63 protein-coding genes and 3 pseudogenes (1 of these 66 running past the window's edge) are annotated in these 52,634 nt (G+C 68.5%); 29 read left to right on the plus strand and 37 right to left on the minus strand.

Annotated features, from left to right (window positions below):
- Positions 1-95: 95 nt before the first annotated feature.
- On the plus strand, positions 96-656 hold the full coding sequence (locus tag ACP99_RS12580; protein ID WP_049986927.1) for an NAD(P)/FAD-dependent oxidoreductase: 561 nt from the start codon (positions 96-98) through the stop codon (positions 654-656).
- Between the two features lie 47 nt (positions 657-703).
- Here the strand turns inward: ACP99_RS12580 and ACP99_RS12585 are convergent, their stop codons facing one another.
- Entirely contained in the window at positions 704-1,345 is a 642-nt protein-coding gene (locus tag ACP99_RS12585) for a TetR/AcrR family transcriptional regulator (protein WP_049986928.1), read from the minus strand.
- Between the two features lie 165 nt (positions 1,346-1,510).
- Between ACP99_RS12585 and ACP99_RS12590 the strand changes: the two genes are divergently transcribed.
- Positions 1,511-1,906 carry a hypothetical protein gene (locus ACP99_RS12590; RefSeq protein ID WP_049986929.1) on the plus strand — a complete coding sequence of 132 codons (396 nt, stop codon included), beginning with the start codon at positions 1,511-1,513 and terminating at the stop codon, positions 1,904-1,906.
- A gap of 8 nt (positions 1,907-1,914) precedes the next feature.
- On the opposite strand, the pseudogene ACP99_RS12595 reads toward ACP99_RS12590, so the two are convergent.
- The 3 genes and pseudogenes from ACP99_RS12595 to ACP99_RS12605 form a co-directional block, all read right to left on the minus strand.
- Positions 1,915-2,651 (minus strand): annotated as a pseudogene (locus ACP99_RS12595) (isopentenyl phosphate kinase).
- Positions 2,648-3,694 carry a mevalonate kinase gene (gene mvk / locus ACP99_RS12600; protein WP_049986930.1) on the minus strand — a complete coding sequence of 349 codons (1,047 nt, stop codon included), beginning with the start codon at positions 3,692-3,694 and terminating at the stop codon, positions 2,648-2,650. Before mvk ends, ACP99_RS12595 begins: the two are co-directional and overlap by 4 nt.
- Before the next feature lie 105 nt (positions 3,695-3,799).
- On the minus strand, positions 3,800-4,099 hold the full coding sequence (locus tag ACP99_RS12605; RefSeq protein ID WP_049986931.1) for a hypothetical protein: 300 nt from the start codon (positions 4,097-4,099) through the stop codon (positions 3,800-3,802).
- A gap of 288 nt (positions 4,100-4,387) precedes the next feature.
- Between ACP99_RS12605 and ACP99_RS12610 the strand changes: the two genes are divergently transcribed.
- Positions 4,388-4,864, plus strand: a complete 477-nt coding sequence (locus ACP99_RS12610) for a 50S ribosomal protein L11 (RefSeq protein WP_049986932.1) — start codon at positions 4,388-4,390, stop codon at positions 4,862-4,864.
- Positions 4,865-4,935: 71 nt separating this feature from the next.
- On the opposite strand, the gene ACP99_RS12615 is transcribed toward ACP99_RS12610, so the two are convergent.
- On the minus strand, positions 4,936-5,145 hold the full coding sequence (locus ACP99_RS12615) for a TOBE domain-containing protein (protein WP_049986933.1): 210 nt from the start codon (positions 5,143-5,145) through the stop codon (positions 4,936-4,938).
- Positions 5,146-5,436: 291 nt separating this feature from the next.
- Here ACP99_RS12615 and ACP99_RS12620 point away from each other — a divergent pair, with 291 nt between their 5' ends.
- The 6 genes from ACP99_RS12620 (at position 5,437) to ACP99_RS12640 (ending at position 9,462) form a co-directional block, all read left to right on the plus strand.
- On the plus strand, positions 5,437-6,075 hold the full coding sequence (locus tag ACP99_RS12620) for a 50S ribosomal protein L1 (protein WP_049986934.1): 639 nt from the start codon (positions 5,437-5,439) through the stop codon (positions 6,073-6,075).
- Positions 6,072-7,115, plus strand: a complete 1,044-nt coding sequence (locus tag ACP99_RS12625; RefSeq protein WP_049986935.1) for a 50S ribosomal protein L10 — start codon at positions 6,072-6,074, stop codon at positions 7,113-7,115. Before ACP99_RS12620 ends, ACP99_RS12625 begins: the two co-directional genes overlap by 4 nt.
- An 18-nt stretch (positions 7,116-7,133) precedes the next feature.
- Entirely contained in the window at positions 7,134-7,475 is a 342-nt protein-coding gene (rpl12p, locus tag ACP99_RS12630; RefSeq protein WP_049986936.1) for a 50S ribosomal protein P1, read from the plus strand.
- Between the two features lie 181 nt (positions 7,476-7,656).
- Positions 7,657-8,943 carry a tripartite tricarboxylate transporter permease gene (locus ACP99_RS12635; protein WP_049986937.1) on the plus strand — a complete coding sequence of 429 codons (1,287 nt, stop codon included), beginning with the start codon at positions 7,657-7,659 and terminating at the stop codon, positions 8,941-8,943.
- A 69-nt stretch (positions 8,944-9,012) separates the two neighbouring features.
- Positions 9,013-9,192, plus strand: a complete 180-nt coding sequence (locus ACP99_RS19335) for an HVO_2753 family zinc finger protein (RefSeq protein ID WP_081927459.1) — start codon at positions 9,013-9,015, stop codon at positions 9,190-9,192.
- Between the two features lie 3 nt (positions 9,193-9,195).
- Complete coding sequence (locus ACP99_RS12640) at positions 9,196-9,462, plus strand: elongation factor 1-beta (protein ID WP_049986938.1); 267 nt, start codon at positions 9,196-9,198, stop codon at positions 9,460-9,462.
- Positions 9,463-9,633: 171 nt separating this feature from the next.
- Here the strand turns inward: ACP99_RS12640 and ACP99_RS12645 are convergent, their stop codons facing one another.
- On the minus strand, positions 9,634-9,894 hold the full coding sequence (locus tag ACP99_RS12645; protein ID WP_049986939.1) for a hypothetical protein: 261 nt from the start codon (positions 9,892-9,894) through the stop codon (positions 9,634-9,636).
- A gap of 178 nt (positions 9,895-10,072) precedes the next feature.
- Between ACP99_RS12645 and ACP99_RS12650 the strand changes: the two genes are divergently transcribed.
- The 8 genes from ACP99_RS12650 to ACP99_RS12685 all read left to right on the plus strand — a co-directional run bounded on the left by ACP99_RS12650 (position 10,073) and on the right by ACP99_RS12685 (position 16,662).
- Positions 10,073-10,363 (plus strand): 50S ribosomal protein L21e, encoded by a 291-nt coding sequence (locus tag ACP99_RS12650; protein WP_049986940.1) that lies wholly within the window; start codon positions 10,073-10,075, stop codon positions 10,361-10,363.
- A 12-nt stretch (positions 10,364-10,375) separates the two neighbouring features.
- Positions 10,376-10,732 carry an RNA polymerase Rpb4 family protein gene (locus ACP99_RS12655; RefSeq protein WP_049986941.1) on the plus strand — a complete coding sequence of 119 codons (357 nt, stop codon included), beginning with the start codon at positions 10,376-10,378 and terminating at the stop codon, positions 10,730-10,732.
- Positions 10,733-10,804: 72 nt separating this feature from the next.
- Positions 10,805-11,461, plus strand: a complete 657-nt coding sequence (locus ACP99_RS12660) for a DUF655 domain-containing protein (protein WP_049986942.1) — start codon at positions 10,805-10,807, stop codon at positions 11,459-11,461.
- A 78-nt stretch (positions 11,462-11,539) separates the two neighbouring features.
- Positions 11,540-12,406: a 16S ribosomal RNA methyltransferase A gene (locus ACP99_RS12665; RefSeq protein WP_049986943.1), complete on the plus strand. Its 867-nt coding sequence runs from the start codon at positions 11,540-11,542 to the stop codon at positions 12,404-12,406.
- A gap of 11 nt (positions 12,407-12,417) precedes the next feature.
- Entirely contained in the window at positions 12,418-13,860 is a 1,443-nt protein-coding gene (locus ACP99_RS12670; RefSeq protein WP_081927460.1) for a mechanosensitive ion channel family protein, read from the plus strand.
- Positions 13,857-14,495 (plus strand): HemK2/MTQ2 family protein methyltransferase, encoded by a 639-nt coding sequence (locus ACP99_RS12675; protein WP_049986944.1) that lies wholly within the window; start codon positions 13,857-13,859, stop codon positions 14,493-14,495. Before ACP99_RS12670 ends, ACP99_RS12675 begins: the two co-directional genes overlap by 4 nt.
- Positions 14,496-14,584: 89 nt before the next feature.
- Positions 14,585-15,595 (plus strand): 5-methyltetrahydropteroyltriglutamate--homocysteine methyltransferase, encoded by a 1,011-nt coding sequence (locus tag ACP99_RS12680; protein WP_049987002.1) that lies wholly within the window; start codon positions 14,585-14,587, stop codon positions 15,593-15,595.
- Positions 15,595-16,662 carry a methionine synthase gene (locus tag ACP99_RS12685; protein ID WP_049986945.1) on the plus strand — a complete coding sequence of 356 codons (1,068 nt, stop codon included), beginning with the start codon at positions 15,595-15,597 and terminating at the stop codon, positions 16,660-16,662. The genes ACP99_RS12680 and ACP99_RS12685 overlap by 1 nt, the downstream gene beginning before the upstream one ends.
- A 158-nt stretch (positions 16,663-16,820) precedes the next feature.
- Here ACP99_RS12685 and ndk read toward each other — a convergent pair whose 3' ends face one another.
- From ndk to rpl7ae, 4 genes are read right to left on the minus strand one after another with little or no spacing between them, the layout of a single operon-like run.
- Positions 16,821-17,300: a nucleoside-diphosphate kinase gene (gene ndk / locus ACP99_RS12690; protein WP_049986946.1), complete on the minus strand. Its 480-nt coding sequence runs from the start codon at positions 17,298-17,300 to the stop codon at positions 16,821-16,823.
- The gene (locus ACP99_RS12695; RefSeq protein WP_049986947.1) at positions 17,297-17,485 is read right to left on the minus strand and encodes a 50S ribosomal protein L24e; all 189 of its coding nucleotides are present in this window, start codon (positions 17,483-17,485) and stop codon (positions 17,297-17,299) included. The genes ndk and ACP99_RS12695 overlap by 4 nt, the downstream gene beginning before the upstream one ends.
- 3 nt (positions 17,486-17,488) lie before the next feature.
- Positions 17,489-17,713, minus strand: a complete 225-nt coding sequence (locus ACP99_RS12700; protein ID WP_049986948.1) for a 30S ribosomal protein S28e — start codon at positions 17,711-17,713, stop codon at positions 17,489-17,491.
- A gap of 6 nt (positions 17,714-17,719) precedes the next feature.
- Positions 17,720-18,082 (minus strand): 50S ribosomal protein L7Ae, encoded by a 363-nt coding sequence (rpl7ae, locus tag ACP99_RS12705; protein ID WP_049986949.1) that lies wholly within the window; start codon positions 18,080-18,082, stop codon positions 17,720-17,722.
- Between the two features lie 234 nt (positions 18,083-18,316).
- Here rpl7ae and tmcA point away from each other — a divergent pair, with 234 nt between their 5' ends.
- From tmcA to ACP99_RS12720, 3 genes are all read left to right on the plus strand, one after another.
- Positions 18,317-20,644: a tRNA(Met) cytidine acetyltransferase TmcA gene (gene tmcA, locus ACP99_RS12710; RefSeq protein WP_049986950.1), complete on the plus strand. Its 2,328-nt coding sequence runs from the start codon at positions 18,317-18,319 to the stop codon at positions 20,642-20,644.
- A gap of 78 nt (positions 20,645-20,722) precedes the next feature.
- A complete protein-coding gene (locus ACP99_RS12715) occupies positions 20,723-21,202 on the plus strand; it encodes a DUF456 family protein (protein ID WP_049986951.1) in 480 nt (159 codons plus the stop codon).
- 135 nt (positions 21,203-21,337) lie between these two features.
- On the plus strand, positions 21,338-21,829 hold the full coding sequence (locus ACP99_RS12720; RefSeq protein ID WP_049986952.1) for a GNAT family N-acetyltransferase: 492 nt from the start codon (positions 21,338-21,340) through the stop codon (positions 21,827-21,829).
- Between the two features lie 5 nt (positions 21,830-21,834).
- Here the strand turns inward: ACP99_RS12720 and ACP99_RS12725 are convergent, their stop codons facing one another.
- The 3 genes from ACP99_RS12725 to ACP99_RS12735 all read right to left on the minus strand — a co-directional run bounded on the left by ACP99_RS12725 (position 21,835) and on the right by ACP99_RS12735 (position 23,867).
- Positions 21,835-22,692: a translation initiation factor eIF-2B gene (locus tag ACP99_RS12725; RefSeq protein ID WP_049986953.1), complete on the minus strand. Its 858-nt coding sequence runs from the start codon at positions 22,690-22,692 to the stop codon at positions 21,835-21,837.
- Between the two features lie 64 nt (positions 22,693-22,756).
- Complete coding sequence (locus tag ACP99_RS12730) at positions 22,757-23,026, minus strand: DUF5822 domain-containing protein (RefSeq protein WP_156105709.1); 270 nt, start codon at positions 23,024-23,026, stop codon at positions 22,757-22,759.
- 61 nt (positions 23,027-23,087) lie between these two features.
- Positions 23,088-23,867 (minus strand): alpha/beta fold hydrolase, encoded by a 780-nt coding sequence (locus tag ACP99_RS12735; RefSeq protein ID WP_049986954.1) that lies wholly within the window; start codon positions 23,865-23,867, stop codon positions 23,088-23,090.
- 204 nt (positions 23,868-24,071) lie between these two features.
- Between ACP99_RS12735 and ACP99_RS12740 the strand changes: the two genes are divergently transcribed.
- Positions 24,072-24,320 carry an Hsp20/alpha crystallin family protein gene (locus ACP99_RS12740; protein WP_049986955.1) on the plus strand — a complete coding sequence of 83 codons (249 nt, stop codon included), beginning with the start codon at positions 24,072-24,074 and terminating at the stop codon, positions 24,318-24,320.
- On the plus strand, positions 24,317-26,578 hold the full coding sequence (locus ACP99_RS12745; protein ID WP_049986956.1) for a CDC48 family AAA ATPase: 2,262 nt from the start codon (positions 24,317-24,319) through the stop codon (positions 26,576-26,578). The genes ACP99_RS12740 and ACP99_RS12745 overlap by 4 nt, the downstream gene beginning before the upstream one ends.
- Positions 26,579-26,815: 237 nt before the next feature.
- Here the strand turns inward: ACP99_RS12745 and ACP99_RS12750 are convergent, their stop codons facing one another.
- The 5 genes from ACP99_RS12750 to trmB all read right to left on the minus strand — a co-directional run bounded on the left by ACP99_RS12750 (position 26,816) and on the right by trmB (position 31,806).
- Positions 26,816-27,865 carry a PAS domain-containing sensor histidine kinase gene (locus tag ACP99_RS12750; RefSeq protein WP_049986957.1) on the minus strand — a complete coding sequence of 350 codons (1,050 nt, stop codon included), beginning with the start codon at positions 27,863-27,865 and terminating at the stop codon, positions 26,816-26,818.
- Positions 27,866-28,023: 158 nt separating this feature from the next.
- Positions 28,024-28,497, minus strand: a complete 474-nt coding sequence (gene bcp, locus ACP99_RS12755) for a thioredoxin-dependent thiol peroxidase (protein ID WP_049986958.1) — start codon at positions 28,495-28,497, stop codon at positions 28,024-28,026.
- A 67-nt stretch (positions 28,498-28,564) separates the two neighbouring features.
- The gene (locus ACP99_RS12760; RefSeq protein ID WP_049986959.1) at positions 28,565-29,479 is read right to left on the minus strand and encodes a DNA replication complex subunit Gins51; all 915 of its coding nucleotides are present in this window, start codon (positions 29,477-29,479) and stop codon (positions 28,565-28,567) included.
- A 19-nt stretch (positions 29,480-29,498) separates the two neighbouring features.
- On the minus strand, positions 29,499-30,656 hold the full coding sequence (gene priS, locus ACP99_RS12765) for a DNA primase small subunit PriS (protein ID WP_049986960.1): 1,158 nt from the start codon (positions 30,654-30,656) through the stop codon (positions 29,499-29,501).
- Positions 30,657-30,744: 88 nt separating this feature from the next.
- Entirely contained in the window at positions 30,745-31,806 is a 1,062-nt protein-coding gene (gene trmB, locus ACP99_RS12770) for an HTH-type sugar sensing transcriptional regulator TrmB (protein ID WP_049986961.1), read from the minus strand.
- A gap of 157 nt (positions 31,807-31,963) precedes the next feature.
- Between trmB and ACP99_RS12775 the strand changes: the two genes are divergently transcribed.
- The 4 genes from ACP99_RS12775 (at position 31,964) to ACP99_RS12790 (ending at position 36,960) form a co-directional block, all read left to right on the plus strand.
- A complete protein-coding gene (locus ACP99_RS12775; RefSeq protein ID WP_049986962.1) occupies positions 31,964-32,776 on the plus strand; it encodes an XdhC family protein in 813 nt (270 codons plus the stop codon).
- A gap of 105 nt (positions 32,777-32,881) precedes the next feature.
- Positions 32,882-33,532, plus strand: coding sequence for a (2Fe-2S)-binding protein (locus tag ACP99_RS12780; RefSeq protein WP_081927461.1), 651 nt, complete (start codon positions 32,882-32,884; stop codon positions 33,530-33,532).
- 6 nt (positions 33,533-33,538) lie between these two features.
- The gene (locus tag ACP99_RS12785; protein ID WP_049986963.1) at positions 33,539-35,968 is read left to right on the plus strand and encodes a xanthine dehydrogenase family protein molybdopterin-binding subunit; all 2,430 of its coding nucleotides are present in this window, start codon (positions 33,539-33,541) and stop codon (positions 35,966-35,968) included.
- 2 nt (positions 35,969-35,970) lie between these two features.
- Positions 35,971-36,960: an FAD binding domain-containing protein gene (locus ACP99_RS12790; protein WP_049986964.1), complete on the plus strand. Its 990-nt coding sequence runs from the start codon at positions 35,971-35,973 to the stop codon at positions 36,958-36,960.
- A gap of 84 nt (positions 36,961-37,044) precedes the next feature.
- Here the strand turns inward: ACP99_RS12790 and ACP99_RS12795 are convergent, their stop codons facing one another.
- Positions 37,045-37,734, minus strand: coding sequence for an FxLYD domain-containing protein (locus ACP99_RS12795; protein ID WP_049986965.1), 690 nt, complete (start codon positions 37,732-37,734; stop codon positions 37,045-37,047).
- 137 nt (positions 37,735-37,871) lie between these two features.
- Here ACP99_RS12795 and ACP99_RS12800 point away from each other — a divergent pair, with 137 nt between their 5' ends.
- Positions 37,872-38,207 (plus strand): hypothetical protein, encoded by a 336-nt coding sequence (locus ACP99_RS12800; protein ID WP_049986966.1) that lies wholly within the window; start codon positions 37,872-37,874, stop codon positions 38,205-38,207.
- A gap of 50 nt (positions 38,208-38,257) precedes the next feature.
- Here the strand turns inward: ACP99_RS12800 and ACP99_RS12805 are convergent, their stop codons facing one another.
- The 6 genes from ACP99_RS12805 to ACP99_RS12830 all read right to left on the minus strand — a co-directional run bounded on the left by ACP99_RS12805 (position 38,258) and on the right by ACP99_RS12830 (position 42,823).
- Positions 38,258-38,677, minus strand: a complete 420-nt coding sequence (locus ACP99_RS12805) for a hypothetical protein (protein ID WP_156105711.1) — start codon at positions 38,675-38,677, stop codon at positions 38,258-38,260.
- Between the two features lie 74 nt (positions 38,678-38,751).
- Positions 38,752-39,357: a nucleotidyltransferase family protein gene (locus ACP99_RS12810; RefSeq protein WP_049986968.1), complete on the minus strand. Its 606-nt coding sequence runs from the start codon at positions 39,355-39,357 to the stop codon at positions 38,752-38,754.
- A gap of 1 nt (position 39,358) precedes the next feature.
- Complete coding sequence (locus ACP99_RS12815; RefSeq protein ID WP_049986969.1) at positions 39,359-39,772, minus strand: hypothetical protein; 414 nt, start codon at positions 39,770-39,772, stop codon at positions 39,359-39,361.
- Between the two features lie 26 nt (positions 39,773-39,798).
- Entirely contained in the window at positions 39,799-40,935 is a 1,137-nt protein-coding gene (locus ACP99_RS12820) for a hypothetical protein (RefSeq protein ID WP_049986970.1), read from the minus strand.
- 72 nt (positions 40,936-41,007) lie between these two features.
- Positions 41,008-41,958, minus strand: a complete 951-nt coding sequence (locus tag ACP99_RS12825; RefSeq protein ID WP_049986971.1) for a cytochrome b/b6 domain-containing protein — start codon at positions 41,956-41,958, stop codon at positions 41,008-41,010.
- A 127-nt stretch (positions 41,959-42,085) separates the two neighbouring features.
- The gene (locus ACP99_RS12830) at positions 42,086-42,823 is read right to left on the minus strand and encodes a proteasome assembly chaperone family protein (protein ID WP_049986972.1); all 738 of its coding nucleotides are present in this window, start codon (positions 42,821-42,823) and stop codon (positions 42,086-42,088) included.
- A gap of 111 nt (positions 42,824-42,934) precedes the next feature.
- Here ACP99_RS12830 and ACP99_RS12835 point away from each other — a divergent pair, with 111 nt between their 5' ends.
- A complete protein-coding gene (locus ACP99_RS12835) occupies positions 42,935-44,038 on the plus strand; it encodes a mechanosensitive ion channel family protein (protein ID WP_049986973.1) in 1,104 nt (367 codons plus the stop codon).
- Between the two features lie 37 nt (positions 44,039-44,075).
- Here ACP99_RS12835 and ACP99_RS12840 read toward each other — a convergent pair whose 3' ends face one another.
- From ACP99_RS12840 to ACP99_RS12875, 8 genes and pseudogenes are all read right to left on the minus strand, one after another.
- A complete protein-coding gene (locus tag ACP99_RS12840) occupies positions 44,076-44,483 on the minus strand; it encodes a universal stress protein (protein WP_049986974.1) in 408 nt (135 codons plus the stop codon).
- A 100-nt stretch (positions 44,484-44,583) separates the two neighbouring features.
- Positions 44,584-45,965: pseudogene (locus tag ACP99_RS12845) on the minus strand (bifunctional metallophosphatase/5'-nucleotidase).
- Between the two features lie 97 nt (positions 45,966-46,062).
- Positions 46,063-46,269, minus strand: coding sequence for a dodecin (locus tag ACP99_RS12850; RefSeq protein ID WP_049986975.1), 207 nt, complete (start codon positions 46,267-46,269; stop codon positions 46,063-46,065).
- A 130-nt stretch (positions 46,270-46,399) separates the two neighbouring features.
- Positions 46,400-47,059: a hypothetical protein gene (locus ACP99_RS12855; protein WP_049986976.1), complete on the minus strand. Its 660-nt coding sequence runs from the start codon at positions 47,057-47,059 to the stop codon at positions 46,400-46,402.
- Positions 47,056-47,780: pseudogene (locus ACP99_RS12860) on the minus strand (hypothetical protein). Before ACP99_RS12860 ends, ACP99_RS12855 begins: the two are co-directional and overlap by 4 nt.
- A gap of 100 nt (positions 47,781-47,880) precedes the next feature.
- Positions 47,881-48,222 carry a DUF7116 family protein gene (locus ACP99_RS12865; protein ID WP_197052451.1) on the minus strand — a complete coding sequence of 114 codons (342 nt, stop codon included), beginning with the start codon at positions 48,220-48,222 and terminating at the stop codon, positions 47,881-47,883.
- Positions 48,223-48,331: 109 nt separating this feature from the next.
- Positions 48,332-48,583, minus strand: a complete 252-nt coding sequence (locus ACP99_RS12870) for a DUF5816 domain-containing protein (protein ID WP_049986978.1) — start codon at positions 48,581-48,583, stop codon at positions 48,332-48,334.
- A 64-nt stretch (positions 48,584-48,647) separates the two neighbouring features.
- Positions 48,648-49,016 carry a HesB/IscA family protein gene (locus tag ACP99_RS12875; protein ID WP_049986979.1) on the minus strand — a complete coding sequence of 123 codons (369 nt, stop codon included), beginning with the start codon at positions 49,014-49,016 and terminating at the stop codon, positions 48,648-48,650.
- A gap of 89 nt (positions 49,017-49,105) precedes the next feature.
- Here ACP99_RS12875 and ACP99_RS12880 point away from each other — a divergent pair, with 89 nt between their 5' ends.
- Positions 49,106-49,525 carry a universal stress protein gene (locus ACP99_RS12880; protein WP_049986980.1) on the plus strand — a complete coding sequence of 140 codons (420 nt, stop codon included), beginning with the start codon at positions 49,106-49,108 and terminating at the stop codon, positions 49,523-49,525.
- Positions 49,526-49,535: 10 nt separating this feature from the next.
- On the opposite strand, the gene ACP99_RS12885 is transcribed toward ACP99_RS12880, so the two are convergent.
- The 4 genes from ACP99_RS12885 to ACP99_RS12900 form a co-directional block, all read right to left on the minus strand.
- A complete protein-coding gene (locus ACP99_RS12885) occupies positions 49,536-50,309 on the minus strand; it encodes a class I SAM-dependent methyltransferase (protein WP_049986981.1) in 774 nt (257 codons plus the stop codon).
- 10 nt (positions 50,310-50,319) lie between these two features.
- Positions 50,320-51,633 carry a histidinol dehydrogenase gene (gene hisD / locus ACP99_RS12890; protein ID WP_049986982.1) on the minus strand — a complete coding sequence of 438 codons (1,314 nt, stop codon included), beginning with the start codon at positions 51,631-51,633 and terminating at the stop codon, positions 50,320-50,322.
- 80 nt (positions 51,634-51,713) lie between these two features.
- Entirely contained in the window at positions 51,714-52,259 is a 546-nt protein-coding gene (locus ACP99_RS12895; protein ID WP_049986983.1) for a hypothetical protein, read from the minus strand.
- A 134-nt stretch (positions 52,260-52,393) separates the two neighbouring features.
- Positions 52,394-52,634 carry the 3' portion of a hypothetical protein gene (locus ACP99_RS12900; RefSeq protein ID WP_049986984.1) on the minus strand. It continues 185 nt past the right edge of the window, so 241 of the gene's 426 nt are visible here — the last part of the coding sequence; the start codon falls outside the window, past its right edge; the stop codon is at positions 52,394-52,396.

The following is a 52,634-nucleotide window of genomic DNA, read 5'->3' on the forward strand; positions in this document are numbered from 1 at the left end:
TTCGTCCTCTGGACCCGGTCACCCGTTCTCCTGTCTCCCAGCCTGAATTTTACCAGATGGTAAACTACTTCTGCGAGCGGTCGGTTCGTCCGAATATGGTAGACGTAGCAGTGGTTGGCGGTGGCCCGGCCGGACTGAGCGCGGCGCTGTACGCCGCGAAGAACGACCTCGAAACGGTCGTCTTCGACACCGACGAGTCGTGGATGCACAAGGCGCACCTGTTCAACTACCCCGCGGTCCGGAGCGTCAGCGGCGACGAGTTCCTCGCGCTCGCGCGGGGACAGGCCCGCGACCGCGGCGCGGACCTCGTCGACGCCGAGGTCACCTCGGTCGAAGAGAGCGGGGAGGGCTTCGCCGTCGCCACCGAGGACGACGAGTACGAGGCGACCTACGTCGTCCTCGCGACCGGCGGCGACCGGAGTCTCGCGGAGGATCTCGGGTGTGACTTCACCGACGAGGACGTCGTCGACGTGACGCTCGATATGGAGACGTCGGTCGAGAACGTCTACGCGACCGGCGCGATGGGCCGCCCCGAGAAGTGGCAGGCCGTCATCGCCGCGGGCGACGGCGCGGCCGCCGTCCTCGACATCCTCTCGAAGGAGAAGGGCGAGTACTACCACGACTTCGATATGCCGTCTGACGTCCCCGAGCTATAGATCGGGTCGGAGTCGACGGCCCACGGAGAACGGTAGGCGTCCCTAATTCACGATTTCTCGCAGTCGTCCGATCCCTCGGGGCCGCAGTACAGCGAGTCGAGCACGAACTCGTCGATGGCTTCTCGGGCCTCTCGGGGGGCGTCCTCGTGACCGAGCGCGAGCCGTCGCTCTCGGGCGGCGTGGATCAGGTCGGTGATGAGCTGACCCATCCGGTCGGCGTCGACGTCTCTGAACTCTCCCCGCTCGATCCCGCGCTCGATGGCGTCGACGATGCTGTCGCTGAGGCGGTCGTAGTGCTCGTTGAACCGTTCGCGGTGCGCGTCGTCGTGCTGGGCCGAGGCGTACAGCTCGTGGAACACCCGCATCCGCTCCCAGTGCGAGAAGTTCTCGCACTCCGGTCCGAGCAGACAGCGGTCGATGCGCCGGTCCAGTTCCTCCCGCGGCGTCGTCTCCTCGTCGACCGCGACGCTGCCCTCGTACTGGTCGATGACGTACTCCAGAAACGACGAGAGCAGATCGTACTTCCCGTCGAAGTGGTAGTGGATCACCTGCCGCGAGAGGTCCATCTCCGCCCCGATGTCGCGGACGCGAAGGTCCTTGTACCCGTGTTTGCGCAGCGCCCGGAAGGTGGCCTCCATAATCACCTCGCGGGTGTCGCCCGCGTCGACCGTCCCGTCCGATTCGCTCATAGCCGCCTCTTGTGCGGGGAGTCACATATCGGTTTCTTCCGAGGCGTGCGGAACTCGAAGCAACCCGGGTGAAGTGCGACGAAATCCGCCGAAACTGGCGTTCATCGACGTCGGCTTTCATTATTGCGGGCCGGAGACTCCCGCTCGAGGAGCCAGTAGTTACCGATGTACTTCGAGATCCCACTCCAGTTCGGTCGATTCGATCCGCTCGACGGCGTCGTCGTCTTCGCGGTCAGCCTGCTCATCGGCGGCGGCGCGATCCACGTCGCGGCCAAGCACGTGATCGCCCGCGGGGAGCCCGGCGGCCTCACCTTCGAACACGCCGTGCTCACCGCCCTCCTGGGCGCGATCGCGTGGGCGCTGCTGTCGTGGATCCCGCTGTTCGGCTCGCTGTTCGGGCTCGTCGGCTGGATCGCCGTCATCCGTTGGCGCTACCCCGGCGGCTGGGTCAAAGCCGGCGTCACCGGCGCGGCCGCGTGGGCCGCGGCGGTCGTCGCCCTCGCCGCCCTGGAACTGATCGGTCTCGGGTCGGTCTCGGCGCTGGGCGTCCCGGGGACGTAAGTTGAAAATCAGCCCTCGACGACGGTCCCGACCGACCGCCCGGCGAGGAACCCCTCGAGGCGTCGGGACCGAACACGGACGCCGGCGCGCCGAGGTCCAGCAACGCGCGGATCTTCGCCGCCATCCCGCCCGTGACGTCGGTGGAGTCGGACCCGCCGAGCGCGTTGGCGACGTCCTCGAACCGGGTGATCCGCGGGACGACCTCCCCCGACTCGTCGTAGACGCCCGGGACGGTCGAACAGAGCCCGACGCGGTCGGCGTCGAGCGCGCGGGCGAGGTGCGTGACCAGTTCGTCGCCGCTGATGATCGTCGCGCCCGCTCCCGACTGGGCGATGACGTCGCCGTGCAGCACCGGCACGAACCCCTCCGAGAGCATCGTCGCGGTCGACGCGGTCGGGAGCGACAGCGTCGCGTCCGCGTCCCGCGCGCCCGCCGAGAGCGGGTGGACCGGGAGGGCGGACACGCCGGCGTCCTGCAACCGCCCGACGACCTCGTCGTTGAGGCGGCGCATCGAATCGTGGATCGCCCAGACGCCGTCGGCGTCGTGGCTTCCCTCGGTCGGCGTCACGCCGTGTTTGTCCGCGTGGTGGTGGCCGAAACTGCCCGCCCCGTGGACGAGGACGAGTTCCGGGACGTCGGCGTCGGCGATGCTGTCGACGACCCGGTCGAGCGCGTCGTCGTCGACGGTCTCCGGCGTCTCCTTGTCGGTGACGACGCTGCCGCCGAGTTTGAGGACGGTCGTCACCGCTGGACCTCCGGGTCCGCGTCGGTACCAGGCGTCTCCACGCGGACGCCCTCGCGGTCCAACTCGGCGCGGAAGACGTCCTCGCACTCGGCGGTGTACCGGAGCGCGGTGCGCGTCTCCGGCGTCTCGTCGAGCGCGACGATGCACCCGCCGCCGCCCGCGCCGGTGAGCTTCGCGCCGTGGGCTCCCGCCTCGCGAGCGGCCCACACCATGTTGTCGAGCGTGCGCGAGGAGACCCCGAGCGCCTCCAGCAGCCCGTGATCGAAGTCCATCAGCCGCCCGAGTTCCGCGAGCAGTTCCGGTTCGGGTTCCGCGTCGGGGTCGGCCTCGGCGAGCAGCGACTCGCCCGTCCGGACGATGTCGCCGATGCTCTCGACGGTGTCGGCGGCGAAAGCGTACTCCTCGCGGAGGGATCGAACGCCGGCGACGAGTTCGCCGGTGTCGCCCGCGCCGCCGTCGAAGCCGACGACGAAGGGGAGGTTCGGCGCGTCGATCCGGCGGCAGTCGTCGCCCTCGACTCTGACCGCCCCGCCCATCGCCGAGCAGAACGTGTCCGCGCGGGAAGCCTGCCCGTCCTGGACGTCGTACTCGGCGCGATAGGCGCGGTCGGCGACTTCCTCGGGGTCGAGTTCGACGCCCAGTTCGCGCGTGGCGGCGTCGATACCGGCGACGACGACGGCCGCCGAGGATCCCAGGCCCGCGCCGAGGGGGATCTCGCTCTCGACGGTGATGTCGAAGCCCGCGTCGGGCGCGTCGGCGGCCTCGCGCGCCTGCTCGACTGCGGCGTCGACGTACCCGACCGCGGCGTCGACGAGTCCCGCGGGAACGTCGACGTCTGGTCTGTAGTCGGTGTCGCCCGTGTACTCGACGGTGAAGCCGTCGAGACTCAGATCTCGGGCCTCGACTCTGATGTGGTCGTCCGCGCGGGCGTCGACGGTGACGGTGGCCCGGCGCTCGATGGCGCACGGCACCGCCGGTTCCCCGTAGACGACCGCGTGCTCCCCGAAGAGGTACACCTTCCCGGGGGCGCTCGAAACGGTCATACCGCAGGCATACCGTGGCGGCCGCTTAAGCTATCCGACCTCGGGAGCGTCGTCGGGAGTCCGGCAGTCGTCGGCGGGGGCGTTCAGCGAGCGCTCGGTGTCGATTCACTCCTCGCCGACGTCGTCGAGTTCCGAGAGCGCGTCGTCGTCGCCGCGCAGGTGCTTCGCCACGGCCGCGAGCGCGACGAGCAGCACGAGCGCGACGAGGCCGGCGACCGGGAGGCCGGCCCCACCACCGAACGGACCGCCGCTCGTCGACTCCGTGGCTTCGTCGTCGACGCCGTTTGACGACTCCTCGGGATCGGGTTCGGAGGAGCCCCCGATCGCGGGAGCCGTGTTGGTCGCGCTGAAACTGAGGCCGTCGTGCAGATGGATCTCGAAGAACGTGAACGATTTTTCGGTCATCGCATATCTCGATACGCCGACAGGAGTGAAAACCGTTGCGGGGTATCGAGGCGCTTACACGCCTCCACTCGCTCTATCGGCGTCGTGCGATCGGACGCGCAATCGGTTGCAGACGCTACAGCGATGCGACGCTGCAACGCTCCCACCGCTTCCGCGCTCGCGACGCGCCGGCGGACGTCTCTGCGACCGGCCGTCTACTTCTCTCACACCGATCTCCCGTGTCCCTCCCTGACACGCCCGCTCGGCCGAAAGAAAACCGTTAAAAGTCGCCGCAGGGTGTTGTCAGGTATGGCTGGAACTATCGAAGTACTCGTTCCCGGCGGGGAGGCCAACCCTGGTCCGCCGCTCGGTCCGGAACTCGGACCGACCCCGGTGAACGTGCAGGACGTCGTTCAGCAGATCAACGACGAGACGGCCGCGTTCGACGGGATGGAAGTCCCCGTGACCGTCGAGTACGAGGACGACGGCTCCTTTACGATCTCCGTCGGCGTCCCGCCGACGGCTGAACTGATCAAAGACGAGGCCGGGTTCGAGACCGGATCCGGCGAACCGCAGAAGGACTTCGTCGCCGACCTGACGGTCGAGCAGGTGAAGAAGATCGCCGAGCAGAAGTCCTCGGACCTGCTGTCGTACGACCCCTTCAACGCCTCGAAGGAAGTCGTCGGCACGTGCACCTCCCTCGGTGTCACGATCGAGGGCAACAACCCCCGCGAGTTCAAAAAGCGGATGGAAGACGGCGAGTACGACGACGTCTTCGCCGAATAACGTCGAGACCGACGCCGATCTGCGGCCGACGACGTCCCTTCTTCAGTGCGGATTTCCCACCCCTCGCGAGCCTACGCGCTGTCGATCATCACTTCGCTCGCCTTGATCACGGCGTCGACCTCGTCGCCCTCGGCGAGGCCGAGGCGGTCGGCGGACCCGCGCGTGATCGTCGACGTGATCGTCTCCCCGTCGCCGAGTTCGACGACGATCTCGGCCATAATCTCGTCCGCATTTACGGATTTCACGGTTCCCGTGAGTCGGTTTCGAGCACTGAGTGCCATAGTGAACAGTCGCCGTGAGCGGAGATATACGTGTCGGCGAGCGTGAACGTCTCGAACATCTGGACCGCGGCCGACCCCGGCAACCGGACGGGGAGCGGATCGACCGGACGGGAGGCGACCGAACCGTGCAGGTAGTTCCCACGGATCGGGCGTCTCTCCCCCGAAAACGGGCGGTACGCGGGAACTGCTTCGACGGACTTAAGGCCGCCATACCCGTTCGATTCGACGAGACAGGCAGACGCCTGTTTCACTGACCCGTAGGAGCAATCCTGCGTACTACGGAGGTGAATAATGGCAGATACGATAGTTGACGCAGTCTCTCGCGCGCTCGACGAGGCACCGCCGCGGAACTTCCGCGAGACGGTCGACCTCGCCGTGAATCTGCGCGATCTCGACTTAAACGACCCATCGAAACGTGTCGACGAGTCTGTCGTTCTCCCGTCCGGTACCGGACAGGAGACGCAGATCGTCGTCTTCGCGAGCGGTGAGACCGCGCTCCGAGCCGAGGAGGTCGCCGACCAGGTTCTGGACGGCGACGACCTCGAAGAGCTCGGAGACGACACCGACGCGGCAAAAGACCTCGCCGACGAGACCGACTTCTTCGTGGCCGAAGCCAGCATGATGCAGGACATCGGCCGCTTCCTGGGGACGGTTCTCGGTCCGCGCGGTAAGATGCCGACACCGCTTCAGCCGGACGACGACGTCGTCGAGACAGTGAATCGAATGAAGAACACGGTGCAACTCCGCTCCCGCGATCGCCGGACCTTCCACACCCGCGTGGGTGCTCAGGATATGGACTCCGAGGAGATCGCGGACAACATCGACGTCATCGTCCGTCGTCTCGAAGCGAGCCTCGAGAAGGGCCCGCTGAACATCGATTCGATGTACGTGAAGACGACGATGGGCCCGTCCGTGGAGGTACCCGCATGAGCGAGAGTGCCGCCGCGCGACGAACGGAGACGATCCCCGAGTGGAAGAAAGAGGAGGTCGGCGAACTGGTCGAGTTCCTCGAAGGCTACGAGTCCGTCGGCGTCGTCGACGTCGCCGGGATTCCGAGCCGACAGCTCCAGAGTATGCGCCGTGAGCTTCACGGCAGCGCGGAACTGCGGATGAGCCGCAACACGCTCACCGTCCGCGCGCTCGAAGAGGTCGACGACGGCCTCGAAGACCTGACCGGGTACGTCTCGGGACAGGTCGCGCTCGTGGGCACGAACGACAACCCCTTCGGGCTGTACAAGCAGCTCGAAGCGTCGAAGACGCCCGCGCCGATCAGCGCCGGCGAAGTCGCGCCCAACGACATCGTCATCCCCGAGGGTGACACGGGCGTCGACCCCGGCCCGTTCGTGGGCGAACTCCAGCAGGTCGGAGCCGCCGCGCGCATCATGGACGGCTCGATCCAGGTCACCGAGGACTCGAAGGTCCTCGACGCCGGCGAGCCGGTCTCCGAGGAACTCGAAGGCGTGCTCTCCGAGCTCGGCATCGAGCCGAAGGAAGTCGGCCTCGACCTCCGCGGCGTCTTCTCCGAAGGCGTCCTGTTCGAGCCCGACGAACTCGCGATCGACGTCGACGAGTACCGCGCGGACATCCAGTCCGCCGCCGCGGCCGCTCGGAACCTCTCGGTCAACGCGAGCTACCCGACGGCGCAGACCGCGCCGACGCTGCTCGCGAAGGCCGCCGGCGACGCGAAGGCCCTCGGGCTCTTCGCCGCCATCGAGGACCCCGACGTGCTGCCCGATCTCGTCGCGAAGGCCGACGCGCAGGTTCGCGCGCTCGCCGCCCAGATCGACGACGAGGAGGCGCTCCCGGAGGAGCTCCGGGGAGTCGAGGCGCCCGAGCCGGCCGCCGAGGAGGCGGCCGACGAGGGCGAGGACGAATCGGCTGACGAAGACACGGAAGAAGATGCCGACGCCGACGACACCGACGACGACGACGGAGACGGTGCCGAAGGCCTCGGCGCGATGTTCGGATAACTACGAGGAAATACGACAATGGAATACGTTTACGCAGCTCTCACCCTGAACGAGTCGGGCGAAGAGATCAACGAAGAGAACATCACCGCGGTCCTCGAGGCCGCCGGTGTCGATGTCGAAGAGTCCCGCGTCAAGGCGCTCGTCGCCGCGCTCGAGGACGTCGACATCGAGGAAGCCGTCGAGACGGCAGCCGCCGCTCCCGCGCCCGCCGCGGGCGGCGCTGCCGGCGGCGAAGTCGAGACCGCCGACGACGGCGACGACGAGGCCGACGACGAGGCCGAGGAAGCCGACGACGGCGACGAGGACGAGGAAGAGGACGAAGAGGCCTCCGGCGAGGGCCTCGGCAACCTCTTCGGCTGAGTTCGGAACCGCCGAAGACGCCGACCGTCCGATCCGGACGTCGCGCCAACTCGTCTTTCGATCCGATTTCTTTCGACGCTACCGAGACAGCGGCTGCGCTAGTGCGTCGACGCCGACGTGAACGGTTCGACCACCGGTCCACGCGAACGTTCAAATACGAGGACGGGGCCACTCCGTCGCGATGGTCTCGCCCACGATCACCCTCGCGTTCGCGCTCTGCGGCGTGGCGTTAGGCACGCTGACCGGGCTGCTTCCGGGGCTGCACGTCAACAGCGTCGCGTTCCTCCTCGTCGGGATCGCGCCGGGCATCGACGGCCCCCCGACGGCGGTCGGCGCGGCGATCCTCGCGGCGGGCGTCGTTCACACCTTTCTCTCGATCGTGCCGGGGCTCGTCCTCGGCGTGCCCGACGCGGCGACCGCCCCCGGGGCGCTGCCCGGGCACCGACTCGTCCTCGCCGGCTGCGGACGTGAGGCGATCCGGCTGTCGGCGGTCGGCAGCGGCATCGCCCTCGTCGGTGCCGTCGCGGTCGCGCTGCCGCTCTCGCACGCCGTCGCCGCCGGGCGAGCGTGGCTGCTCGCCGCGCTCCCCGTTCTCCTCGCGGTCGTGGCGGGGTTGCTGGTCCTCGCCGAACCGACACGCCGAGCGCGACTCGGCGGCCTGCTCTGTCTCGTCGTGGCGACGGGCCTCGGGTTTCTGAGGCTCGATCTCCCGGCGACCGGCGTGTTGACGCCGGACGGCGCGGCCTCGATGCTCGCGCCGATCTTCGGCGGGCTGTTCGGCGCGCCGATCCTGGTCGACGCGGTCGACGCCGACGGTGCCGTCCCGCCGCAGGAGGGGACGACGCTGGGGCTCTCGGTCACCGAGACGGTTCGGGCGGCGCTCTCGGGAGTCGGGGGCGGCGCGCTCGTCGGCTACCTGCCGGGCGTCTCCGCGGGCGTCGCCGCGGTGTTGGCGCTCGGCGGCGCGGGCGGCAGCGGCCCCGCGGGGCGCGGATCGGACCGCGCCTACGTCGTCGCGACCAGCGGGGCCGACACGGCGACGGCGGTGTTCGCGGTCGCCTCGCTCGCGGTGCTCGGCGCGCCCCGAAGCGGAGTCACCGTCGCGCTGGAGTCGCTCGCGGGCGCGGGTTCCTCGTCGGCGACAGGCGCGAGCGCGGCGGCGGGAGCGACGGCTCCGATGCCGCTCGCGGAGATGCTGCTCGTGGTCGTCCTCGCGGCGGGGCTGGGGATCGCCGTCCTGCTGATAGTCGGCGAGCGGTACCTCCTCGTCGTCCGTCGACTGCCGCGACGCCCGCTCGTCCTCGGCGTGTTGGGGCTCCTGTTCGCGCTCGCAGTGGGCTTCGCGGGGCCGCTCGGCGGCGCGGTCTTCTGTCTCGCCGCGGTCGTCGGCTTAATGCCGCCGCGCGTCGGCGCGCGACGCGTCCACCTGATGGGCGTGCTCTTCGGGCCGATCGCGCTGGGGTGGTGAGCGGACGGCTCCCGGACCGGATGACCGGGAAAGACAACCGTTAAAAGTCGCGCCCGGGTGGTGTAGAGTATGAGCCAGTCCGAACAGCGACACGCCCGACAGTGCGTGTCCTGTGGCATCAACATCTCCGGCATGAGCGCGGCGACGTTCAACTGTCCGGACTGTGGCCACGAGATCTCGCGGTGTGCGAAGTGCCGAAAGCAGAGCAACCTCTATGAGTGCCCCGACTGCGGGTTCATGGGACCCTGAACGATGGGAAAAGTAGCAGCCAAGATCAAGGTGATGCCGAACAGCCCCGAAATCGACCTTGACGACCTCCAAGAGCGGCTCGAACAGTCGCTGCCCGAGGGCGCGAAGATCAACGGCTTCGAGCGCGACGACGTCGCGTTCGGACTGGTCGCGCTGCTTCCGACTGTGATCGTCCCCGACGACGCGGGCGGCACGGAAGCGGTCGAAGAGGCGTTCAGCGGCGTCGACGGCGTCGAGAGCGTCTCCGTCGAGAACGTCGGTCGCATCTGAGCGGCGCGCCGGCGCGAGCGACCGCAGCGTCGTCTCAATCATCCTTCTCCGCTCGACGCAGCCACCGAGCCCGCGGCTTCTGCAACTCCTAGAGGTGATTCCCCTGCTGGGGATCAGAAACCGAGTTCGTCGGCGGCGCGCGCCGCCACCGATTCGTCACACGAGCCGTGTTCAGGCCCCGCGGCGGAGGAAGAGCAGACCGACGAGCGGAGAGAGAATGAACCCGACCCCGAGAGCGAAGATCAGCGGGAGACCGCCCGCATCGACCGACGCGGCCGCCGCGACGCCGACGACCGCGCCGAGGAGGATACTCACGGAGACGCCGAGTCCGAACTGTTCGAGCCGAGAGCTGGAGTCGTGATCGACCGAGGCGCCGTCCTCGCCCGTAGATCGTTCCGGAAGCTCTCCGCCGCTTGCGTGTTCCAGTGCCATAATCGTGAGTACGATACCCTATGGTTTAGATTTTGCCGAGACGGGGCGAGATTCCCGGGCGGTGCCTGCGGGTTCGTCGCACGATAGTCGCGCTGTGCGAGCCCGCGACCGCCGGCGTCGCTCGTCGGACGGGAACGTGCGTTTTATAACCGCGTCGGAAGTACTGCCTCCAACGACTATGCCGAGTTCCAACGGTCCACTTCACGGTACGCGAGGAAAGCTCTCGAACAACCCCCGCGAGCGAGGAACGTCCCCGCCGCAGCGAGCGATCCAGGAGTTCGACGAGGGCCAGAAGGTCCACCTGAAGATCGACCCGAGCGTCCGAGAGGGTCGCTTCCACCCGCGCTTCAACGGTCACACGGGCGAAGTCGTCGGCAAACAGGGCCGCGCGTTCAAGGTCCAGATCGTCGACGGCGGCAAAGAGAAGACGCTCATCGCCCGCCCCGCTCACCTGCGCGCCCAGGAGTAATCTCCGACGCCGATGACCATCTTCAAAGAGAAAGTTAGCGAGGAGTACATGACCGTCTCGGAGGTCAAACGGCTCCTCGAGGACGTCGAGGCCGAACGCGCAGCCGACGAGGAGCGAGAGCTGCGATACGAACTCGCCCGCGCCATCGAGCACGTGAATCGGTTCGCCCACCTCGATCCCGAGGAGTCCCGCGACCTCGTCGAGGAGCTCCTCGAACTGGAGAAGGTCGACATCGAGACGGCGATCAAGATCGCGGATCTCCTCCCGCAGAGCAGAGACGAACTCCGCGCGGTCTACGCGCAGGAGCGCTACGCGCTCGACGGCGACGAACTCGACGACGTGCTGAACGTCGTCGCGAAGTACGTCTGACGCTGCGAGAGGCCGGTGCGGTTCCGGTCGCGCAGCCCACTATTTAAATAGACCCTCACCGTACGTCAGTCTATGACTACGACCGAGAGCGGAGACGCCGACGACGCCGAGGAGTCGGCGGACGGATCCGACCGCACCCCCGAGCCGGACGGTTCGAGCGATGCCGAGGAAACGGAGGTTCGCTACGCGGTCGTCTTAGATCACCTTCCGCACGGACGCGCGGACGACGACCGGCCCCGGCACCGGAAGTCGCCGCTGGCGTACGTGATCGGCGAGCGTGACTTCCGGCTCTTCGAGGTCACCCTGACCGACGACGCGGACGTCTCGATCGGCGACCGCGTCGTGATCGGACCCACCGAGGCCCGCGACGTGGTCTCGGGGTTCAAGCAGGTGATGTACGACGACCTCTCGAACACCGCTACCGCGGAACTCGAGTACGCCATCGAGGAGATCGTCGACGCGAACGAGCGCCGCTTCGTCGACTTCTACAACGACGCCCAACCGATCACGCTGCGGCTGCACCAGCTGAATCTCCTCCCCGGCATCGGGAAGAAGCTCCGGAACAACGTGCTCGACCAGCGCAAGCGCGGCCCCTTCGAGAGCTTCGAGGAGCTCGAAGAGCGCGTTTCGGGGCTCCACCGGCCGAAGGAGGTCCTCGTCGAGCGGATCATCGAGGAACTCCGCGACGACGACCTGAAGTACAAGGCGTTCGTCGGCCGCGACTCGTGACGACGGTCCGTATCCCGCAGCCGGCCCCCGCGTGACCGACCCGAGACGTTTACACTCTCCCGGGCGCAACGGGGGGCAATGACTGATTCGACGGCCGACGCCGCGGCGGACCTCCGAGACCCCGACGACCTGCGACGTCGGGCCGGACTCCGTGGCGACCCCGACCGCGATCAACACTTTCTGGTCGACGACCGGGTGCTCGATCGGATCCCGGGCTACCTGCCCGCCGACGCCGACGCGACGCACCTCCTCGAGATCGGCGGCGGCACGGGCGCGCTCACCGACCGACTGCTCCGGATCGCCGAGACCGTGACAGTCGTCGAGCGCGACCCGTCGCTCGCGGCGTTCCTCCGCGAGGAGTTCCGCGAGGACGTCGAGGCGGGGCGGCTGGAGGTCGTCGAGGGCGACGCGCTCGACGTCGACCTGCCCGACTTCTCGGCGTCGGTCTCGAACCTCCCGTACGGAATCTCCTCGGAGATCACGTTCAGGCTGCTCCCCGCCGAGCGACCGCTCGTGTTGATGTTCCAGCGGGAGTTCGGCGAGCGGATGGCGGCCGAGCCCGGGACCGACGCCTACGGGCGGCTCTCCGTGAGCGCACAGCACTACGCGGACGTCGAGGTCGTCGAGATCGTCCCCCCGACGGCGTTCGACCCCGCGCCGGCCGTCGAGAGCGCAGTCGTTCGACTGCGACCGCGGGAGCCGGAGTACGTCGTCGACGACGAGGCGTTCTTCTTCGACTTCGTGAAGGCGCTCTTCACCCAGCGGCGCAAGACGATCAGAAACGGGATCCGCAACACCGCCCACATCTCGGGGCTCGACGACCCGGAGGCGGTCGTCGAGGCGGTCGAGGCCGTCGACGAGGATCTGCTCCGCGCGCGGGCGGGATCGCTCACGCCCGCGGAGTTCGCCGAACTGACCGCGATCGCGGACGAACACGGCCGGTGAGAGGACCGACGATGGCCGCAACACTTCAGACGGGAAGTGGGAGATTCGGAGAACTCGCAGCCGCGCTTTCGAGCCTCTCGGAGCTGGTTCCGTCGTTCACCGGCCGCATCGCGGTCACGTTCGCGATCGGCGTCGCCGTGATGGCGTTTCTGGCACGCACGGACCGGATCCACGAGGCGGCTCCCGATCGGTTGGAATCGACCGCCTGGCACGTGATCGTCACGGTCGGGACGATGGTCGTCGCCGCCGGGGCGGGGGTGGCGATCGTCGGGCTGTGGGGCCTCTCCGACGAGCTTCTCGCGGTGTTCGGGACCAGTTACGGCCCGGAGACGATCGTCAAAGCCGGCATCTCCGCGCTCTTTCTGATCGGCGCGTACACGATGACCGGCCTGGTCAAACAGCTCGTCGACCAGCTCGCGGAGACGCGGTCGTCAGTCGGCGAACACGAGCGCGAGATCGCCTACAGGCTCGGACAGGTCGCGCTGTACCTCCTCGCGTTCACCATCGTCCTCTCGCTGTGGAACGTGAACGTCGGCGGGATCCTCGTCGGCGCGGGGTTCCTCGGCATCGTCGTCGGTATGGCGGCCAGACAGACTCTCGGCGCGATGCTCGCGGGGTTCGTGCTGATGTTCTCCCGGCCGTTCGAGATCGGCGACTGGATTCAGGTCGGCGAGTACGAGGGCATCGTCACCGACATCACCATCGTCAACACCCGGATGCAGACGTTCGACGGGGAGTACGTGATGATCCCCAACGACGTGGTCTCCTCCGAGAGCCTCGTCAACCGCAGCCGGAAGGGGCGGCTCCGCATCGAGGTGGAAGTCGGAATCGACTACGACGCCGACCCCGAACGCGCCGCAGACATCGCGAGGAAGGCGGTCACGAATCTCGACGACCCGATGAGCGTGCCGACGCCGCAGGTGGTCTTCAAGCGGCTGGGCGATTCCGCTGTCGTGCTCGGCGTCCGCTACTGGATCGACAACCCGAGCGCGCGCCGGAAGTGGCGCTCGCAGACGGCCGTCATCGGAGCCGTCAAGGAGGCGCTGGAGGCGGAGGGGATCAAGATCCCGTTCCCGCAGCGGGAGCTGATGGGCCGACAGGAGTCCGGCGGGTTCGTCCTCGCTGGCGATTCGCGGCCGCCGGAGGAGCAACTGGACAGCGCTTCGGAAGCGCTGTCTGACGGGGCCGCGAGCGACGACAGTGGGGACGAATCGGACCGTGACGCTGACAGGGAGCCGTCAGACGCCGAGGCGGACGCGGAGGTCCCCGAAGCCGACCGGGAGGCGGCGGATCCGGACGGGAACGGCCCGGACGAGGACGACACTGATGACGGCGATCGAGAGCGCTCGACGGCCGCCGACCGCGGGACCGACGAGTCGGAGCTGAAAACCGACGGCGTTCCGGGCGGGCCGCGGAGCGACGGGTCGGGCGAGTCGGGTGGGAGCGGCTCGTGACCGAGGAGACCAAGCGCGACTTGGCCTCGCGTCGAGGCGTCGAGACGAGCGTGTATCAGCCCGCCGAGGACTCGCAGCTCCTCGCGACCGCAGTGGAACGGGCGGGTCGGGGGCGGTTCCTCGAAGTTGGCACCGGCTCCGGTTGGGTCGCCGCGCAGGCGACGGACGTCGACGCCGTCACCTCGGTCGTCGCGACCGACGTGAACCCGCACGCCTGCCGGACGGCGCGCGAACGCGCGCTGAGCGGCGGTGGCCCGGGCGAGGCTTCCGGTCCGGCCTTCGATGTCGTCCGAGCGGACCTCCTCTCGCCGTTCGTCGACGGCGCGTTCGACACCGTCGCGTTCAACCCCCCGTATCTCCCGACCGACCCCGACAACGAGTGGGACGACTGGATGGAGCGCGCGCTGTCGGGCGGCGAGTCGGGCCGCGAACTGATCGAGCCGTTCCTCGACACCGTCGGTCGCGCGCTCGCGGACGACGGCGTCGCGTTGTTGCTGGTGAGTTCGCTGACGGGGTACGACGAAGTGCTCGACTACGCGGCGTCGTGCGGCTTCGACCACGACGTCGTCGTCGAGGAGTCTTACCCCTTCGAGACGCTGTCGGTGCTGGCGTTGACCGACGCCGCGGACGGCTGAAGTGGCTTCGGTCCCCTCCGAGGCGAATTACTATAGCGAATATTTCGCTTTAGCAAATATTAAGCAGCGGCATTTCGTAGCGAGTGTCGATGACTGAACTCGTCGCGACGACGCCGGGGCTGTTTCCGCTTCCGGACTGGGCGAAATCGGACCTCGCGGATCTGAAGGGCCGCCAGAAGGCGGATTTGATCTCGGGTTCGGAGTCCAACGCCGTCGTCTCGACGTACGAGCGCGCCCGCGCCGAGGTCGTCGACGAGCAGGTGGACGCCGATCTCGATCGGATCGTCGAGGGCCAACTCCGGTGGGACGACATGCTCGCGCATCCGCTGACCGTTCACGACGGCGTGGAAACCGACGGGATCGCGCGCTACTACGACAACAACAACTTCTATCGCAGTCCGCGCGTCGTGGGCGAACTGGCCCGTTCCGGGGACGTCGCGGCCGAACTGCGAGCCGCGTCGGCGGTGATCGACGACGCCGCGCCGCTGCAGGCCGTCCTCCCGGGGCCGTACTCGCTGGCGGACCTCGCGACGGACGCGCACTACGGCGACGACCGGGAGTTCCTCTCGGCGATCGCCGACTTTCTCGCGGGTGAGGTCGAGGCGTTCCCCGAGCACGAGACGCTGTTCCTCCTGGAGCCGTCGCTCGTCGAGTCGCCGCCGGACGACGACGTCGCCGACGCCGTTCCCGAGGCGATCAGCACCGTCGCCGAGGCGACCGACGCGGAGGTCGTCGTCCACACCTACTTCGGCGCGCTCGGGGAGAAGACCCACGCGCACCTGATGGATGCCGCCGTCGACGCCCTCGGCGTGGACCTCGTGGCCGACGACCGAGAACAGACCGTCTACAACGCCGTCGAGTACGGAATCACCGACGACGTCGCACTCGGCGTCGCCGACGGGCAGAACACGCTGATCGAGTCCGCGGAGACGCTGCGCGAGCGCGTCGAGTGGTTCACGGATCAGGTTCCGATGACCGACTTCGAGACCGTCTACGTGAGCAGCAACACCGAACTGTTCTACCTCCCCGTCAATCGGTATCGCGAGAAACTCGCCGCGCTCGCGGCGGCGGCCGATCTCGAACGGGAGGTGAGCGTCTGATGGTCCGAAACCCCTCGAACCGCGAGCAGTTCCGCCCCGCCGACCACGACGCCGAGCACTTCCTGCTGACCACCGTCGTCGGGAGCTACCCCAAACCGACGTGGCTCACCCGGACGAAGACGCTCGCGGAGGACCCGGAGTCGAGCCTCGACGAGCGCGCCCTCGCCGAGGCCCAAGACGACGCCGCGCGCGTGATCACACACGAGCACGAGCGCGCCGGGTTGGACACCGTCGTCGACGGCGAGATGCGCCGCGACGAGATGGTCGAACACTTCGCCCAACGGATCCGCGGCTACGAGTTCAACGGTCCGGTGAAGGTGTGGGGACACAACTACTACGACAAGCCCTCGGTCGTTTCGGAGGTCGAGTACGACGATCCGTGGCTGCTCGAGGAGTTCGAGTTCACCGCCGGCGTCGCGAGCAGGCCGGTGAAAGTGCCGATCACCGGGCCGTACACGCTCGCGCGGTGGGCCTTCAACGAGGCCTACGACAGCGACGCCGCGCTCGCGTACGACCTCGCCGACCTGGTCAACGAGGAGGTCCACCGACTCGTCGACGCGGGCGCGCGCTACGTCCAACTCGACGAGCCCGCGCTCGCGACGACACCCGAGGAGCACGCGATCGTCGGCGAGTGCCTCGAACGCATCGTCGACGGCGTGCCCGACGAGGTCCGGATCTGTCTGCACGTCTGCTACGGCGACTACTCGAAGCTGTACCCCGCGATCAACGACTTCCCGATCGACGAGTTCGACGTCGAACTCTGCAACGACGGCTACCAGCAGATCGACGTGTTCCGAGATCCCGAGTTCGAGCCGGACCTCGCGCTCGGCGTCGTCGACGTCCACGACGCTGAGGTCGAGTCAGTCCCGGAGATCAAGGCGAACATCGAGGAGGGCTTGAAAGTGGTCTCCCCGGACCGCCTCAGCGTCTCGCCGGACTGCGGCGTGAAGCTCCTCCCCCGCGAGGTCGCCTACCGAAAGCTCTCGAACATGGTGACTGCGGCCCGCGAGATAGAATCGGAACTCGACGCCGGCGAGATCGAGACCGCCGCGCCGAACGCCGACTGAGACCGGCGGGTCCGTCCCGACCGCCGCGAGCCCCGCTCTCGGTCTCGCTTTCGACGCGTATCGATACCGACGAGCGTGTCGCTCGCGAGGGTGAGAACGCGAGCGCGGAGAAGGAAGTCCGCGGTCACTCGCTCCGACTCGGGAACGGGCGCACCGAGTCAGTGATCTTCGTCTTCGTACAGCCAGGCGGCGTCGATGCGCTCGTAGTCGAGCAGTTCCGCCTCGTCGAAGAAGAGGTCGATCTCGCGCTCGTTCGCGCCCTCGTCCTCGTGGTCGGAGGCGTGGATGACGTTGCGGCCGAGATCGAGGCCGAAGTCGCCGCGGATCGTGCCTGGGGCGGACTCGGCGGGGTCGGTCTCGCCGACCATCGAACGGACCTGTCGAGTCGCGTCTGCGCCCTCCCAGACCATCGCGAAGACGGGTCCGGAGGTGATGAAGTCGACGAGGTCGTCGAAGAACGGTTTGTCCTCGTGCTCGCCGTAGTGCTCGTGTGCGAGCTCCTGGTCGATCTGCATGAACTTCCCGCCGACGAGCTTCAGGCCGCGCTCCTCGAAGCGAGAGACGATCTCGCCGATGAGACCGCGCTGGACGCCGTCGGGCTTGACCATCACGAAGGTGCGCTCGTCGTGGTGGCTCATTCGTCGCTACCCTCGCGGCCGGCCTCGGTCCACTCCAGATCGCGGGGCTCGCGACCGAGACGGTAGTTCTTCTCGGCCTTCGAGTCCTTGAAGTGGAGGATCGTTCCGTCGTTCTTCACGAGCATCGTGCCCGTGCCCGGTTCGATCTCCTCGCCGGAGTAATCGCACGTGCGCGTTTCGACCATAGGTTATCGACCTCCGATGGAGTCGGCGTCCCGCTGCGTCTCGCGGAGCTGCAGGATGTCGCCCTCGCGGACGGGGCCCAGGACGTTCCGCGTGATGATGCGGCCCTGGTTCGAGCCCTCGCGGATGCGGCATTTGACCTGCATGGCCTCGCCGTGCATCCCTGTCTTGCCAACGATCTCGATGACCTCCGCGGACGTCGAGTCGCTGGCGGTCTCTTCTGCGCTCATCGTCGGTTACCGCAGTTCCTCGAGCTTCGCGGCGATGTCTTCGACCTCACCCTCCGAGTCGCCGGCGTCGACGATGGCGGCGGCGGCGGAGCCGACTTCGAGGCCCGCGGCCTGACCGACTTCGTCCTGCGTCTCGATGAAGACGTACGGGATGCCCTTCTCGTCGGCGAGTTCGGGCAGGTGCATCACGATCTCTTCGGGCGAGACGTCCTCGGCGACGAAGACGAGCTCGGCGGTGCCGCGCTCGACGGCCTTGGTCGTCTCGTTGGTTCCTTTCTTTACGGTTCCTGTGTCTCGGGCGACCTCGAGGGCCTCGAGGGCGTCCTCTGCGAGGTCGGCTGGGACGTCGAATTCTACGTAGACTGGCATTGGTTGTTCACCTCTCCTGCTCGCGGGCTCGACTGCCCCGCCGGTGTGTGGTTTCCCTGACGGCGGGGAGTATCATCAACCCCGGGCAGGCTCTACACATCGGTTGCTCCGGATCCCATAAAAGCGCTTTCAATGGCGTCGTGCCGTGCCACGGCGGCACACGCGAGTTCCTCACTCGGGGGCTCCCCCGCGTGCGAACGCAATTTCTTAATCTCCCCGCCACGACGCCGACGTATGCACGTGGCCGCCCTCGCCGCGGAACTCCGCGCGGCGGCGCAGCGGACGAACCACAGACGCCTGCTCGTCCTCGCGGGCGACCGCGACCGCGGCATCGACGCCGCGTTCGACGCCGTCGAGGGCGCGTCGATCCCGGACGCGGAGACGACGATCGTCACGTCGCGCGAGGGATTCCGGTTCGACCGCGTCGCCCCCACGGCGGCGAAAGCGCTCTTGGGGACGACTCGCTCCGCAATCATCTGCGACGCCCACGAGGACTTTTCGCCGAACGTGCTGGGTCGCCTCGTCGGCAGCGTCGACGGCGGCGGGCTGTTGGTTCTCCTGACGCTGCCGCTGGACGAGTGGCCCGACCGGCCCGGATCGTTCGAGTCCTCGCTCGCGGTTCCGCCGTACGACGTCGACGACGTCGGGGGCCGGTTCCGCCGGCGACTCCGCGAGACGCTGTTGGATCACCCGGGAGTCGCCATCGTCGACGTTGACGACGGCCGGATCGAACGCCGCGGCGAGACCGACGACAGCGCGCCCGTCCGCTCGGATCCCGCGGTCCCGACTCCCGACCGCCGTCGCTTTCCGGAGGCGGCGTACGCGGCCTGCCTGACGGCCGACCAGTCGCGCGCGCTCCGCGCGCTCGAATCGTTGCAGCGCGCTGGCGAGAGCAGCCGCTCCGCCGTGGTCGTCGAGGCGGACCGCGGGCGCGGAAAGTCGAGCGCGGCCGGACTGGCGGCCGCGTCGCTCGCGGCGACCGGTCGCGACGTCCTCGTCACCGCCCCCGACCGGCGGAACGCCGACGACCTGTTCGCGCGGGCCCGGGAGTTGCTCTCGGCGCTCGACGCCGACTCGGTTCGGGAACTGGACCCCGACTCGACCGACGACGAGCCGCTGGAAACCGCCCGCGGCGGTCGCGTCCGATTCGAGACGCCCGCGGCCGCGGCCGACCTCCCCGACGAACCAGACGTCGTCCTCGTCGACGAGGGGGCGGCGATCCCGGTCCGCCTGCTCTCGTCGCTGCTCGAGGCCCCCGCGGTCGGCTTCTTCACGACGGTCCACGGGTACGAGGGCGCGGGCCGCGGCTTTTCAGTTCGCTTCCGCGATCGGCTGGCCGCGTCCGAGCACGCCGTGACCGACGTGACGCTCGCGGAGCCGATCCGCTACGCGCCCGGCGACCCGATCGAGTCGTGGGCGTTCCGCGCGCTGCTGCTCGACGCGCGACCGCCCGTCGACGACCTCGTCGCCGACGCGTCGCCGTCGTCCGTCGCGTACCGGGCGCTCTCTCCGGACGACCTCGCGTCCGACGAGCACCTGTTGCGGGCGGTCTTCGGCCTCCTCGTGTTCGCGCACTACCGGACGGAGCCGAACGACCTCGCGCGCCTCCTCGACGCGCCGAACCTCCGCGTCCGCGTCCTCGAACACGACGGGCGCGTCGTGAGCGTGGCGCTCTTGGCCCGCGAGGGCGACCTCGACGCGGAGACGCGCGAATCGATGTACGAGGGCGCGCGGATCCGCGGCCACATGATCCCGGACGTGCTGACGAGTCAACTCCGCGACGAGGACGCCGGGACGCCGCTGGGCTACCGCGTGGTGCGCATCGCGACGCATCACGCGGTTCGCTCGCGTGGGCTGGGGTCGACCCTGCTCTCGGAACTCCGCGCGGAGTTCGAGGGCGACGCCGACTACCTCGGCACGGGCTACGGGGCGACGCCCGACCTCCTGGAGTTCTGGACCGACAACGGCTACGACACGGTGCACCTCTCGACCACCCGAAACGAGTCCAGCGGGGAGTACTCAGCGGTGATGCTCTCGCCGCTCTCGGCGGCGGGCGCGGAACTTCGGGACCGACACGCCGGGCTGTTTCGGGACCGAATCGGAGAGGTGCTCGCCGACCACCTCCGCGACGCCGACCCCGACGTCGTGCGCGCGGCGCTGGCGGCGTGTCCGGCGACGCTCACGCCGGAACTCACCGACTACGAGTGGCGCGTCGTCGTCGGCGTCGCCGACGGCCCCGGCCAGTACGCGACCGCGCCGGGGGCGTTCCGTCGCCTCGCGTTGGCCGCTCTGCTCGCTGGTGGCACGCCCGGAGCGGACGGGGGTGAGGGCAGCGGCGCAGACGACGGCGCGTCCCCCGCGAGGCTGACCGACCGACAGGAGCGACTGCTCGTCAGGAAAGTGCTGCAGGCGCAGCCGAGAGACGCCGTCACCGACGAACTGGGATACGTCTCGACGCGGGAGTGTATGCGCGACCTCGGCGCGGCGTACGCGACGCTCCTCGACGTGTACGGCGAGGCCGACGTCGTCGCGGCCGAGCGCGCGCGGTTCGACCGAGAGTAGCGCGCGGCGTCCTCTCGCGTCGCTGCCACCGTACTCCCGAGCACAGCGCTCATCACCGTCGGCGACCTCCCTCCTCCTATGGAACCGCTCGGCTGGCTCTTCCTCGCGCTCGCCGCGCTCGGCGTCGCGGGGTCGGTGCTGCCACTCGTTCCCGGGGGCCTGCTCTCGGTCGCTGGCGTCGCGGGCTACTGGTGGTCGACGGGCTTCGCGGAGCCCTCCGCGCTCGTCGTCGCCGCCCTCGTGTCCGTCGGCGTTCTGACGATGCTCGTCGACTACTTCGGCGGCGCGATCGCGGCGCGGGCGGGCGGCGCGTCGGCCGTGACGACCGGCGTCGCCGTCGTCGTCGGTCTCCTGTTGCTTCTGCTCGCGGGTCCCGTCGGCTTCCTCGTGGGGATCGCGGCGACCGTCTTCGCCGTCGAGTTCGCCCAGCACGCGGACACCGAACGGGGACTGCGAGTCGCGCTCTACGCGACGGTCGGCGTGCTCGCCTCGACGGTCGTGCAGGTGATTCTGACGGGGTCCGTGCTCGTGGTGCTCGTGTTGGTCGTGGTGATCTGAGCGGCGTCGCGCTCGTCGGAGCGGCACGCCGACGTCGTCGCGCCGCATCCGGAAGGGACCTCCGAGGCGACTCTCGGCTCGGCAGAATTGCGCCGCGACGGTGGAATTATATCGGTCGTGGTCCTACCAGTAGGTGTGAGCGTCAACGTCGAGACGCGAGTCGATCCCCCCGGATCCGGCGAGTTCGCCGCGAGCGCGTGGGAGCTCAAAGAGCGGATCCGGGAGCACGAGGACGTCCTCAAGCAGCGGCGGGCCTTCTTCGTCGACGCGTACCGCCGCGCGAACGACCACCTGCTATTCGAGGGCGACGACCTCGTCGGCTTCGCGTCCGTTCGACGCGACGGCTACATTCTCTTTCTCGCGGTCGCGCCCGAGCGCCGCGGCGAGGGCTACGGCAAACGTCTCGTCGCGGCCGCGCTGCAGGACCACAAGTCGATCTCCTGTCACGCCCGGTCGACGAACGAGGACGCGCTGTCGTTTTACGAGCACCTCGGCTTCGAGACCATCCGCCGGATCGACGGCTACTACGAGGACGGCGGCGACGCGTACTACCTCCGACTCGGCGACGGCTCCTCGCTGCGCGAGAAGTTCGCCGAGTTCTTCCGACGGTCGGTCGTCGGCGAGTGAGGACGCTACAGTTCTTCGGGGTCCTTCACGCCGTTGTCTGTGATCACCTCGTCGAGTAGCTCGACCGGGGTGGCGTCGTAGGCGGGGTTCTCGATCACGACGTCCTCGATCGGCTCCAGCGACACCTCCGCCGGCGGGCGGATCTCGTTCTCGAAGACGAACCCGTCGTCGACGATCTTCGCCGCCGAGCCGACGACCGTGACGGGGACGTCGAGGTAGTTCGCGGTCGTGGCGATGGGGAAGGTGCCGACGCGGTTGTAGAGGGTGTCGCCGACGATGCAGTCCATCCCGACGACCACGCGGTCGCACTCCTCGAGGAACGACCCCGCCGCGCTGTCGACCAGGAGGTGGGGCTCGACGCGGTCGAACGCCGCGAGCTGGCGGGCCGTCTTCCGGCCGAGGTACCGGGGACGGGCCTCCGTGACGTACGCCGTCAGGTAGGTGCCGCCGGCGGCGGCCTCCTCGACCGCCTCCATCACGGTCGAGGAGAAGTCGTGAATCAGGACGGTCTCCCCGTCCTCGAACGTCGGCACCGCGTTCGCGGCCGCGCGCGACTTCCCCTGCTGGACGTCCTCGACGACTCGCTCGATCACTTCCTCCAGGAGCGATTTGGCCTCCGAGACGGTGTCTTTCCGATCGACGACGTTCACGAGCACCGTCTGCATCGCGTTGAAAAGCGACGCGTGCGAGGGATTCGCCCGCTTGAGCGCGCTCGCGTTGCGTTCGAGGTCGCGCTCGAACTCCTCGACTGTGGCGTGATCGCGTTCGACGAGCTCCGAGAGCGCCCGCGTCGCCTTCACGGCCACGACGGACGAGCTGTGTGTCTGCATCTCCCGGATCTCCGCGATCGTCTCGTCGATCATATTCCGAGAGTCGGTCACTCGCGTCAAAGACCTTCCGACGGCGGCGACCGACGCTGCGTGCCCGTCACTCCTCGACGATCTCGTCGGGGTCGCTACCGCCGTCTCCCGCCTCGAAGCGCCACGCGTACCCGAAGACCGCGAGGGCGACGAGGATCCAGACGACGCTGCCGACGCGGATCGCGAACTCGAGGCGAGCGCCCCACGTCGGCAGCGTCGTCTGCAGCGAGAGCGCGGCGACGACGGGCGCGCCGACGACGATGGTGACGACGAACGTCGTCTGCATCACCCAGCCGTAGTCGATCCCGTCGGGATCCGAAGTCTCGACCGGTTGCACGCCTTCGACTTCGGAGGCGGGCGCAAAGGCGTGCCGGTTTCCGCGACCGGACGGATGGCCGCTACGGCGACACGCGACGGTCGAGGAAGTCCCGGAGCTCCGCGTTGAACGCCTCCGCCGCTTCCAGCATCGCGAGGTGGGCGGCGTCTTCGAGGATTGCCAGTTCGCAATCCGGCAGTTCGGCGCACAGCTCCTCGTGGTAGTGCGGTGGCGTGAGGCGATCGTACTCCCCGACGAGCGCCAGCGTCGGGAGGTCGATCGACGAGAGCTCCGCGCGCACGTCGAAGGCGTGCGCCGTCCGGAAGTCGCGTTCGAGGACGGCCCGCCCCGTGTTCCTGAGCGCCGCCTTCGAGACGTCGAGGGTGGCCTCGTCGGGGTCGTGAAAGAGGTGATCCGGTTCGTGGAAGAACTCGACCACGCGCTCGAAGTCCGTCTTCACCCACCGCAGGAGGTCGTCGAGCACCGGGAGGCGCGCGCCGGATCCGGCGAGGACCGCGCCCGCCACGTCGAGGTCGCGTTCGACGAGCGCCATCAGGACGACCGCGCCGCCGAGGGAGTTCCCGAGCAGGACGTCGGCGTCGACCTCGCCCGCGACGGCGACGACGTCGTCGACGAACGCCGAGAGCGTCTCGTAGCCGGGTTCGGCGGCGACGTCGTCGCTGTCGCCGTGCCCGCTCAGATCGAGTGCGACTAGGGGGTACTCGCCGGCGAGTTTCGCCTGCGCGCTCCAGACGCGGTGAGTGCCGCCGCTGCCGTGGACGGCGAGGACGACGGGGCCGTCAGCGCCCCGATCGAACGTCCGATAGGCCGTCTCCCGGCCGTGGTGAGCTACCGTTTGCATACGAGTTGGTTCGACCCGATGCGGTATAAAGCCTGAATATGAGAGGCCGACACCCGAATCCCCCGTCGATTGACCGAGGCGAAACCGACCGATGGAGCCCCGGACCGCAATTCAACCGCAATTCACTACCATCCATCGCTGTCTTGCGATTAATGGTAGAAAGGCTTATATAGAAAAGCGACTAACTTGGAGTTAGGATCAACGATGAGTATCAAACAGCAGGCCGGTGGAGACGAGCGGATGGTTCGCCGGTACGAGTACGAGGACAGTTGGGTCCTCGCCGCCGACGTGGGTGTCGCCGACGAGGACCTCGACGTCGACGTGGTCGGAACGACGGCCATCGTGGTCGCCGAGACCGGTGGTGACGTCTCCGAGACCGAGTTCGAGCTTCCGGGCTCGGACGCGTCGGTCGCGACCAACAACGGCATTCTCACGATCACGGTCGAAAAATGAAGCTCACCGTCAAACCACTCAAGCAGAAGGACGCCGGCCGCGGGCTCGCGGCGATCGACCGACAGGCCGCGGAGGAACTGGACCTAGAGGGCGGCGACTACATCCGGATCGACGGCGACGGCGGCACCGCCATCGCCCGCGTCTGGCCCGGCTACCCCGAAGACAGCGGGACGGGCGTCGTCCGGATCGACGGTCGGCTCCGCCAGCAGGCGAACGTCGGCATCGACGACCGCGTCGAGGTCGAGAAGGCCGACATCAAGCCCGCAAAGCACGTCTCCGTCGCCCTCCCGCAGAACCTCCGCATCAGCGGGAACATCGGCGCGCACCTGCGCGATAAGCTCGCCGGTCAGCCCGTGACCCAGGGGCAGAACATCCGGGTCCCGTTCGGCTTCGGCTTCATGAGCTCGTCGAGCCAGCCGCTCCCGCTGAAGATCGCCTCGACCGAGCCGGAGGGCACGGTCGTCGTCACCGACTCGACGGAGGTGACGATCAGCCAGACGCCCGCCGAGGAGATACAGGCCGGCGCGGAGGGCGAGGCAGACACGCCCTCTGTGACCTACGAGGACATCGGCGGGCTCGACCGCGAGCTCGAACAGGTGCGAGAGATGATCGAGCTGCCGATGCGGCACCCCGAGCTGTTCCAGCGGCTCGGCATCGAGCCACCGAAGGGCGTGCTCCTCCACGGACCGCCCGGCACGGGCAAGACGCTGATCGCGAAGGCCGTCGCCAACGAGATCGACGCCTCGTTCCACACGATCTCCGGCCCGGAGATCATGTCGAAGTACTACGGCGAGTCCGAAGAGCAGCTCCGAGAGATCTTCGAGGAGGCCGAGGAGGCCGCCCCGGCGATCGTCTTCGTCGACGAGATCGACTCGATCGCGCCCAAGCGCGGCGAGGCCGGCGGCGACGTCGAACGCCGCGTCGTCGCGCAGTTGCTCTCGCTGATGGACGGCCTCGACGAGCGCGGCGAGGTCGTCGTCATCGGCGCGACCAACCGCGTGGACGCCATCGACCCCGCGCTCCGGCGCGGCGGTCGCTTCGACCGCGAGATCGAGATCGGCGTGCCGGACCGCGAGGGTCGCAAGGAGATCCTGCAGGTCCACACGCGGAATATGCCGCTCTCGGACGCGGTCGACCTCGACGAGTACGCCGACAACACCCACGGCTTCGTCGGCGCGGACATCGAGAGCCTCGCGAAGGAGGCCGCGATGAACGCGCTGCGGCGCATCCGCCCCGAACTCGACCTCGACTCCGAGGAGATCGACGCCGAGGTGCTCGACTCGCTGACGGTCACCTCGAAGGACTTCAAAGAGGCGATCAAGGGCATCGAGCCCTCGGCGCTGCGGGAGGTCTTCGTCGAGGTCCCCGACGTCACCTGGGAGCACGTCGGCGGCCTCGAAGACACCAAAGAGCGCCTCCGCGAGACGATCCAGTGGCCGCTCGAGTACCCCGAGGTGTTCGAGGCGATGGACATGCAGTCGGCGAAGGGCGTGCTGATGTACGGCCCGCCCGGGACCGGGAAGACGCTCCTCGCGAAGGCCGTCGCCAACGAGTCCGAGTCCAACTTCATCTCGGTGAAGGGGCCGGAACTGCTCGACAAGTACGTCGGAGAGTCCGAGAAGGGCGTCCGCGAGATCTTCAAGAAGGCCCGCGAGAACGCGCCGACCGTGGTCTTCTTCGACGAGATCGACTCGATCGCGACCGAGCGGGGCAGCAACACGGGCGACTCCGGCGTCTCAGAGCGCGTCGTCTCCCAGTTGCTGACCGAACTCGACGGGCTCGAAACCCTCGAAGACGTCGTCGTCGTCGCGACGACGAACCGCCCGGACCTGATCGACTCGGCGCTCTTGCGCCCCGGACGGCTCGACCGGCACGTCCACGTGCCCGTCCCAGACGAGGAGGCCCGCCGGGCGATCTTCGGGGTCCACACCGAACGGAAGCCGCTCGCCGACGACGTCGACCTCGACGAACTCGCCGCGGAGACGGAGGGCTACGTCGGTGCCGACATCGAGGCGGTCTGCCGCGAGGCGTCGATGGCCGCGAGCCGCGAGTTCATTAACAGCGTCTCCCGCGAGGAGGTCGCCGAATCGGTCGGCAACGTCCGCGTGACGATGGAGCACTTCGAGCAGGCGCTCGACGAGGTCGGCCCGAGCGTGACCCCGGAGACGCGCGAGCGCTACGAGGAGATCGAACAGCGCTTCCAGACCAGCGAGGTCGAGCGCGAGCCCGAGGCCGAGGTCGGACGGACGTTCCAGTGATGTGAGCACACCGGCGGCGCGCCGTTGTGCCCCTCGTCCCCGTTTGCATCGCCGATTTTTTACGGCCGATATACTGAGTTCACAATGCGGAACTCCCGAATACGACAATAATAAACGGTTTTTTGTTTCACCTTCCGGAAACTCGGTGCCGACTCGTGTTCTCGGTCCGGCCGAAGAGCGCGACACCGGCCACGTAGCCAGTCGGACGGCGACGTAGTCGGCCGGTCGGCCTGCAGGTCACTGCTCGGTCGGCGGCTCTTTCGGCGGTAGATACATCCGAACGGTGTTCCCTTGCGGACGCTGTCGCTCGAAGCCGATCTCGCCGCCCAGCGATTCGACACACCAACGCATCACGAACAACCCCACGCCGGATCCGTGGACGGTGTTCGTCCGCGCTGCCGGTCGGAACAGAGCGTCGAGTTCGGCGTCTCTAATCGGCGGGTTTGTGTCTTCGATCGCTATTTCGACGCGGCCGGTGTTCGGCGAACGACCGACGCGAAGGTCGACCACCGGAGCCGAATCGTCGCTGTGGACGATCGCGTTCTCGACGGCGTGCGACAGCGCGTACGAGAACGCGTCGTCGACGTCGATCCACAGCGCCTCTCGCTCAGTAACGGAGATCCTCGCGTGAGAGTACTCCTCGCGGAAGTCAGCTACGACCTCGCGGATCGCCCGCGTAGCGTTGCGAACGTGACGATCCCCCGCCGTGGGTACGACGGCGTGTTGGATCTCCTTGACGGACGTGGCCGTGTCCCCGAGCTTCGTCGCCGCTTCGTGGATTGTCCTCGCTGCCGCCCGCGCCTGTTCGATGTCGTCGCCGTCAGCGATCTCCTCGGCGTAACCTGTGATGATCGCAGCCTTGTTCCTGAGATTGTGTCTGAGGATCCGCCAGAACAGCTCTTCGCGGTGGCTCGCGTCGTAGTGGTCGGTCACGTCGCGGATCTCCGCAAGCACGTGATCGCCTCCAGCGGGCACCTGCCGAGAGAGGTGGACGCGGACCCAGATCAACTCTCCGTCACCGCGCTTGACGCGCCAGGTGAACCGTTGGACGTCACCTGTTGCGGCCGAAGTAAGCCGGTCACGGAAGTCGGATGCCGAAAAGGGGTAGGTGTTCGCCGTGTAGCGATCGATCCCGAGGCCTCGGAGATCCGCGCGCCCGTACCCGAAGATCGACGTCAGGCGGTCGTTCGCATCGAGTATCGACCCGTCTCGCGGGTCGTATAGCGCGATCCCGACCCGGAGTGTGTCGTACTCGGACGGGAGAGAGGGTTCGACGTGAGACACCATCCGTCGAATGCACTCGGCCAGACCCGCTTAGCACTCACTAAGTGGGATATATACTGATAACACACACTCGCGAGCGGACTGTACTCTCTCTGAGGTTTCACCGGAAACGCGGTGCGGTGGGTGGACGTTTCACACGAAGTTCGGTCGCGGCTAAACAGTCACGCCGAGTCTTCGAGCGCGTCGAGGTCGTCGAGAATCTCGTCGGCGTGACCCTCCGGTGAGACGCCCTCGTAGGCGAGGACGACGTCGCCGTCGGGACCGACGACGTACGTGTTGCGGAAGACGCCGTCGAAGGTGTTGCCGAACATATTCTTCTCGCCGTAGGAGTCGTAGGCGGTCGCGACCGACCCGTCCTCGTCGGAGAGCAGGCGGAACGGGAGGTCGTACTCTTCGGCGAACGGTTTCAGGTCCGCGACGGGGTCGTCGCTGATCCCGAGGACGGTCACGCCGCGGTCGCGCAGTTCGTCGTAGACGTCGCGGAAGCCGCACGCTTCGGTGGTGCACCCGGGCGTGTCCGCCCGGGGGTAGAAGTAGACGACGACGTACTCGCCGCGGTGGTCCGAAAGCGAGGCGTCTTCGCCGTCCTGGTCGGGCAGGGTGAACTCGGGGGCGGTCTCGCCGATGTCGAGCATACTCGCTTCCTCTCACGAACCGGGCTTCAACGTACCGCTCGACGGTGACCCCGACGCGACGGGCCGCCTAATCGAGTTGTTCGGCGGCGTCGCGCTCCAGCAGCGGCCCGGCGTTCGTGGTCGGCAGCGTGACCACGTCCTCGGATTCGAGGTCGTACTCGCGCTCGTCGACGCCGAATATCTGCCCGACGTCCTCGGTGATCCGGAGCGTGACGCGATCCGTTTCCTCGGAGGCCTGCTCGGCCTCGGCAGCGTCGGCGCTCTCGACGACCGGCGCGTCGGGTGCCGACGCGTCCGGCGGAGCGTCCGGCGGGACGTCTGGCGGCACGTCCGGATCCGCGTCGGCCGCGTCCGACGCGGGCTCTGCGGCCCCGCCGTCGTCCGGTCCCCCCATTGCGTCGGCGAGGACGTCGTCCGAACCGGCCGGCTCGTCGGTCGGCGCGGCCGCCGCCTCGGCGGACGGTGCATCCGTCGCAGCGATGGAATCTGCCTCCGTCGACGGTGACGCGTCGGCGTTCGACGACCCGACCGCCGCCGACGTCGTCCCGTGGTCGGTCTCGGCGGGCGGCGCGCGGTCGTCGCCTTCGCTCCCGCCCTCGCCCGCGAGGACGTCGAGGACGGTCTGTCGGTTCTGTTTGATCCGGCCGACGAGCCCCTCGAACAGGTCGCGCTCCTCGGCGGTGAGGCCGTCGGTGTCGGCGCTCATGTCCGCGGCGGCGAACGACGCCAGTTTGACGACCTTGCCGACGCGGCGCTCGTAGATCGACTCGACGACGTCCTCGGCGGTCTCGATCTCGTCGGTCAGCCGCCCGACGTCCGGATCGTCGAAGGGGTCCTCGGCGGCGTCGGCCGCGCGGCGGCGCTCGGCCTTCCGTTCTGCGATGTACGCCGCGACGTCCTCGTAGAACGAATCCCGGAGGTGTTGGAGGCTGTCCTTCTGCCGCTCGGTCCGTCGGACGCTCCGCAGCTCCTCTAGATCCATTCTTTGCACTCGGCCGGATTCATTCTTTGATTTTCTCCGCGCGCCCTCGGGCCATCAGGAAGACTCCGAGGCACTCTTCTACGGACTGCTCTCCCTCCGTGATAGTAAACGTGTCGCCGTCGAAGGTCGTCGGTCCCGGATCGGTCACGTTCACCGTGATCTCGCGGCCGCGGAACCGCTCGGGGATCGCATCTTCGAGCGGGTGGAAGTCGTCGAGGTCCGCGCGCGACAGCGGCGTGACGACCAGCCCGGATCCGCCGTGGAGGCTGCCCGGCAGCCGGATGAGCCGCTTCGTGTCCGTCGTCACCGGTTCGTCGATCGGCGCGGTCTCCTCCTCGATCGCCTCGGCGGCGAGCGCGTCGACGAGGATGCGCGTCCCCGGACCGCCTGCCTCGACGTTGCCCGCGCGGATCGCCTCGAAGTTGTTGCGGACGGTTCCGAGGATCGTCTGCGCACGACCTTCGCCGATCCCGTCCAGTTCCTGGAGCCGCGCTAAGGCCTCGTCGTCGTCCATCTCGCGCAGTCGTTCGGCGAGGTCGACGAGGCGGCGATGCGTGCGCGCGCCCCACCCGCCGCGGCGGCGGAGGACCCGGCGGGTCGTCCCCCGGTTCGACTCCGTCTCGATCAGGCCGTCGACGTCGAGGTCGATCGCGCGGACGTAGTCGACGATCTCGCGGCGCGCCTCGCTGTCGAGTCCTCGAACGTCGGGGTCGCGAACGTGGACGTGATAGCCGCGGCCGCCGGAGAAGACCACCTCGGTCTCCGCGAAGGCGAAGTCGTCGTCGATGAAGTCGAGGAGGTTCAGCAGTTCGCCCTTACACGCCTCCAGCATCTCCGCGTAGGTGGTGGTCTCGGGATCGACGCCCGGGAGGTGATCGGCGTCGAGGTCGAAGACGAGGTCGGCCGACTGCCAGCCCTTCTCGTCCATCGAACTCGCGCCTGGGTCCGCAAAGCGCGCCGACGAGAAGTAGACGTGCCGCGGCGCGGTGCGGTGCAGGAAGTCGCCGAGGTCGCCGACGTCCAGCAGCGACTGGTGGCGGATCATCCGCGTCGCGCCGGCGCTCCACGGGATGTGGCCCCACTCGCGGCGCTCGGCCGCGGGGGGGAGAGAGACGTCGCTGCGGCGGTAGTAGTCGCCGAACCGCCCCTCTAGATAGGTCCGCGTGCGCGCCTCCATCGGTCGCCGAGACTTTCGGAGCGAGGAGTAAAGCCGTTGCGCCTCGGTGTCGGTTCGGAGATCCTGCCTGCTCGGATCGCCCCGACGCTCAGGCGAACTGCTCGCGGTCGGGGACCTCCTCGCGGCCGAGGATGATCTCCTGCGCCTCGACGTCCTCGAAGGCCGCGACCAACCCGCCGATCTCTAGGACGCCGTCGTCGGTCTCCAGTCGCAGCGAGGCGACCTCCTCGGACTCCTCCAGCCTCGCCGTCTCGATCTTCCCCTCGACGACGATCGGGTCGCCGGTCTCGACGTCGCGGCCGGTGATCGAGGCGTAGAAGGGGCCGTCGAGTTCGCGGACGTCCTTCACGGCGCGGCGGATCGAGGCGTAGCGACGGGGGAACGGCCGCCGCTTGCCGTCGGTGGCGATCGTCTCGGCGGTCGACCAGAGGACGGTCCCGAAGAAGCCCGAGACCAGAAAGCCCAGCGCCGAGCGGTTGAAGATGACCCCGTACCGATCGCGGTCGTCGCGGAGGGCGTCCTGCGTCGCGTAGATCGAGTAGTTGCCGTCGGCGACGGCGAGGATCGGTGTCGTGATCCCCCGTCGCCCGCGAGCGACCGTCGCGACTTCGAGGTAATCGAAGCTGTCCGGGTCGGGAGCGCGCGACAGCGGCGTGATGAGCAGATCGACGCTCACGCCGTCGTCGACCGCCGCGGCGAGGTCCTCGCGGAAGCGACGCAGGAGGTCCGGCGTCAGCGACAGCACCAGTTCGTACTCGGCGCTCTCGATGATCTCCTCGACGTACCGGAGGATCGTCGAGCGGGACTTCACGAGCGAGACCGCCTCGGTGTCCCGCGCGGGCGCGGTGTAGCGCGCTTCCAACTCGGATACGAGGCTGTCGAGGGACTGCTGGACGTTGCCGAAGGCGTCGTCGGGGGCGACCGCGACGATCTTCATCGGCCGCGATTCCCGGAGTTCGACGAGGCCGCGATCGGAGAGGCTCCGCACCGTGTCGTACACCCTCGGCTGCGGGATCTCCGTCCGATCGGAGATCTCCGAGGCCGTCAGTTCGCCGTGTTCGAGCACGGCCAGATACGCCTCAATCTCGTACTCGCCGAGGTCGAAGCGCTCTCCGACCCGCTCGAGCGTCATCCGGAGTTCGTCTGCCATACCGGGTGCTCTCACTCCGGGCACTTACTGTTTACTATACTTCGAGTAGCACGCAATTCCGGAACGGGATCTATCACCCCCGCTGCACCGATCGAGTCGCGGAGAACGCCACCCCGTTGAATAAGTATAAGCGTCGGCGGCCGATAGCGTGTGTGTGATGGACGAGCACGGAGAGACGGACGGGCCGACCAGCGTGTACGGTCGCGCCGACGAACTGACTGCGGCCGGGGAGACGGTGGCGCTCGTGACGGTGACCCGGGTGGACGGGTCGGCACCGCAGGACCCCGGCGCGTCGATGCTCGTTCGCGCCGACGGGAGCACGGAGGGGACCGTCGGCGGCGGCACCGTCGAGGAGCGGACGCGCCGGGCTGCCGTCGAGGCCATCGAGGAACGGACCCCGCGAACGGAGCGGTGGGAACTGCGCCCCGAGGGCAACACGGGGATGGTGTGCGGCGGCGAAATGGACGTGTTCATCAACGTGATACCGGGCAGTCAACGGCTGATCGTCGCGGGCGGCGGGCACATCGCGCAGTCGCTCGCGCCGATGGCCGTGGAGTTGGGCTACGACGTCTTCGTCGTCGACGACAGGGAGGAGTACGCCACCGACGAGCGGTTCCCCGATGTCGAGGTGGCCGCCGCCGACTACGACGCGGGGATCGAATCGGTCGGCGTCACCGACAACACCGCCGTCGTCGTCGCCACGCGGAGCGGCCACTTCGACCGCATTGCCGCGGGGGAGGCGCTCCAACGGGGGGCGTACTACGTCGGCCTCGTCGCCTCCGACACCAAGGCCGAGCGCGTCGCCGAGGGGCTCCGAGAGGACGGCGTCGACGAAGCTGACTTCGAGCGGTTCCACTCGCCGGTGGGATTGGACCTCGGCGGCGGCGACCCCGCGGACGTCGCGCTCTCGATTCTCGCGGAACTCAACCGCGTCCGTCACGGTCTCGCGCCCGGGACCGTCGAATCGTAGCTGCCAACGGCCGCCTATTGCCGTCTCTCCCGATTTTCCGGCGCTCACCGGTCTCCCCTTCCGGAGGCCGAACATATATGAATGTGTGTGAAAGATAATCAAGGTATGTCCACGACAGACGTACCGGACGAGTCGGAGCCTGAGGCCGGCGACGACTCGGGAGGACCATCCCGCCGCGACATCATCAAGGGGACGATCGGCGGGACGCTCGTCGCGGCGAACGCCTATCTGTTCAACAACATCAGACAGACGTCGGCGCAGGGCGACGGGACGCCGGGGGTCCGAGAACGGTTCTCGAATCAACTGAAACTGACCGTCAACGGCCGCGAGCGCTTCGTTCGGGTCGAAGACCAAGAGCGGTTGGCGGAGACGCTCCGATACAAACTCGGGCTGACCGGGACGAAGTTCGGCTGCGACCGCGCGATGTGCGGCGCGTGCACCGTCCAGGTCGACGGCGATCCGATCTACAGCTGCACGTACTTCACGAAGGACGCCGTCGGCCAGGAGATCACGACGGTCGAGGGCCTCGCGGAGGGCGGTCAGCTCCACCCGATCCAAGAGTCGTTCATCGAGGAACTGGGCGGGCAGTGTGCGTTCTGCACGCCCGGGATGATCATGTCGGCGAAGTCGCTGTTGGAGGAGAACGGCGACCCGACGCGCGAGGAGGTCAAAGACGCCCTCGAAGGCAACCTCTGTCGCTGCGGGAACTACGAGAACGAGATCGAGAGCGTGCTCTCGGCGGCCGAACGGATGTGATCGCCCGTGTCTAACCACAACTACGTCGGAACGGACTTCGAGGTCCCGGACGGCAGAGCGAAAGTCACGGGCGAGGCGAAGTACGCGGACGACTACCAGTTCGACAACCTGCTGCACGCGAAGACCGTCAAGAGCCCCTACGCGCACGCCAGAGCCAGAAGCATCGACACCTCGGCGGCGGAGTCGATGAACGGCGTCGAGGCGGTCATCACCCACGAGGACGTCCCGGACGCCACGGTCGGGCAACCGGTGCTCGCCAAGGAGCCGTTGACGTTCGGCTACCCCGTCGCGGCGGTCGCCGCGTCCGACGAGTACACCGCTGCCGCGGCCGTCGAGGCGATCGAGGTCGACTGGGAGGTGCTCGACCACGTCGTCGATCCGATCGAGACCCTCAAGCCGGGGAGCCCGAACGCTCGCCCCGAGGGGAACGCCCCGACGGGCGAGGCGGGCGGTGAGGGCGCCGAAGGGCAGGGCGGGGCCGAAGCCGCCTTTGACACCATCAAGTGGGACGACGCCGACTTCAGCGGCGACTTCCCGGAGAACCCCGGGGAGTTCACGATGGAGTGGAACTGGGGCGACGTCGGCGAGGGATTCGAGAACGCCGAGACGATCTACGAGGACACGGTCTCGGCGCACCCGCAGCCGACGAACCCGATGGAGCCGCGATCGACGGTCGCCGAGTGGGGCACCGACGGCCACGTCACCATCTGGGGCTCCAGCCAGAGCATCAGTCTGACGCACACCGGCGTCGCGGGGATCATCGGCAAGTCGCCGCAGGACGTCACCTTCATCAGCAACTTCTGCGGCGGCGGGTTCGGCTCGAAGGGGACCGCCTACCCGCAGATGGGCGTCCCCGCGTTCCTCTCCCGGGAGGTCAACCGACCCGTGAAGATTCGCGGGACGCGCCGCGAGGAGTTCCACTGGGGCAACGGCCGCTCGACGTTCATCGCGAAGACGCGCGTCGGCCTCGACTCGGAAGGGACGATCACCGCTATGGAGATCGAAGCCATCGGCGACTCGGGGGCGTACTCCGCGGACGCGCTGTCGACGCTCAGTTCCGGGTTCAACTCCCTGACGCAGTGCTGGCAGCCGGAGACGCTCCGGTTCCGCGGCATCGGCGTCTTCACCAACACGCCCAAACGCTGGCCGCAGCGCGGTCCCGGACAGAACCAGGCCGCACTGGCGGTCGCGCAGGTTATCGACGAAGCGGCGAAGCAGGCGGGGTTCGACCCGCTCGAGGTCTGTCTGCAGAACTCCCCGGAGAACCGCGGCCCCGCGGGGGCCGAACGGCTCCCGATGACGAGCGCGTATCTCGGCGAGGCCTACGAACTCGCCGCCGACGCGATCGACTACGAGGCGAAGCGCGAGCGGTCCGGGACCCGCGAGGGCTCGAAGGTGTACGGCGTCGGGATGGCCTCGGCGTCTCACCAGTCCGGATACGTCGGCTTCGACGGGCTCATCGTCGTTCACACAGACGGCACCGTCGAAGTGCGGCAGGGCGCGGGCAACCTCGGGACGGAGAGTTTCGCCGCCGTCGCCCGGATGGCCGCGGACACGATGAACGCCGACTGGGACAACGTGGAGGTCTCCTGGGGCAGCAGCGACAAGTCCTCGTTCACGCTCGGGCAGTTCTCCTCGAACACCACGTTCACCGAGGGGCTCGCCAACGTGAAGGCCGCCGAGACGGCCGTCCAGTACCTGAAGGAACTGGCCGCGGCGGAACTCGGCGGCACGGCTGACGCCTACACCGTCGAGAACCACGAGGTCGTCCACGGTCAGTCCGGCCAGTCGATGACGTTCGCGGAGGCCGCACAGGCCGCCGTCGACGCCGGCGGCAAGTACACGGCCGAGGAGATCCCCGAGCAGTACCAAGAGAACCTCGTGCCCCTGACGATCGCCGCCGCGAGCGACGCGGTCGGACAGGGTCTCGTCGCGTTCGGAAAGACCACCGGCGAGGACCTCGACGGGTTCGTGACTTCCTTCGCCGGCGCGATCGCGGAGGTCTCGGTGGACCTCGAAACGGGCAAGGTCGTCGTCGAGGAGATGGCCAACTACAACGACTCCGGGACGGTCGTCCACCCCGAGAGCTTCGAGGCGCAGGTCGAGGGCGGCGCGATACAGGGCATCGGCTACACCCTCTTCGAGCAGTACCGCCACGACGAGGGCACCGGGATCCCGGTGAACACGGACCTCTACAAGAACAAGCCGCCGTCGATCCACGACTACGTCGCCGGCGACCTGCACGTCGGCGCGGTCGGCGAGCCGGACCCCTTCGGTCCCTTCGGGGCGAAGGGCGTCGGCGAACCGCCGTACGGGGCGGCCTCGGGCGCGGTCGCCGCGGCGGTCAAAGACGCCCTCGGAGTGACCTTCAACGAGTTCCCGGTGACGCCGGATAAGGTGCTTGCGAAGGTCCGCAGCGGGGAGGTGGAGCTGTAACCATGCAACAAGATATGATCCCGCCGCTCAGGCACATCGACGCGACGAGCGTCGAGCACGCCGTGCGGCTCCTAGACGAACACGGCAGCGACGCGGCAACGATCGCGGGTAACACCGACGAGATCAACTGGCTGAAGAACCGCGATCGGACCCCCGAGGTGCTCGTCGACCTCAAGCCGATCGAGGAGCTCGAAGAGATCTCCGAGACGAGCGACGGCGGGCTCCGGATCGGCGCGCTGGCGACGCTCTCGGACGTCGAAGGCCACGACGCGGTCAACGACGGCTTCTCGCTCATCGCCGAGGCGATGGGCGAGATCGCGACGCCGCAGATCCGAAACCAGGGGACGATCGGCGGCAACCTCACGCAGGACTCGCGGTGCTGGTACTATCGCGGCGGCTTCGACTGCTACCGCGCCGGCGGGAACACCTGCTATGCGATCACCGGGGAGTCGAGCGACCACGCGGTCACCGACTACTCGCGGTGCATCACTGCCCACCCCTCCGACGGGGCCGTCGCGCTCATTGCGCTCGGGGCCGACGTCGTCGTCCGCGGGCCGCGCGGGGAGCGCCGCGAGCCCCTCTCGGAGTTCTTCGTCGGGCCCGAGGACAACATCACCGTGATGCACGACCTCGCGCACGACGAGATCCTCACCCACATCGAGGTACCGAGCGACTGGCGGGGCGAGGACTTCTACTTCGAGAAGGTCCGCGGCCGCGACTCCTGGGACTTCGCGATCGGGAACATCGCCGCCGCGATCCGGACGAGCGGCAACACGGTCTCGGACCTCCGCCTCGTCGCCAACGGCTTCGCGCCGACGCCGAAGCGGCTCCGGAAGGCCGAGAACGCGATCCGCGGGAACAGCCTCACCGAGAGCAACATCGCCTCGGCCTCCGAGAACGTCCTCCCGAACGCGCGGCCGCAGGAGGACAACGAGTACAAGCTGAACCTCGCCGACAGTCTGGTCAATCGGGCGCTGAGCAACGTCGCATAAGCGGCTGAGCGGCCACCGCGGTTTTTTGAATCAGTTCACCCCACGACGTATCGAGGTAGCGGCCGCGACGAGTGATCACTCCGTTCACGAGGCGGCCACGGCTCGCGCCTCGAAGTCGTCGAAGTCCTGAGCGAGGCTGGGCACGTCGCCGGTGGTCTGGAACGTGACGGTGAACGGCACCGACTCGCCGGGCGGGATCTCGCGGTTCGGGCGCGTCGTCCGGACGCCGATCACGTCGTCCGCGTCGTCGTAGAACGTGACCACGACGTCGGTCGCGCGCGGGTCCTCGCCCCGGTTTTCGACGGTACCCGAGACGACGACCCGGCTCTGCGAGCGGTCGACGACCTCGGCGTCGACGCCGAGATCAGCGGTGCTCGCGGTCGTTCGATTCGCACGCACGGATACCTCGTAATCGTCGACGCTCTCGCTCGTGTCGTGGTGGATGTTGAACGGCACGGACTCGCCGGGACCGATCGGTTCACCGAGGACCCCGCCGACCGCCTCGCCGACTACCTCGCCGTCGCGGTAGTACGTCACCGTCACCGTCGCGTTCCCGACCGGGTGCGACCGTCCGTTGTACACCTCGCCGACGACCGTGGGCCGGCCCAACCGGTCGAGGTGGTAGGTCGTCCCCTCGACGGTCGTCTCGCCGGCGAGCGGTGCCTGCGGGCGGTCCAACTCACCGGTGACGAGGACCTCGACGCCCACGAGTCCCCCGTAGGTGAGCCCCGCCGCCAACACCGCGCCGATGAGCACCGCCTTCGCGTCGACCATCTACCGAACCAGTGGTTTCCAGCGGACATAAGCGCTGGGACCGTTCTTCGGCCGTTTTCGGTCCCGCGATCGCCGGCAGGGTGCCCTGCGAGCGCCACCGTTTTCCCGTCGCCGCCGAGACGGGGGTACGAGAACCGATGCCGCTCAACGTGTTCGATCTCAGAGGCGTCTACGTGTTCCGCGACGACGGCAGGTCGGTTCCGGCGTCGCTGGAGCGACACTACAACGAGGCGGAGGACCGATACGAGGTGCCGACCGAGGAGGAACTCGACGCGCTGCCCGGCGAGTGGCGCGTGGTGTCGGACCTCGACGCCTACCGCGTCGTCTTCGATCGCGACCCGCCGGTCGGGGTGCGCTCGGAGGCCGTGTTCGTCGACGAGGGTCCGCTGCGGACGACGCTTCTGTGCCCCGACGAGGCGGCGGTCGAGCGGGCCATCGAGGCGGGCGGGACGCCGGCCGACGCCGACGAGTGAACCGGCGGCTCACATCGGACGGAAACGGGGGAGACGCGACCCGTCGTCGATCAGTTCGAGATCCGGACCGAGAGGTCAGCGCCGACCAGTCCGAAGACCGACCACGCGATCGTCAGCACCAACAGCAACGCGAAGGTGACCGGCCACAGCGTCACGCCGAACGTCCCGGTGATGAACCCCGACCACACGCCGAACAGCCCGGCAACGAACACGACCGCCGTCGTCGTGAACGCGGCGAACGCGCCCGCGACGGCTCCGACGACGCGCTCCTCGCCGACGGGTGCGAGCCGCGCGGCGACGGTGCCGCCGACGAGCGGCCAGCCGACGAGGAGGACGAGATAGCCGACGGCCCCGCCGACCTGCAGCCCGAATAAGTGAATCAGCCCCAGGACGGTGATGACTGCGGCCCCGATCACGTCGGGGGAGGCCCTCAGACCGCCCGACTCCGAATGTGTGACGCTTGTTGCCATAGTTCGAACGTCTCGGGGAGACTGGATAAAAATACCGCCGGTCGGAAGCCCCGCCGAATGCCGGAGTGCGCCGCTCAGATCGGCTCGTACCGCTTCACGAGTTCCCAGTACTCGGCGGGGGTGTCGACGTCGGCGAAGATCCGCTCGTCGTCGACGTCGACGGTTCGCGTGTCCGTATCGTCAGATCGCACGACTGCTCTGGCACCACGATCCAGCGGGGCCGCACGGAGCGCGGCGAACGTGCTCGCGAGGAACAGCGGCGGGTGACCGCGGCCGCCGTCGGTGCCGGGGACGAGGACGTCGCCGGGGTCGGTCGCCGTCCCGGCGCTGACGAGCCGCTCGACGACGTGCGCGGGCGTCACCGGGCAGTCGACCGGATTCAAGAACACGCCGTCGGCGTCGCGTTCGGCGGCGTACTCGACCGCTAGGCGGACCGACGAGAGCATCCCCGACTCGTAGTCGTCGTTCTCGCGGACCGTCGCGGCCGAGAGGTCGGCGCGCGCGCGGACCTCCGAGGCCTCGTGTCCGAGGACCACGACGGGATCGACGCCGACGCCCGCGTAGGTCTCGACGAGGCGCTCGACGAACCGCCGCCCGTCGAACGTCAGGAGCGGCTTGGGGAAGCCGCCCATCCGCGTCGACTTCCCGGCGGCCGTGATCGCCGCGACGAAGTCGGCCATCTCACTCGCGTTCGAGGTGGCCGGTCAACTCGTCGAGGAAGAAGAACTTCATCATCACCGACTGGAAGACGGACATCCCGTTGAGGTTGTCGGCCATCCGGGAGGTGACCGACTCCTGTTCGGCGAGCAGTTCGAGGACGGTCCGGGCCTCCTCGATCTCCGGGCCCATGTCGTCGAGGAACGCCCGGTAGGCCTCGGTGTCGAACTCCTCGTGGCTGTCGGGGACGGCTCGGGCGGCCTCGTAACCGTCCACCAGCCCCGCCTCGAAGTCGGCGAGGTACTCCTTCGTCTGACCCGTACCGGACTGGATCGTCTCGCGGTCGATCCCCTCGCCGGCGAAGGAGATCAGGAACTCGTAGGCGACCTCGACTCGCTCGATCGCGTCGCGAAGATCCGCGACTGGGGTCTCAGGCATGACACTCAGTTGCGCACCTCCGGGTATTACTCTTCGGGAACCCGGACCCACGCGCCGGTTGTTGCCCGGCGGACGCGGCCGTCGCGTTTGAGGCGGTGAAGTGCGATGCGACAGGTCTCGTCGGTGACGTCGAGACAGGCGCGAACCTCGGCGGTGAACGCCGACGGCAGCGTCGCGAGCACGTCGAGCGCGCGCGACTCGTGGTCCTCCGGACCGAAGCTCTCGGCGTTCATCGGTGCCGCACCGTACTGCTGCATCACGTTCCGGCTCTGCGTCTCGGTCGTCTCCCCGGTGTCGCCGAGGTCGGGGTCGAACCGCCGGATCGCATCGCGCAGCGCGTCGAATCCGGCGGCCCCGTCGACGACCGTCGCGCCCGTCGGTCCGTCGACGCGGTAGACCGGCGCGCGGAACACCTCGTCCGTCGAGGGCGTCGCTTCGGAGCCTTCCCCGTCTGCGTCGGAGTCGGGGGCCTCCCCGTCCTCGGCGGCGGCAGCCCCGTCGGCCTCGGGTCCCGCCTGCGCGTTCGGGCCCTCCGGGACGCCGTCGAGATAGCTCCGCGACCCCAGCGGGACGGTTTCGGGCGTGCCCCGGACGTCCACCTCCGGGAGCGACTCGACGGTCTGTCTGGCGCGTTCGAGGTCCCGTCCCACCGCGGCGGTCGCCCGGCGGGTGCCCACCGCGTCGGCGACTCGCTCGGGGTCGAGGCCCGCGACCGAGGCCGCTGCCTCCCGGATCTCGTCCGGAGTGGCTATCGATTCCCCTGACGCGAAGACCCGATCGGCGAGCGTCCGTGCGAGATCGAACGCCGCCCCGCCGCCTCCCTGCGCTCTCGCGGCGACGATCGCCTCGCAGGCGGCCCACGAGGGCGGCAGCCCCTCGGCGCTCACCAAGTCTGCGACCGGCATCGTGCCCGCGGCGCGCAGTTCCGAGAGCGCCTCGGCCCGTGCTGCGGTCTCGTCGCCGTCGTCCGTGCCGTCCCTCTCGCCCGGATCGTCGCCGGTAGCGTCCCCGCTGGCGTTCGACCGTTCCGGAATCGACACGACACACCGATACCGGAGGTCGACGTCGTCGAAGGCGTACCTGAGTTGCGACCGGACGGCCCGTCGCCGGTACGCCCGGACCGAGAGCGGGTCAGAGAAGAGCGTGATGGTAACGTCCGACATATCTCTCCGTTGGCGCGGCGGCAAAAAGAGGTAGTGGTCGGAACCGACAGGAGAACGCGGGCGGGGTACCGTTCAGCGCTCGGCGTCGTCGTCGCCGAGGTCGCCGCCGTCGGTCGCCTTCGACCCGCCGACCTGCCAGCTCGTCGGCGAGTACTTCTCGGCGTACTCCTCGACGGCGACGCGTCCGGTGATCATGCTCTTCGTGATCGCCCACTCGTTCGGCCGCAGCGCGAAGTAGACGTGGCCCATCACGAGCGCCAACAGCGCCACGGCGAAGAAGTCGTGGAAGACGAAACTCCACGCGATCAGTCCCGGCGCGTCCGCCGTCCCGAGTCCGAACTGCAGCCCGAGGAAGGAGAACTCCCGGGTCGGACCCCACAGGGGTTCGAGGCTCACCCGTCGAACGAGGACGACGCCGGTCACGATGACGGCCAGCGAGGCCCCGGTGACGCCCCAGTGAAGGAGCTTCTGCGCGCTCGGATACTCGAACTGCCGCGGGTACTCGTCGGTCTGCCCGATCAGGTTCGTGAACCGCCGCCAGAGGTCCTTGGCGTCGGCGACGCCGAACCACATCTTCGACCACGTCCCCTTGTAGGCGACGTGGCCGACGTGGAAGACCACGTAGCCGATGAGCACGACCGCCGAGACGATGTGGACGTCGAGCCACGAGAGGCCCGGGACGGCCCGAAGCGTCACTTCGGTGTTCATGATGACGAACCCCGAGAGCATCAGCGCGAAGATCGAGATCGCCATCACCCAGTGGGAGACCCGCTGGGCGAGGCTGAACCGCTTGATCTCGTCGACGCCCTGTTCCTCCAGCGACTGCTCGACCTCCGACTTCGACGGGTCGTCCGGGCGAGAGGTGTGGTCCGTCGGGTTCCACAGCTCGCGGAGCACGTAGTGAACCAAGAACGTGAGCGTCCCGATGAACGCGAATACGAGCAGTATGTCCCAGCTCAGCCCGACGATGACCTCGCGTCCCGCCCGTTGCGCGTATCTGAATATGTCTATTCCGAAAGGCATAACCTAATGATCTTCATACCAAGACTTAAACTTAGGGTACCCGGAACATGGTGATCCCTCTCATACGAGTCTGTGATGCGGTTTGCGTCGTCCCGAGCGCGGCGGGGCGAGTCGCCGTCCAGTACGGCTACATGTACATTCGGTCTTCCGGCAGTTCGTCGTCGTGTTCCTCCATCCGTTCTGCCAGTTCCGCGTAGTACTGCTCGACCTCCGCCGCGAACGCCTCCAGCGGGCCGGCGTCGACGCCGAGGCCGTAGACCTCGTCGACGGTTTCGACCAAGCGGATCGCCGCTTCGATGTCCGGGATCTGCGCGTGGACGGGAGTCACGAACGTGCAGACGCCCAGCGGGGAGTCGAGTCCGCACTCGACTAAGGCGGCGTTGGTGCCGTCGAGGAAGCCCCGCCCCATCGGGGGGATCTGCTCCTCGCGGAGTCGACGCTCGCGGTAGTCCTCGGTCGCGATGTAGTACGTCTTGTGCTCCTCGGGGCCGTGCGGGATCGGGACGCCCGAGAGGATCGCGATTTCGAGAACGCCGTTGGTCTCGGTCCACTCTAAGATGGCGTTCGCGAACGTCCGCCCCGCGCCGACCGGGATGAACAGTTCGCCGACGAGGACGGTCACATCGAGGTTCTCGCGGGAGAACAACCGGGTGTGGTGCCGCGGGCGGCCGTTCTCGAACGGCGTCACCGTGGGCAACCCCTCCACCGAGAGGTGGCCTTGCTCCTGGAGGTCGAGGTGGTCGACGATGTAGTCCGCGGCGGTCAGCCCCGCGAGGCCGAACGCCGAGAATCCAGCCACCAGCGTCTCACTCGGGGCCGTCTCGTGGGTGATCGTGAATCCGGGGGTGTGTTGGGGCGCGCTCATTAGTTAGGTATTCGGGGACCTGTTCCTTATTGTTACCTCGGCGCATAGACGACGCCGGTTCGAGAGGCGCTTGCGGAACGCTTTTTGTGCGACCCTCGCGTGGTCGGTGGTATGCAGCCCGCGATCACACCCCCTGCGACGGCGGTTCTCGCTGCCGCGACGAACGGCGACGTCCTCGCCGCCGTGCCGGAGTGGGTCCGGTTCCCCGGCTGGCGGGTCGTGTTCGCGCTCCTCGCTGTCGCCCTCGGGGTGTTGCTCTCGCGGTACGTCGTCCGGCTCACCGGGCGGTCCGTCGCGAAGCGGTTCCGCCGGCAGAGCGTCGCTCAGACGGTTCTCAGGCTCATTCGTCTGGCTGTCGTGTTCGTGTTCGCCGGCTTCGCGGCTCGGATTCTCGGACTCCAAGTCGGTGACCTCGTGCTCTCGGTGACGGTGTTTTCGGCCGTTCTGGGTATCGTGCTCGCGCCGATCGTCGGGAGCGTGATAAACGGCCTGTTCATCCTCGCGGACCAGCCCTACGAGATCGGCGACATGATCGAACTCGACGACGGGCGTCGGGCGTTCGTCGACGAGATCACGATCCGGTACACGAAGCTTTTCACCCTGAACAACACCTCGCTGGTCATCCCGAACTCCGCGATCCGCGATCACTTCGTGACGAACTACTCCGCCGAAGACGAGCGCGTCCGCCTCTCCATCGAGGTCGTCGTCACCTACGGGTCCGACACCGACAAGGCCCGGAAACTGATGCGCCGCGCCGCCGCGGCCGACGAGGAGGTCATCGAGGGCGGCCCGGACATTCGGGTCGGCAGCGCCCGCTACCCCGCACGCCCGACGGTGCTTCGATCCTCGTTCGGCGACGACGGGGTCGTGCTCACGCTCCGGTACTGGGTGAAGCGTCCCTACAAGATCCCGACCATCGAATCGCGGATCCGCGATCGGATCTGGGAGGCGTTCAACGAAGCCGACGCGACCATCGAGTTCGCCTACCCGCACCGCCACCTGATCTTCGACGAGACGAGCGGGACGCTCGATACGACCGTCAGCGGGCGGTCGTCGCCGACGCCGTCGGCGTACGCTCCCGACGACGGGGAACCGGCAACCGACTCGGTTCGCGCGACGGACACGTCCGTAGGGGCCGACGAACACGAGAGCGAGAGCGGCGAGGCGAACGAGAGCGGCGAGGCGAACGAGAGCGGCGAGACGAACGGAAACTGAGCGACTGGCCGCTGACCGGCGGCCGATATCCTCGCCGTCAGCCGTCGGCGCGGACCGTGATAACCGTGCAGTCGAGCTTTTCGCGCAGGTACGTTTCGATGTCGGGGTCGTCGAGGAACCGACGCAGCATCGTCCGCCAGCGACTCGCCTGCTTCGAGCCGAGGACGACGACGTCGGCCTCGTCGGCGGCGATCTCTTCGAGGATCGTCTCCTCGACGATGAAGCCCCGGCGGACCACGTAGCGGGTCCGATCCAGCGGGCCGACCACCGATTCGACCGCCTGCCGCAGCTCGGCGCGCGTCACGCCGTGGCTCTCCTGATAGAGGTCGACGTGGAGGACCGTCAGCTCCGCGTCACGCTCTTCGGCGATCCGCACCGCCTCCGAGAGCGTCGCTCGCGAGTGCTTCGACAAGGGATACCTGACGGGGACCACGACGCGCGTCATCGTGTTGGCCGACGAGTCGACGGCCCCTGAACGTTTCCACTTGGGGCGGGCACGAACCGCCCGACCCGCGGCCGTACGTCACCGTCCGATCCGGGTCGCCTCAGCGGCCTCCCGACTCCGCTCGCGTGAGTCGTTCGATCCGCCCCTCGATACGTCCGTCCAGTCCGAACCGCCGCGCGTACTCGGCGAGCACCTCGTACTGAATCCCGCCCTCGCCGGCGCGGTGACGCTCTCGGAGCGTCGGGAACTCGTGATCGGAGTGCAGCAGGTACGCCGAGGTCGCGAGCGTGTAGCGACGGTCGGGGTCGATCCGCTCGCCGCCGACGGTGGCGTCGAGCAACTCGTTTCGCTCGTCGTCCCAGCGGACCGTCGCGCCGGAGAAGTGCCCGTGCCACCACTCGGGGTCGCCGAAGTCGATGACGTCCGCCGCCGACTCCCGGAACACCGCCAACAGCTCCGACCCCGTGAGCTCCGCGCGGACGACCCGCTCCTCGAAGGGGACGACGCTCACGAGGTCGGCGACGGTCACCTCGCCCGAGACCGCCGGGCCGTCGCGGATCCCGCCGCTGTTCTGGAGGCCGACGTCGGTCTCCAGCGCCCAGCGGTAGGCGTCGGCGACGACGTTGCCGATCCGACACTCGCCGCCGTAGACGGTCGCCTCGTCCCGTTCGAGCGGCTCGTCGACCCGCGCGACGATCTCGTCGAGGCCCGCGGCGTCGATGCGGCCGTCGAGCGCGGTCACCACGTCCTCGGCCACCGCCGCCTCGGCGGTCTCGTGCCGCCGGACCTCGATCGGCCCCGCGGCGTCGAGGTCGACCTCGAAGATCACGCGCCGTTCGCGCCCGGGCGGAGCAGCAGCGTCCCGTCGATCCGCTCGCGGCGCTCCACGTGGAGGTGTCCGCCCAGGATCACGTCGACGTCCACCGCCCGCGCGAGGTCGTCGTCGCCGCTCCCGAGGTGCGAGAGCGCCACGACGCGGTCGACGCCGGCGTCTCGGAGTTCTTCGACCGCGGACGCGGCGGCCTCGTGGGGGTCCGTGAACTCTAGTTCCCCCGACTTCGGGTTGAGCGACGGCGTGGCGGGGTCGGTGACGCCGAAGAAGCCGATGCGGACGCCGTCGACCTCCTCGACGGTGTGGGAGACGACGCGGTCGGCGGCGAACCGCTCGCCGTCGGCCTCGTAGACGTTCGCGGAGAGCCACGTCTGCGGCGCGTCGGCGACGATCGACCGGGTCGCGTCCGGCCCGAAATCGAAGTCGTGGTTGCCGAAGGTTTCGAGGTCGGCGTCGATCGCGTGAAAGAGGTCCAACGACTGCCGACCGCGCTCGATCAGCGCCAGCACGCCCGGCGCGGTGTTGTCGCCGGTCCCGCAGACGAGCGCGTCGGGGCCGTCCCGAGACCTGATCGCCCCCGCGAGGCGGCCGACGCGGACGGTGTCGTCGTAGACGTTCTCGACGTCAGAATAGTGGAGGAGACGCGGCATTCACGTCCAGTGGCCACGCGGCAAAAATGAAGCCGTCGATGTCGGCGGTCGGAGCCGCCCGGCGCGCGTCCCACGGTCAGGGCGTCGCGAGCGGCGGCTACTCGCCGTCGCGCAGCTCGAAGGCGACCGTGACTTCCGCCTGGTACTCTCTGGTCTCGACGGAGGCGACCTCGACGCCCAACTCGTCGACTTCGATCCAGTGGACGTTGTCGAGCGTCTCCTCGGCGCGATCGATCGCGTCGTCGACCGCGTCGTCGAAGCTCTCTGTGCTGCGGCCGATCAGGGTTACTTTCTTGAACACCATCGCCGTGCGACAGTACGGCACGAGACATGATAAGTCTCGGGGGCGAGATGGCCGATTTCCGGAGGGAGATGGCCCGTTTGGGGGGGCGAGGGACCGATCGCGTCACCGCTTCCGTAATCGGCCGGTCGCGTCACTGTTCCCGCGACTCGGCCAATCGAACGGTGAGCGCGTCGACGACTTCGCTCAGTTGGGCGCTGCCGTAGGTGGCGACCAGCACCGCGCCGACGGTGTTGAAGACGAGATCGAGCATCGAGTCTTCGAGGCCGTACTGCGTCAGCACGCCCTCCGTCCCGGTGCGGTCGGCCGCGAGACCGATCATGAACTCGATGACCTCCCAGAAGACGCCGAACGCGAGCACGAACAGGAGGATGAAGACGAACTGAAAGCGCGGCGGGAACGAGACCGAGTCGGAGTGGATGTCGACGGCGCGGGTCGTCGAGTAGCCGACGCCCGCGACGAGGCTGGCCGACAGCGCGTGAGTGACGTGGTCCCACCACCAGACGCTGACGTAGGGCTTTCCGATCACCGGCCACGCGATCGTTCCCAGCGCGTGGAGAAACACCGCCGCGGAGATCCACAGCGTCAAGCCGGCGTCCATCGGAATCCCGAGGTCGCGTTCGAGGATTCCGGGGAGAAACGTCACGAGGAGTCCGATGGTGGCGTTGACGACGACGCCGCCGCTCCGGAGTGCGAGCCCCGCGAGGAGCATCACCGCGAGGAACGCCTGCATTCCGCGGGCGGCCTGTCGCTGTCGGCGTTCGGAGATGTGGAGGACGTCGCGGATCCTCACGGGTCCTTCACCTCCTCGACCGATCGGCGGGCCCCGTGTTCTCCGGCGTTGTCACGGGCCGCCTCGACGTCTCCATCGTCGGGGTACTCCGCGGGCGTCGCCTCCGGGATCCGACTGATCAAACGGGCGTGGCGGCGGAAGTAGTACTCGAAGAACACTCCGGCGAACGCCCCCGCGACGGTCGCCGCCACGAAGTCCCACATCAGCGCCTCCTCGATGACGTGCTCGGGTCGCCGTCGTACAGGAACCGCGTGCCGACGAGGACGTCGGAGAGCCACCGGACGACGGCCCAGATGCCCGAGGCGGCCATCGTCGTCACGACGACGAAGACGACGGCGAAGCGGTGGTTCATCTTCACCGTCGTGAACACGTCGAGTTCGACGGCGATCAGGAGCGCCGCGGCGGCGACGGCGACGTACGTGACGATCCGCCCCGAAAAGGTCATCCCCCCGACGGTCTCGCCCGCGACGAGCGCCCGGAGGACGATCGGAAACGCCGCGATCGAGAGGACTTCCCACGGGAGCATCGCGGTCGGACGCCGCCGGGCGACGGGCGGAACCAGGCCGATGGCGAGCACCGCCGCGGTGAACCCCGCCCACTCGAGGTCGCCGTCGAGGAACTGCCCGAGGGCGGCGATCGCGAGGAAGAGCAGCAACGTCCCCGCCAAGAGGGCGTTGAGCCGGCGGCTCTCGACGACGCTCGACAGGCCGGAGTTCGACATACCTCCCGATAGGTTCGTCTCGCTACTAAAGGGTAAGCACGGTCCGCTCACGGACCGTTCGAGCGCCCTGAAAAGATCGGATCGCGGTTCCGCCGGCGGTTCAGCTCGCGTCGGGGTGGTAGACGTCGTAGTCGCCCTCGTCGTCGACGCCGATCACGGCCCACTCGTACGCCGGATCGACGCTCGCGAGTCGGTTCTGTACGTCCCCTGTCTCTCCTTTCGGAGCGACGAAGCATCGGAATCGATACGTTTCGGACGGTTCGCCACCGTCTGCGAGTACGCGGCGGCCACGTAGGTCGTCGCCGTCCGAAAGCGCCGTGACGCGGACCGTGCGCCACTTCCGCTCGGCGACGAAGTCCGGTCCGTCGCCCGAGACACTGTAGCCCAGGCGGGTGAAGATCGCCCGAGCGTCCTCCGAGGGAGGCATGCTGACAGGGGGCATGTACTTCGGACTTCTACGGCCTGTAGCATAAATCTTGTTACGGTCTAACACACGGTTGCGCGCGTCTGCTCGGTGGTTGCTACCGCCGATCTGTGCGGAAGGCGCGGGCTTATTCGTGGGCCGCGTCCCACTCGTCGGGCTTCCGGAGGTTGCCGCAGACGTTGCACTCGATGCGCCCCATCGTGTCCATCGCGTTGTCGGTCGAACCGCAGTTCCCGCAGTAGAACCCCCACCGCTCGGTTCGATCCGGCGTCACGTACACGAGGAAGAACGGGCCCTTCGAGCCGCGCTCGGCCTCCGCACGGTCGACGTACACCGTCTCGCCCGCGTCCGTCTCGATTGGATCGAGTTCGACAGCCATAGCTCCGATTACGCGGGTGGCAGTTTAGTGTTCACGTTCGGCCGCGGGGGCGACGAAGAGAGCGTTACGTCCGGAACGACTCGCCGCAGCCGCACTCGCTGACGACGTTCGGGTTCTCCACGTGGAACCCCGCGCCCTGGAGGCCGCCCTCGTAGCGGAGGGTGGAGCCGCCGACGTAGTTCTGACTCGCCGGATCGACGAAGACCCGGAGGCCGTGCTGTTCGACGACCGCGTCGTCGGACTCCGGTTCGTGATCGAACCGCATCCCGTAGGAGAGCCCCGCGCAGCCGCCCTGCTGGACGAACAGGCGAAGGCCCGCCTCGTCGGTGTCGAGTCCCTCCGACTCGATGAGTCGGATCGCCTCCGAGGCGGCTTCCTCCGTGACGGTCACGGCGGGGCCGCCGCCACCGGTGTCGGCGGTTTCGGTGCTCATATGCGAGTAGATAGCGGAGCCAAGGTGTTAATCTTGACGCCCCCGGACGGTGAAACGAGTTATAAGACCGCCGTCCGTGATTTCCGCGTATGTACGAGACGATCCTCGTCCCGACGGACGGCAGCGACCAGGCCGACGCCGCCCTCGACCACGCGCTCTCGTTGGCGCGACAGCACGACGCGACGGTCCACCTGCTCTACGTCGCCGACAGCAACCGCGACAGCGTGACGACGCTCGGCGGCGAGGTCGTCGACGCCCTCGAACAGGAGGGCGAGCGGATCCTCGCCGAGACGATGGAGGGCCTCGACGGCACCGTCGACGTCGTCGACGCCATCGAGACCGGCGGGCCCGTCGAGACGATCCTCGATTACGCCGAGTTGGTCGAGGCGGACCTCGTCGTGATGGGAACGCACGGCCGTCGGGGGCTGGACCGCTACCTCCTCGGCAGCACCACCGAACGCGTCGTCAGGCTCTCTCCCGTGCCGGTCCTGACCGTTCGCGGCGAATAGTCCGCCGCTCTCAGCGCTCCGCCGGTGCGCTCGTCTCGACCGGCCGCACCGCGCGGCCGACGACCACGCCCGGCAGGTCGCTCTCGCCGGCGACGAGCACGTGCTCGAACCCGGCGCGCCCGAGCGCGGCCGTGAGCCCGTCGACCGTGGTGGTCGCCACCGTCGTCCGGTCGGCGACGACGGCCGTCGAACCGGTCTCTCGGTCGGTGACGCGGTAGTCGACCGCGACGGAACCCGATCCGGCAACGTCGACGGCGCGTTCGAGCAGGTACCGCGACCCGCTGTAGGTCTCGACGCCGGAGTCGAGGACCGCCGAGGGGTCCGTCGGCGCGGCGATCACGGCGATGCCGCCCGGCCGCAGCGATCGGTACGCCGCCGTACACACGTCGGCGACGTCCGCCCGGGCGGTCGCGGTCTCGACGGCGCAGACCGCGTCGAAGGCGGACCGAACCGGAGGGTTCGTCGGGTCGCCGCAGACGACGGCCTCGCCGAGGGCCGCGGGGAACCGGAGGTGTGCGCGGCGCGCGTCGACGCCGACAGCGGCGTAGCGACTCCCCAGTTCGTTCAACAGCGCCCCGACGCCGCAACCGAGTTCGAGCACGCGGTCGACGTCCGCCGGGAGGCGCGAGGCGACGAGGCGCGCGCGACGCTCGCCCCAGCCGTCGGGAATCGTCCGCAGGACCACCGGCGCGAGCGTGGTGTCGGCTCCGTGGCCGGCGTCGGGGTCCTCGAGCACGGCCGCGCAGGCGTCTGCGAACGTCGGCGGGCGGATCGGGGCACCCATCAGCGCGCGGTCACTCGCCGTCTCCCGACTGCGGCGACGGCTCGAACCGCGCGCGGACGCTCTCGGCGTGGGCTTCCAGCCCCTCCGCCTCCGCGAGCGTCGTCACCGTCTCCGAGAGGGCGTCGAGGCCGCCGCGGTCGAGGCGCTGGACGGTCGTCGACCGGAGGAACGTGTCGACGGAGAGGCCGCCGTAGCGCTTCGCGCCGCCGGATGTCGGGAGAACGTGGTTCGTTCCGGACGCGTAGTCGCCCGCGGCGACGGGCGTGTACGGCCCCAGAAAGACGCTGCCCGCGTTCGAGATGCGGTCCAAGAGCGCCTCGTCGTCCTCGGCTTGGATCGAGAGGTGCTCGGCGGCGTACTCCTCGGCGAACAGGACGGCCTCGGACATCGACCGCGCGTGCAGGACCCCGGAGGCGTCGCTGTCGAGGGCCTCGCGGATCACGTCCGAGCGCTCGCGCTCGTCGACCCTCGCCGCCACGGCGTCGGCGATCTCGTCGGCGACGCCTTCGTCGTCGGTGACGGCGACGACCGAGGCGTTCGGGTCGTGCTCCGCCTGCGCGAGCAGGTCGGCCGCGACGAACTCGGCGTCGGCGGTCTCGTCCGCGAGGACGAGCACCTCGCTCGGCCCGGCGAGGAAGTCGATGTCGACGTCGCCGCGAACCTCGGCCTTCGCCGCGGTGACCCACTTGTTCCCGGGCCCGACGACCTTCTGGACGGCGTTCACGGTCTCGGTCCCGTAGGCCAGCGCGCCGATCGCCTGCGCGCCGCCGACGCTGTAGACCGCGTCCGCACCGGCGACGTGGGCGGCCGCGAGCGTGACCGGGTTCAGCTCCTCGGCGGGCGGCGTCGCGAGCGCGACGCGCTCGACGCCCGCGACCTTCGCGGGCACGACGCCCATCAGCACGCTGGAGGGGTAGGCGGCGGTGCCGCCCGGCGCGTAGACGCCGACGCGCTCCAGCGGGCGGAAGCGCCGGCCCAACTCCCTGTGGCCGCTCGGCGACTCGAAGCTGTCTCGCCAGTCGTCGGGCACCTGTCGTTCGTGGAACTGCCGGACGTTCTCGGCGGCCGCCTCGATCGCCTCGCGGACGTCGTCGTCGATCTCGTCGTAGGCGCGCTCGGCGGCGTCGGTCACGTCGAGGTTGCCGACCTCGACGCCGTCGAACTCCCGACAGAACTCGCGGACGGCGACGTCGCCCTCGGTCCGCACGCGGTCGACGATGCCGCGGACGTCGCCTCTGACGTCGGCGACGCCCGCGTCGCGGTCGAAGAAGGCCGCTCGTTCGTCGGGCGAGAGTTCAGAAACGGCCCGAACTTGCAGCGTCATACCGCGCGGTTCGGCGCGGGCGGGTAAGGACGTTCCGGATCAGGTGGCGCCGTCCTCGCCCGGGAGCGACCAGTGCGGCCTCAGAGGACCTGGCGCTGCTGGGTGAACGTGACCGTTCGGTCGGCGGTCTCGACGGTGGTCTGGATCGTGATCCAGCCGTCCTCGTTCCGCACCTCGAACGCTTCCGAGTACGACAGTTCGACGCGGCGGGTCGCCGTGTAGGACTCCTCGGCGTCGAGCGTGCCGACCGACTCGTTCCCGCGCCAGACCTCCTTGTCGGGGTCGACCTCCTGCCCGGCGAAGATCCGGCTGTAGACGGTGATTTCCTCGGCGGTCGAGTCCTGCTGGTTCGTCAGTGTCGTGGTGACGTCCCGGCAGGTGGTGCCGCACTCTTCGATGTTCTCGATCACGAAGCCGAACGGCGGCGTCGGCGTCCCCTCGGTCTCCGCGGTCGATCCGCCGCTGTCGTCGGAACTGCTGGTCTCGGTCGGTTCCTCGGGCGTCGCCGTCGGGAACGGCTCGGAGTCTCCACCGTCGCTGCCGGGGAGGATGTCGTCGCCGACGACGACGGCCCCCGCGCCGACGGCGACGAGGAGTGCGATGATGACGATCGGTGCGGTTTTCATTGAAGTATGAGTGGTCGTCGAGGTCTACGGCTGTCTGCGTCGTTGCTCGGTGGTGTGGGCGGACGCCCGAAAGGGTTACCGGTCCCAGCGGAGGGCGCTGTGAACGGGCGCTACGTCAGCGGGGCGGGCCCTCGCTAGTTCTCGGCCGTCTCGTCGCCGTCCTCGTCGCTGGATTCGGTGCTCGTGCCGTCGTCGCTCTCGTCGGCGTCCGTGTCGTCACCGCCGTCGGAGGCGTCGCCCTCGGAGGCCTCGTCGCCGTTCCCGGCGACGTCACTCACTGCCGAGCCGAGCGAGTCGAGCGATCCGTCTCTGAACTGCTCGATGAGGCCGTGGATGTCCGAGACGAAGTCGGGGACAGCGCTCGGCAGGTCCTCG

This window comes from Halobellus rufus, assembly GCF_000739575.1.
In the GTDB taxonomy this organism is placed as follows: domain Archaea; phylum Halobacteriota; class Halobacteria; order Halobacteriales; family Haloferacaceae; genus Haloquadratum; species Haloquadratum rufum.

Bases quoted from the DNA above. Each gene is read 5' to 3' on its own strand.
- ACP99_RS12870 (WP_049986978.1), bottom strand. From the start codon at position 48,583: ATGGCTGTCGAACTCGATCCAATCGAGACGGACGCGGGCGAGACGGTG.
- ACP99_RS12715 (WP_049986951.1), top strand. From the start codon at position 20,723: ATGGAACCGCTCGGCTGGCTCTTCCTCGCGCTCGCCGCGCTCGGCGTC.
- tmcA (WP_049986950.1), top strand. From the start codon at position 18,317: ATGCACGTGGCCGCCCTCGCCGCGGAACTCCGCGCGGCGGCGCAGCGG.
- ACP99_RS12780 (WP_081927461.1), top strand. From the start codon at position 32,882: ATGTCCACGACAGACGTACCGGACGAGTCGGAGCCTGAGGCCGGCGAC.
- ACP99_RS12825 (WP_049986971.1), bottom strand. From the start codon at position 41,958: ATGCCTTTCGGAATAGACATATTCAGATACGCGCAACGGGCGGGACGC.
- ACP99_RS12740 (WP_049986955.1), top strand. From the start codon at position 24,072: ATGAGTATCAAACAGCAGGCCGGTGGAGACGAGCGGATGGTTCGCCGG.
- ACP99_RS12655 (WP_049986941.1), top strand. From the start codon at position 10,376: ATGACCATCTTCAAAGAGAAAGTTAGCGAGGAGTACATGACCGTCTCG.
- rpl7ae (WP_049986949.1), bottom strand. From the start codon at position 18,082: ATGCCAGTCTACGTAGAATTCGACGTCCCAGCCGACCTCGCAGAGGAC.
- rpl12p (WP_049986936.1), top strand. From the start codon at position 7,134: ATGGAATACGTTTACGCAGCTCTCACCCTGAACGAGTCGGGCGAAGAG.
- ACP99_RS12610 (WP_049986932.1), top strand. From the start codon at position 4,388: ATGGCTGGAACTATCGAAGTACTCGTTCCCGGCGGGGAGGCCAACCCT.
- ACP99_RS12580 (WP_049986927.1), top strand. From the start codon at position 96: ATGGTAGACGTAGCAGTGGTTGGCGGTGGCCCGGCCGGACTGAGCGCG.
- ACP99_RS12700 (WP_049986948.1), bottom strand. From the start codon at position 17,713: ATGAGCGCAGAAGAGACCGCCAGCGACTCGACGTCCGCGGAGGTCATC.
- ACP99_RS12615 (WP_049986933.1), bottom strand. From the start codon at position 5,145: ATGGCACTCAGTGCTCGAAACCGACTCACGGGAACCGTGAAATCCGTA.
- ACP99_RS12620 (WP_049986934.1), top strand. From the start codon at position 5,437: ATGGCAGATACGATAGTTGACGCAGTCTCTCGCGCGCTCGACGAGGCA.
- ACP99_RS12670 (WP_081927460.1), top strand. From the start codon at position 12,418: ATGGCCGCAACACTTCAGACGGGAAGTGGGAGATTCGGAGAACTCGCA.
- ACP99_RS12680 (WP_049987002.1), top strand. From the start codon at position 14,585: ATGACTGAACTCGTCGCGACGACGCCGGGGCTGTTTCCGCTTCCGGAC.
- priS (WP_049986960.1), bottom strand. From the start codon at position 30,656: ATGGAGGCGCGCACGCGGACCTATCTAGAGGGGCGGTTCGGCGACTAC.
- ACP99_RS12865 (WP_197052451.1), bottom strand. From the start codon at position 48,222: ATGCCCCCTGTCAGCATGCCTCCCTCGGAGGACGCTCGGGCGATCTTC.
- trmB (WP_049986961.1), bottom strand. From the start codon at position 31,806: ATGGCAGACGAACTCCGGATGACGCTCGAGCGGGTCGGAGAGCGCTTC.
- ACP99_RS12810 (WP_049986968.1), bottom strand. From the start codon at position 39,357: ATGGCCGACTTCGTCGCGGCGATCACGGCCGCCGGGAAGTCGACGCGG.
- ACP99_RS12625 (WP_049986935.1), top strand. From the start codon at position 6,072: ATGAGCGAGAGTGCCGCCGCGCGACGAACGGAGACGATCCCCGAGTGG.
- ACP99_RS12795 (WP_049986965.1), bottom strand. From the start codon at position 37,734: ATGGTCGACGCGAAGGCGGTGCTCATCGGCGCGGTGTTGGCGGCGGGG.
- ndk (WP_049986946.1), bottom strand. From the start codon at position 17,300: ATGAGCCACCACGACGAGCGCACCTTCGTGATGGTCAAGCCCGACGGC.
- ACP99_RS12665 (WP_049986943.1), top strand. From the start codon at position 11,540: ATGACTGATTCGACGGCCGACGCCGCGGCGGACCTCCGAGACCCCGAC.
- ACP99_RS12835 (WP_049986973.1), top strand. From the start codon at position 42,935: ATGCAGCCCGCGATCACACCCCCTGCGACGGCGGTTCTCGCTGCCGCG.
- ACP99_RS12875 (WP_049986979.1), bottom strand. From the start codon at position 49,016: ATGAGCACCGAAACCGCCGACACCGGTGGCGGCGGCCCCGCCGTGACC.
- ACP99_RS12605 (WP_049986931.1), bottom strand. From the start codon at position 4,099: ATGACCGAAAAATCGTTCACGTTCTTCGAGATCCATCTGCACGACGGC.
- mvk (WP_049986930.1), bottom strand. From the start codon at position 3,694: ATGACCGTTTCGAGCGCCCCCGGGAAGGTGTACCTCTTCGGGGAGCAC.
- ACP99_RS12585 (WP_049986928.1), bottom strand. From the start codon at position 1,345: ATGAGCGAATCGGACGGGACGGTCGACGCGGGCGACACCCGCGAGGTG.
- hisD (WP_049986982.1), bottom strand. From the start codon at position 51,633: ATGACGCTGCAAGTTCGGGCCGTTTCTGAACTCTCGCCCGACGAACGA.
- ACP99_RS12830 (WP_049986972.1), bottom strand. From the start codon at position 42,823: ATGAGCGCGCCCCAACACACCCCCGGATTCACGATCACCCACGAGACG.
- ACP99_RS12775 (WP_049986962.1), top strand. From the start codon at position 31,964: ATGGACGAGCACGGAGAGACGGACGGGCCGACCAGCGTGTACGGTCGC.
- ACP99_RS12695 (WP_049986947.1), bottom strand. From the start codon at position 17,485: ATGGTCGAAACGCGCACGTGCGATTACTCCGGCGAGGAGATCGAACCG.
- ACP99_RS12815 (WP_049986969.1), bottom strand. From the start codon at position 39,772: ATGCCTGAGACCCCAGTCGCGGATCTTCGCGACGCGATCGAGCGAGTC.
- ACP99_RS19335 (WP_081927459.1), top strand. From the start codon at position 9,013: ATGAGCCAGTCCGAACAGCGACACGCCCGACAGTGCGTGTCCTGTGGC.
- bcp (WP_049986958.1), bottom strand. From the start codon at position 28,497: ATGCTCGACATCGGCGAGACCGCCCCCGAGTTCACCCTGCCCGACCAG.
- ACP99_RS12650 (WP_049986940.1), top strand. From the start codon at position 10,073: ATGCCGAGTTCCAACGGTCCACTTCACGGTACGCGAGGAAAGCTCTCG.
- ACP99_RS12685 (WP_049986945.1), top strand. From the start codon at position 15,595: ATGGTCCGAAACCCCTCGAACCGCGAGCAGTTCCGCCCCGCCGACCAC.
- ACP99_RS12725 (WP_049986953.1), bottom strand. From the start codon at position 22,692: ATGATCGACGAGACGATCGCGGAGATCCGGGAGATGCAGACACACAGC.
- ACP99_RS12895 (WP_049986983.1), bottom strand. From the start codon at position 52,259: ATGAAAACCGCACCGATCGTCATCATCGCACTCCTCGTCGCCGTCGGC.
- ACP99_RS12745 (WP_049986956.1), top strand. From the start codon at position 24,317: ATGAAGCTCACCGTCAAACCACTCAAGCAGAAGGACGCCGGCCGCGGG.
- ACP99_RS12590 (WP_049986929.1), top strand. From the start codon at position 1,511: ATGTACTTCGAGATCCCACTCCAGTTCGGTCGATTCGATCCGCTCGAC.
- ACP99_RS12750 (WP_049986957.1), bottom strand. From the start codon at position 27,865: ATGGTGTCTCACGTCGAACCCTCTCTCCCGTCCGAGTACGACACACTC.
- ACP99_RS12635 (WP_049986937.1), top strand. From the start codon at position 7,657: ATGGTCTCGCCCACGATCACCCTCGCGTTCGCGCTCTGCGGCGTGGCG.
- ACP99_RS12760 (WP_049986959.1), bottom strand. From the start codon at position 29,479: ATGGATCTAGAGGAGCTGCGGAGCGTCCGACGGACCGAGCGGCAGAAG.
- ACP99_RS12800 (WP_049986966.1), top strand. From the start codon at position 37,872: ATGCCGCTCAACGTGTTCGATCTCAGAGGCGTCTACGTGTTCCGCGAC.
- ACP99_RS12850 (WP_049986975.1), bottom strand. From the start codon at position 46,269: ATGGTGTTCAAGAAAGTAACCCTGATCGGCCGCAGCACAGAGAGCTTC.
- ACP99_RS12880 (WP_049986980.1), top strand. From the start codon at position 49,106: ATGTACGAGACGATCCTCGTCCCGACGGACGGCAGCGACCAGGCCGAC.
- ACP99_RS12805 (WP_156105711.1), bottom strand. From the start codon at position 38,677: ATGGCAACAAGCGTCACACATTCGGAGTCGGGCGGTCTGAGGGCCTCC.
- ACP99_RS12645 (WP_049986939.1), bottom strand. From the start codon at position 9,894: ATGGCACTGGAACACGCAAGCGGCGGAGAGCTTCCGGAACGATCTACG.
- ACP99_RS12820 (WP_049986970.1), bottom strand. From the start codon at position 40,935: ATGTCGGACGTTACCATCACGCTCTTCTCTGACCCGCTCTCGGTCCGG.
- ACP99_RS12885 (WP_049986981.1), bottom strand. From the start codon at position 50,309: ATGGGTGCCCCGATCCGCCCGCCGACGTTCGCAGACGCCTGCGCGGCC.
- ACP99_RS12660 (WP_049986942.1), top strand. From the start codon at position 10,805: ATGACTACGACCGAGAGCGGAGACGCCGACGACGCCGAGGAGTCGGCG.
- ACP99_RS12640 (WP_049986938.1), top strand. From the start codon at position 9,196: ATGGGAAAAGTAGCAGCCAAGATCAAGGTGATGCCGAACAGCCCCGAA.
- ACP99_RS12840 (WP_049986974.1), bottom strand. From the start codon at position 44,483: ATGACGCGCGTCGTGGTCCCCGTCAGGTATCCCTTGTCGAAGCACTCG.
- ACP99_RS12790 (WP_049986964.1), top strand. From the start codon at position 35,971: ATGCAACAAGATATGATCCCGCCGCTCAGGCACATCGACGCGACGAGC.
- ACP99_RS12735 (WP_049986954.1), bottom strand. From the start codon at position 23,867: ATGCAAACGGTAGCTCACCACGGCCGGGAGACGGCCTATCGGACGTTC.